The sequence below is a fragment of the Pedobacter sp. Leaf250 genome (genome assembly GCF_920984735.1).
Classification (GTDB): Bacteria; Bacteroidota; Bacteroidia; order Sphingobacteriales; family Sphingobacteriaceae; genus Pedobacter.
Window position 1 is genome coordinate 113,941 of sequence record NZ_CAKLBU010000001.1, and the last position, 57,671, is coordinate 171,611.

Annotated in this window: 59 protein-coding genes, 2 tRNA genes and 1 pseudogene (2 of these 62 only partly in view); 43 read left to right on the plus strand and 19 right to left on the minus strand. The window is 37.6% G+C overall.

Annotated features, from left to right (window positions below; genetic code table 11):
• From LUA91_RS00570 to LUA91_RS00630, 13 genes are all read left to right on the plus strand, one after another.
• On the plus strand, positions 1-261 hold the 3' portion of the coding sequence (locus LUA91_RS00570) for a hypothetical protein (RefSeq protein ID WP_231424007.1). Its footprint begins 213 nt before the window's first position; the window shows 261 of its 474 coding nt (coding positions 214-474); its start codon lies beyond the left edge, outside the window; the stop codon is at positions 259-261.
• Positions 262-339: 78 nt separating this feature from the next.
• On the plus strand, positions 340-1,692 hold the full coding sequence (locus LUA91_RS00575) for a S49 family peptidase (RefSeq protein ID WP_231424008.1): 1,353 nt from the start codon (positions 340-342) through the stop codon (positions 1,690-1,692).
• A gap of 50 nt (positions 1,693-1,742) precedes the next feature.
• A complete protein-coding gene (locus LUA91_RS00580) occupies positions 1,743-2,882 on the plus strand; it encodes a hypothetical protein (RefSeq protein WP_231424009.1) in 1,140 nt (379 codons plus the stop codon).
• Between the two features lie 48 nt (positions 2,883-2,930).
• Positions 2,931-3,293, plus strand: a complete 363-nt coding sequence (locus LUA91_RS00585; RefSeq protein ID WP_231424010.1) for a hypothetical protein — start codon at positions 2,931-2,933, stop codon at positions 3,291-3,293.
• A 35-nt stretch (positions 3,294-3,328) separates the two neighbouring features.
• Positions 3,329-3,874, plus strand: a complete 546-nt coding sequence (locus tag LUA91_RS00590; RefSeq protein WP_231424011.1) for a hypothetical protein — start codon at positions 3,329-3,331, stop codon at positions 3,872-3,874.
• Positions 3,875-3,886: 12 nt separating this feature from the next.
• Positions 3,887-4,078: a hypothetical protein gene (locus LUA91_RS00595; protein ID WP_231424012.1), complete on the plus strand. Its 192-nt coding sequence runs from the start codon at positions 3,887-3,889 to the stop codon at positions 4,076-4,078.
• Positions 4,079-4,281: 203 nt separating this feature from the next.
• The gene (locus tag LUA91_RS00600) at positions 4,282-4,542 is read left to right on the plus strand and encodes a hypothetical protein (protein WP_231424013.1); all 261 of its coding nucleotides are present in this window, start codon (positions 4,282-4,284) and stop codon (positions 4,540-4,542) included.
• Positions 4,543-4,738: 196 nt separating this feature from the next.
• A complete protein-coding gene (locus tag LUA91_RS00605) occupies positions 4,739-5,638 on the plus strand; it encodes a nucleoside 2-deoxyribosyltransferase (RefSeq protein WP_231424014.1) in 900 nt (299 codons plus the stop codon).
• Between the two features lie 43 nt (positions 5,639-5,681).
• Entirely contained in the window at positions 5,682-6,389 is a 708-nt protein-coding gene (locus LUA91_RS00610) for a hypothetical protein (RefSeq protein WP_231424015.1), read from the plus strand.
• Entirely contained in the window at positions 6,376-6,948 is a 573-nt protein-coding gene (locus LUA91_RS00615; protein WP_231424016.1) for a phospholipase D-like domain-containing protein, read from the plus strand. Before LUA91_RS00610 ends, LUA91_RS00615 begins: the two co-directional genes overlap by 14 nt.
• A complete protein-coding gene (locus tag LUA91_RS00620; protein WP_231424017.1) occupies positions 6,941-7,207 on the plus strand; it encodes a hypothetical protein in 267 nt (88 codons plus the stop codon). Before LUA91_RS00615 ends, LUA91_RS00620 begins: the two co-directional genes overlap by 8 nt.
• Complete coding sequence (locus tag LUA91_RS00625) at positions 7,204-7,779, plus strand: hypothetical protein (RefSeq protein ID WP_231424018.1); 576 nt, start codon at positions 7,204-7,206, stop codon at positions 7,777-7,779. Before LUA91_RS00620 ends, LUA91_RS00625 begins: the two co-directional genes overlap by 4 nt.
• Positions 7,780-7,828: 49 nt before the next feature.
• The gene (locus LUA91_RS00630; RefSeq protein ID WP_231424019.1) at positions 7,829-9,289 is read left to right on the plus strand and encodes a hypothetical protein; all 1,461 of its coding nucleotides are present in this window, start codon (positions 7,829-7,831) and stop codon (positions 9,287-9,289) included.
• A gap of 536 nt (positions 9,290-9,825) precedes the next feature.
• On the opposite strand, the pseudogene LUA91_RS20705 reads toward LUA91_RS00630, so the two are convergent.
• Positions 9,826-9,915: pseudogene (locus LUA91_RS20705) on the minus strand (hypothetical protein); the annotation flags it as partial.
• A 222-nt stretch (positions 9,916-10,137) separates the two neighbouring features.
• Between LUA91_RS20705 and LUA91_RS00640 the strand changes: the two are divergent.
• Complete coding sequence (locus tag LUA91_RS00640) at positions 10,138-10,503, plus strand: ArdC-like ssDNA-binding domain-containing protein (protein ID WP_231424021.1); 366 nt, start codon at positions 10,138-10,140, stop codon at positions 10,501-10,503.
• 305 nt (positions 10,504-10,808) lie between these two features.
• Here LUA91_RS00640 and LUA91_RS00645 read toward each other — a convergent pair whose 3' ends face one another.
• The 3 genes from LUA91_RS00645 to LUA91_RS00655 form a co-directional block, all read right to left on the minus strand.
• The gene (locus LUA91_RS00645) at positions 10,809-11,012 is read right to left on the minus strand and encodes a hypothetical protein (protein ID WP_231424022.1); all 204 of its coding nucleotides are present in this window, start codon (positions 11,010-11,012) and stop codon (positions 10,809-10,811) included.
• A 348-nt stretch (positions 11,013-11,360) separates the two neighbouring features.
• Positions 11,361-11,594: a hypothetical protein gene (locus tag LUA91_RS00650; protein WP_231424023.1), complete on the minus strand. Its 234-nt coding sequence runs from the start codon at positions 11,592-11,594 to the stop codon at positions 11,361-11,363.
• Positions 11,576-11,773, minus strand: coding sequence for a hypothetical protein (locus LUA91_RS00655; RefSeq protein ID WP_231424024.1), 198 nt, complete (start codon positions 11,771-11,773; stop codon positions 11,576-11,578). Before LUA91_RS00655 ends, LUA91_RS00650 begins: the two co-directional genes overlap by 19 nt.
• Before the next feature lie 117 nt (positions 11,774-11,890).
• Here LUA91_RS00655 and LUA91_RS00660 point away from each other — a divergent pair, with 117 nt between their 5' ends.
• The 16 genes from LUA91_RS00660 to LUA91_RS00735 all read left to right on the plus strand — a co-directional run bounded on the left by LUA91_RS00660 (position 11,891) and on the right by LUA91_RS00735 (position 28,709).
• Positions 11,891-12,133, plus strand: coding sequence for a hypothetical protein (locus LUA91_RS00660; protein WP_231424025.1), 243 nt, complete (start codon positions 11,891-11,893; stop codon positions 12,131-12,133).
• Positions 12,130-13,485 (plus strand): hypothetical protein, encoded by a 1,356-nt coding sequence (locus LUA91_RS00665; protein ID WP_231424026.1) that lies wholly within the window; start codon positions 12,130-12,132, stop codon positions 13,483-13,485. The genes LUA91_RS00660 and LUA91_RS00665 overlap by 4 nt, the downstream gene beginning before the upstream one ends.
• Positions 13,485-14,507, plus strand: coding sequence for a DUF6712 family protein (locus tag LUA91_RS00670; RefSeq protein ID WP_231424027.1), 1,023 nt, complete (start codon positions 13,485-13,487; stop codon positions 14,505-14,507). Before LUA91_RS00665 ends, LUA91_RS00670 begins: the two co-directional genes overlap by 1 nt.
• 1 nt (position 14,508) lies before the next feature.
• On the plus strand, positions 14,509-15,036 hold the full coding sequence (locus LUA91_RS00675) for a CHAP domain-containing protein (RefSeq protein ID WP_231424028.1): 528 nt from the start codon (positions 14,509-14,511) through the stop codon (positions 15,034-15,036).
• Positions 15,037-15,375: a hypothetical protein gene (locus LUA91_RS00680; RefSeq protein ID WP_231424029.1), complete on the plus strand. Its 339-nt coding sequence runs from the start codon at positions 15,037-15,039 to the stop codon at positions 15,373-15,375.
• Entirely contained in the window at positions 15,372-15,542 is a 171-nt protein-coding gene (locus LUA91_RS00685; RefSeq protein ID WP_231424030.1) for a hypothetical protein, read from the plus strand. The genes LUA91_RS00680 and LUA91_RS00685 overlap by 4 nt, the downstream gene beginning before the upstream one ends.
• Positions 15,532-16,131: a hypothetical protein gene (locus tag LUA91_RS00690; RefSeq protein ID WP_231424031.1), complete on the plus strand. Its 600-nt coding sequence runs from the start codon at positions 15,532-15,534 to the stop codon at positions 16,129-16,131. The genes LUA91_RS00685 and LUA91_RS00690 overlap by 11 nt, the downstream gene beginning before the upstream one ends.
• On the plus strand, positions 16,128-17,009 hold the full coding sequence (locus LUA91_RS00695) for a hypothetical protein (RefSeq protein WP_231424032.1): 882 nt from the start codon (positions 16,128-16,130) through the stop codon (positions 17,007-17,009). Before LUA91_RS00690 ends, LUA91_RS00695 begins: the two co-directional genes overlap by 4 nt.
• 21 nt (positions 17,010-17,030) lie before the next feature.
• The gene (locus LUA91_RS00700; RefSeq protein ID WP_231424033.1) at positions 17,031-17,531 is read left to right on the plus strand and encodes a hypothetical protein; all 501 of its coding nucleotides are present in this window, start codon (positions 17,031-17,033) and stop codon (positions 17,529-17,531) included.
• Positions 17,528-19,159, plus strand: a complete 1,632-nt coding sequence (locus tag LUA91_RS00705) for a hypothetical protein (RefSeq protein ID WP_231424034.1) — start codon at positions 17,528-17,530, stop codon at positions 19,157-19,159. Before LUA91_RS00700 ends, LUA91_RS00705 begins: the two co-directional genes overlap by 4 nt.
• A gap of 2 nt (positions 19,160-19,161) precedes the next feature.
• Positions 19,162-21,237 carry a hypothetical protein gene (locus tag LUA91_RS00710; RefSeq protein ID WP_231424035.1) on the plus strand — a complete coding sequence of 692 codons (2,076 nt, stop codon included), beginning with the start codon at positions 19,162-19,164 and terminating at the stop codon, positions 21,235-21,237.
• 67 nt (positions 21,238-21,304) lie between these two features.
• Positions 21,305-23,170 carry a hypothetical protein gene (locus tag LUA91_RS00715; RefSeq protein WP_231424036.1) on the plus strand — a complete coding sequence of 622 codons (1,866 nt, stop codon included), beginning with the start codon at positions 21,305-21,307 and terminating at the stop codon, positions 23,168-23,170.
• Between the two features lie 71 nt (positions 23,171-23,241).
• Positions 23,242-23,670, plus strand: a complete 429-nt coding sequence (locus tag LUA91_RS00720; protein ID WP_231424037.1) for a hypothetical protein — start codon at positions 23,242-23,244, stop codon at positions 23,668-23,670.
• Positions 23,671-23,683: 13 nt separating this feature from the next.
• Complete coding sequence (locus LUA91_RS00725) at positions 23,684-27,199, plus strand: phage tail tape measure protein (protein WP_231424038.1); 3,516 nt, start codon at positions 23,684-23,686, stop codon at positions 27,197-27,199.
• A 58-nt stretch (positions 27,200-27,257) separates the two neighbouring features.
• Positions 27,258-27,980 carry a hypothetical protein gene (locus LUA91_RS00730; protein ID WP_231424039.1) on the plus strand — a complete coding sequence of 241 codons (723 nt, stop codon included), beginning with the start codon at positions 27,258-27,260 and terminating at the stop codon, positions 27,978-27,980.
• Between the two features lie 282 nt (positions 27,981-28,262).
• Complete coding sequence (locus tag LUA91_RS00735; RefSeq protein ID WP_231424040.1) at positions 28,263-28,709, plus strand: hypothetical protein; 447 nt, start codon at positions 28,263-28,265, stop codon at positions 28,707-28,709.
• 49 nt (positions 28,710-28,758) lie between these two features.
• Here LUA91_RS00735 and LUA91_RS00740 read toward each other — a convergent pair whose 3' ends face one another.
• The 4 genes from LUA91_RS00740 to LUA91_RS00755 all read right to left on the minus strand — a co-directional run bounded on the left by LUA91_RS00740 (position 28,759) and on the right by LUA91_RS00755 (position 31,107).
• Complete coding sequence (locus tag LUA91_RS00740; RefSeq protein ID WP_231424041.1) at positions 28,759-30,000, minus strand: site-specific integrase; 1,242 nt, start codon at positions 29,998-30,000, stop codon at positions 28,759-28,761.
• Positions 30,001-30,294: 294 nt separating this feature from the next.
• Positions 30,295-30,381 (minus strand) — tRNA-Leu (locus tag LUA91_RS00745).
• Positions 30,382-30,452: 71 nt separating this feature from the next.
• Positions 30,453-30,525 (minus strand) — tRNA-Gly (locus tag LUA91_RS00750).
• Between the two features lie 93 nt (positions 30,526-30,618).
• A complete protein-coding gene (locus LUA91_RS00755) occupies positions 30,619-31,107 on the minus strand; it encodes a regulatory protein RecX (RefSeq protein ID WP_231424042.1) in 489 nt (162 codons plus the stop codon).
• Between the two features lie 61 nt (positions 31,108-31,168).
• Between LUA91_RS00755 and LUA91_RS00760 the strand changes: the two genes are divergently transcribed.
• The 3 genes from LUA91_RS00760 to arsC all read left to right on the plus strand — a co-directional run bounded on the left by LUA91_RS00760 (position 31,169) and on the right by arsC (position 34,845).
• On the plus strand, positions 31,169-33,628 hold the full coding sequence (locus tag LUA91_RS00760) for a bifunctional UDP-N-acetylmuramoyl-tripeptide:D-alanyl-D-alanine ligase/alanine racemase (RefSeq protein ID WP_231424043.1): 2,460 nt from the start codon (positions 31,169-31,171) through the stop codon (positions 33,626-33,628).
• 270 nt (positions 33,629-33,898) lie between these two features.
• Positions 33,899-34,489 carry a DUF502 domain-containing protein gene (locus LUA91_RS00765; protein ID WP_231424044.1) on the plus strand — a complete coding sequence of 197 codons (591 nt, stop codon included), beginning with the start codon at positions 33,899-33,901 and terminating at the stop codon, positions 34,487-34,489.
• 11 nt (positions 34,490-34,500) lie between these two features.
• Positions 34,501-34,845 (plus strand): arsenate reductase (glutaredoxin), encoded by a 345-nt coding sequence (gene arsC, locus LUA91_RS00770; protein ID WP_231424045.1) that lies wholly within the window; start codon positions 34,501-34,503, stop codon positions 34,843-34,845.
• A gap of 3 nt (positions 34,846-34,848) precedes the next feature.
• Here arsC and LUA91_RS00775 read toward each other — a convergent pair whose 3' ends face one another.
• From LUA91_RS00775 to LUA91_RS00790, 4 genes are all read right to left on the minus strand, one after another.
• Positions 34,849-35,343: a hypothetical protein gene (locus LUA91_RS00775; RefSeq protein ID WP_231424046.1), complete on the minus strand. Its 495-nt coding sequence runs from the start codon at positions 35,341-35,343 to the stop codon at positions 34,849-34,851.
• Between the two features lie 46 nt (positions 35,344-35,389).
• On the minus strand, positions 35,390-35,848 hold the full coding sequence (locus tag LUA91_RS00780) for a hypothetical protein (protein ID WP_231424047.1): 459 nt from the start codon (positions 35,846-35,848) through the stop codon (positions 35,390-35,392).
• Between the two features lie 218 nt (positions 35,849-36,066).
• Positions 36,067-36,774, minus strand: coding sequence for a TIGR00730 family Rossman fold protein (locus tag LUA91_RS00785; protein ID WP_029289075.1), 708 nt, complete (start codon positions 36,772-36,774; stop codon positions 36,067-36,069).
• An 18-nt stretch (positions 36,775-36,792) separates the two neighbouring features.
• Positions 36,793-38,301, minus strand: coding sequence for a sodium:solute symporter (locus tag LUA91_RS00790; RefSeq protein ID WP_231424048.1), 1,509 nt, complete (start codon positions 38,299-38,301; stop codon positions 36,793-36,795).
• Positions 38,302-38,629: 328 nt separating this feature from the next.
• Here LUA91_RS00790 and recR point away from each other — a divergent pair, with 328 nt between their 5' ends.
• From recR to LUA91_RS00810, 4 genes are all read left to right on the plus strand, one after another.
• Complete coding sequence (gene recR / locus LUA91_RS00795) at positions 38,630-39,247, plus strand: recombination mediator RecR (protein ID WP_231424049.1); 618 nt, start codon at positions 38,630-38,632, stop codon at positions 39,245-39,247.
• A gap of 71 nt (positions 39,248-39,318) precedes the next feature.
• A complete protein-coding gene (locus LUA91_RS00800; protein ID WP_231424050.1) occupies positions 39,319-40,059 on the plus strand; it encodes a phosphatidylinositol-specific phospholipase C/glycerophosphodiester phosphodiesterase family protein in 741 nt (246 codons plus the stop codon).
• A gap of 50 nt (positions 40,060-40,109) precedes the next feature.
• The gene (locus LUA91_RS00805) at positions 40,110-40,928 is read left to right on the plus strand and encodes an SDR family oxidoreductase (protein ID WP_231424051.1); all 819 of its coding nucleotides are present in this window, start codon (positions 40,110-40,112) and stop codon (positions 40,926-40,928) included.
• 177 nt (positions 40,929-41,105) lie between these two features.
• On the plus strand, positions 41,106-41,945 hold the full coding sequence (locus LUA91_RS00810; protein WP_231424052.1) for an alpha/beta hydrolase: 840 nt from the start codon (positions 41,106-41,108) through the stop codon (positions 41,943-41,945).
• 26 nt (positions 41,946-41,971) lie between these two features.
• On the opposite strand, the gene LUA91_RS00815 is transcribed toward LUA91_RS00810, so the two are convergent.
• The 3 genes from LUA91_RS00815 to LUA91_RS00825 form a co-directional block, all read right to left on the minus strand.
• On the minus strand, positions 41,972-42,550 hold the full coding sequence (locus LUA91_RS00815; protein ID WP_231424053.1) for an alkylphosphonate utilization protein: 579 nt from the start codon (positions 42,548-42,550) through the stop codon (positions 41,972-41,974).
• Between the two features lie 155 nt (positions 42,551-42,705).
• Positions 42,706-43,644, minus strand: coding sequence for a citrulline utilization hydrolase CtlX (gene ctlX / locus LUA91_RS00820; RefSeq protein ID WP_231424054.1), 939 nt, complete (start codon positions 43,642-43,644; stop codon positions 42,706-42,708).
• 90 nt (positions 43,645-43,734) lie between these two features.
• A complete protein-coding gene (locus LUA91_RS00825) occupies positions 43,735-45,180 on the minus strand; it encodes an arginine deiminase family protein (RefSeq protein WP_231424055.1) in 1,446 nt (481 codons plus the stop codon).
• Positions 45,181-45,473: 293 nt separating this feature from the next.
• Here LUA91_RS00825 and argS point away from each other — a divergent pair, with 293 nt between their 5' ends.
• The 3 genes from argS (at position 45,474) to LUA91_RS00840 (ending at position 48,756) form a co-directional block, all read left to right on the plus strand.
• Positions 45,474-47,246, plus strand: coding sequence for an arginine--tRNA ligase (argS, locus tag LUA91_RS00830; protein ID WP_231424056.1), 1,773 nt, complete (start codon positions 45,474-45,476; stop codon positions 47,244-47,246).
• Positions 47,247-47,341: 95 nt separating this feature from the next.
• Entirely contained in the window at positions 47,342-48,106 is a 765-nt protein-coding gene (locus LUA91_RS00835; protein ID WP_231424057.1) for a TSUP family transporter, read from the plus strand.
• A 2-nt stretch (positions 48,107-48,108) separates the two neighbouring features.
• Entirely contained in the window at positions 48,109-48,756 is a 648-nt protein-coding gene (locus tag LUA91_RS00840) for a DNA-3-methyladenine glycosylase (RefSeq protein ID WP_231424058.1), read from the plus strand.
• Positions 48,757-48,840: 84 nt separating this feature from the next.
• Here LUA91_RS00840 and LUA91_RS00845 read toward each other — a convergent pair whose 3' ends face one another.
• The 3 genes from LUA91_RS00845 to LUA91_RS00855 form a co-directional block, all read right to left on the minus strand.
• Entirely contained in the window at positions 48,841-49,041 is a 201-nt protein-coding gene (locus LUA91_RS00845) for a YtxH domain-containing protein (protein ID WP_231424059.1), read from the minus strand.
• Positions 49,042-49,112: 71 nt separating this feature from the next.
• Complete coding sequence (locus tag LUA91_RS00850; RefSeq protein ID WP_231424060.1) at positions 49,113-49,631, minus strand: protease; 519 nt, start codon at positions 49,629-49,631, stop codon at positions 49,113-49,115.
• 13 nt (positions 49,632-49,644) lie between these two features.
• The gene (locus tag LUA91_RS00855) at positions 49,645-50,769 is read right to left on the minus strand and encodes an AI-2E family transporter (RefSeq protein ID WP_370633578.1); all 1,125 of its coding nucleotides are present in this window, start codon (positions 50,767-50,769) and stop codon (positions 49,645-49,647) included.
• A 419-nt stretch (positions 50,770-51,188) separates the two neighbouring features.
• Here LUA91_RS00855 and LUA91_RS00860 point away from each other — a divergent pair, with 419 nt between their 5' ends.
• From LUA91_RS00860 to LUA91_RS00870, 3 genes are read left to right on the plus strand one after another with little or no spacing between them, the layout of a single operon-like run.
• Complete coding sequence (locus LUA91_RS00860) at positions 51,189-52,271, plus strand: efflux RND transporter periplasmic adaptor subunit (RefSeq protein WP_231424061.1); 1,083 nt, start codon at positions 51,189-51,191, stop codon at positions 52,269-52,271.
• A gap of 24 nt (positions 52,272-52,295) precedes the next feature.
• Complete coding sequence (locus LUA91_RS00865) at positions 52,296-55,466, plus strand: efflux RND transporter permease subunit (RefSeq protein WP_231424062.1); 3,171 nt, start codon at positions 52,296-52,298, stop codon at positions 55,464-55,466.
• Positions 55,459-56,892 (plus strand): TolC family protein, encoded by a 1,434-nt coding sequence (locus tag LUA91_RS00870; protein WP_231424063.1) that lies wholly within the window; start codon positions 55,459-55,461, stop codon positions 56,890-56,892. Before LUA91_RS00865 ends, LUA91_RS00870 begins: the two co-directional genes overlap by 8 nt.
• Positions 56,893-57,184: 292 nt before the next feature.
• Here the strand turns inward: LUA91_RS00870 and nhaA are convergent, their stop codons facing one another.
• Positions 57,185-57,671 carry the end of a Na+/H+ antiporter NhaA gene (nhaA, locus tag LUA91_RS00875; RefSeq protein WP_231424064.1) on the minus strand. It continues 668 nt past the right edge of the window, so only the last 487 of its 1,155 coding nucleotides appear in the window; the start codon falls outside the window, past its right edge; it ends in the stop codon at positions 57,185-57,187.

The window sequence follows — 57,671 nt, forward strand, 5'->3', positions numbered from 1 at the left end:
GGTAAATACTATGAGCAAACCGTATCGGGTTTTATTCCTGGAGACAGATCAGATCTGATCGCCCTGATGGAAGAAATGGATGATCGATATTTTGTGCTGCAGGTTAAAGATGCAAATGGTGTTTCACGTTTAGTTGGTGGCTTCGGTTGTCCGATGCTATTTTCATCCAATTATGATAGTGGTTTGGCCAGATCAGACGGTAAAGGCTATCAATTTCAGTTTTTCTGTCAATCTACTTTCCGTGCTCCAATGTATTTATAAGCGTTTTCCGTCGTTTATGGGGGCGTTAAGCTTAGCCAAATTTGTATCCACTAGTTATTAGAAATACAAATTTCAAAAATGAACGCCAATTATTATGTAAATCTTGCACTTCATGAGCCCTGGGCAATTGCTCCGGACTATGCTCAGTCTTATCTACCATTGTTGGCTCAACTTTTAAAAGGCGAATCTTCAACTGCAGAAATTGATCATGCTGCTGAGCGATTAAAAAACAAAAGCTATATCGTGAAATCTAGTTTAGATGATGATGATTATGAAGAAGATTTCGAATCAACTCCAGATGATGCTCCTGCTGGAGCCATTGCTGTTTTAAATCTTAAAGGACCAATTGTAAAGAACTCACAATTTTGTGGACCTCGAGGTACAGTAGAAATTGCTGCAGAACTTAAAAAGATTTATGCCAATCCTAATTTTATTGGAGCCGTTATCGATTTAGATAGTGGAGGCGGCCAGGCTTATGCAGTTAAACCCTTGACTGATATTCTGGAGGAAAGAAATAAACCTGTAGTTATTCTTGCAGGAAATCTTCTTTGCAGTGCCGGTTACTATATAGCAGCTTATGGTGATGAAATTGTTTGTGATCACCCTCGATCTATTATTGGTTGTATCGGTGTAATGCAAAGCATGGTAAACACAAAACCTGCTCTTGAAAAATTAGGAGTTGAGTTTCACGATGTTTATGCTACCCAATCGCCATTAAAGAATAAAACTTTTACTGATGCGCTTACCGGCGATTATACCAAATTAAAAAGTGATTTGCTTGATCCACTCGCTGAAGATTTTCACAATGATGTGAAAGCGCAGCGCCCAGGTATTTCAAATGATAAAACCATTTTTCAGGGAGAAACCTTCCTTGCATCCAAAGCCCTCGATCTCGGTATGATCGATCATCTGGGTAATAAGGATTTCGCGATCTCCAGAGTAAAAGCATTGTCCAAAAATTACAAAGCACCCAAAGCACAAACCCAAAATTCAAATATGAAAAATTTTCCAAATGTAGCAGCATTGGCAACACTCGCTGCCGCTCCAACAACTGAGCAGCTGGATCTTGCTAATGCAGATTTAACTGTTGCCGGAATTACCAAGGCTACTTTGGTATCCGAAGACTTTATTACTGAATCAGCTAATACAGCAACAGAACTTGAAGAAGTTAAAACGACACTGCAAACTGAAACTGCAGCAAAAACACAGGCAACAAATGATCATGCTGCTGAAATCGTTGCACACAACAAAACTAAAGAAGCTTTAGCTGAAGCATTGAGTAAAGTTGGTAAAGGTCCAGGCGCAACTCATAAACCTGCAGGCACTCCAGAAAATAAGGATGTACAACCTGAAGATGTTAACGATGATGACGTACAAGCACAATTAGATGCTATGCCTCACAACCAAAATGCAGATAAAATTTTAGGCTAGAAATAATAAAAACTTACAATAATAATTTAACTCTCTTACCAAATTAACAAATGAAACAATTTAAATTTCTTTTGGCATTAAGCGTGGGAATCATGCTTAACGTATTAATCGTCGCATCCGTGGCGCAATTTTCTGGACATCCAGAGTATTTCAATAAAACTGCTGTAACCATGGTTACATTAGTTAGTATTGTGTTAGGCGCAACTGTTGCCAAACAACAAGGTGTATTAAACACATTAACTGTTGCTGCAATCATTGCAGAATGGGGATTATTGTACCGTGCCGGTGCAGCCACCGTTAAAGACTTAATGATTGCCTTAATGGTTAAATCTGAAACTGAAGCCATATTCGCAAGACGGGTAACTGAAAGCACCGTCATGGAAAAAGCTTTTGTAGAATTTCAACGTGTATTACAAGCATATCAAAACAAATGGACACCAATAGGTGGTGCAACCTTCACACCTGAGAAAATTGATTTGTTTAAGTTAAAAATTGACGTTGAAGAATATCCGGATAATCTGGAACAAACGTGGTTAGGTTTCTTGGCCGATGGTAATTTGGACAGAAAGCAGTGGCCGTTCACGAAATGGTATCAATTACACCTGATTGCCAAATCTGTTGAAGACTATGAAAAATTTGAAATTTTTGGTGGTGTACCTTCTGCAATTGTGCCGGGTGTAGCAAATGCTGCAGGTACCAACGTTCTTGGTATTAAGAAGCAATTGAATATGGGGCACGCTGCTGGCCAAACTTTAACCGTTGCAGTTGGTGCAGTACCAACTGATCCGGTTGAGTTTGTAGATTACATTGAAGAAATGTATGCTATGGCCGTGTCTAACAACGAAGTATTGTTGGCTGATGTTGATGCCTTTAATATGAGTCATGCCCTTGAGCGTAGATTTAAAACGGGCATGCGTAAAAAATATAATGAGAATTATAGCCAAACTGATTTGGTAACAATTATTGATACCAACATTGGCATTAGAGGTTTAAATTCTCACTCAGGTTCAAACAAAATTTGGGCGACACCAGCATGGAACCGCCAGTGTGGAATTAAAAAACCACAAAACGAATCCATCATGCAAGTTGAAAATGTAGACCGTTTGGTGAAATTCTACACCGATTTTTACAAAGGTGTGGGTTTCTGGCACAAAGGGTATATCGTTCAAAACGATGTTGAATTAGTTTAATCTTTCACTTGTGCAGGAGGTGGAGCTCCTGCACTAATCTCATTTAAAATGTCAAAAGAAAAAAAGTTTGCTACACTTGAGGAAGCTGTAGCTCATATCAAAGAGCAAGATTCTATCATAGAAACTCATGATACCAATATTGCCATTGTTAATCAAAAGGTTTTGGATCTTGAAAAAGAGCGTGATGATGCATTAGCTGAAGTTGGTGTTATCGCTGGTAAATTGGATTTACAAGCCAAACATGGTAACGATGGTACAATTGTAGAAATCGGAAAGAAAAATTACAAGCTTTCTGGCAATCGCTTCATTACCAAAGATGGTGAGAAAAACGCTGAGGAAGTAAGTAAGGATCAGGATTATTTGAAACACTTGCTTAAAATTAAATCTGGTGTTTTAACCGCTATTGATTAATTAACCTAAATTTTTAACGCTCATATTCATTTAAAATGAACGCAAAAGCAATATTATGGCCACAAGGCCGCTACAACCCTGGGGGGATTACTCAGGTGTTTTATGGTTACAAGGAAGACTTTTTAAGCTTTCCTGTTTTAGGTGATCCTGAAACTGCAACCATGCTTGAAAGCTTAGTCAGTTATGCTACAGCTATTATCATGAAGCCCACAAAACAACTTTTTCAACTTTACTGCACAGTAGAGCAAGGAGAAATTAAATCTACAATGGTTGGTCCTCGTGATGGTAAAGGCTATGAAAACATGCTTGAAATTTCTTTCCCTGGAAGCGAAGCCGAGTTTTTAGGTTTCAAGGCAGCTGCAGCTAACCGCGAACTAATTTTCTTCGTCAAGGAGAAAAACAGTAAAGTTAGGGTTTTAGGTAATTTGGAAGATCCTGCTTTCTTCGAAGCTGATGATTCAACATCGGGTAAGGCGATTGCAGATGGTCGTACCTCTAAATTAACTTTCAAAGCTTCAGGTGCTACTCCAGCGCCAATTTATACACCGGCTTTAACATCATTGTTAGCACCAGCAGCTTAAGGAGGTACTGATATGAAAAAGCCATTATCATTTGAAGAAAAATATGAACTAGTCGGGGTGGAACCCGGCATTCATGATGTTGCAGGTTTTGGTAAAACCGATTTAACAAACTTAGATGTTGAAGAAGCGGATCATTTGTATAAAGCAAAATTCCCTTTCTTAAAGTTGAAATCGAAAACCACACCTGAGACACCAAAAGCATAAGCTCTCGTCCCGTTTTAGTTTTAGTTTGGAAAACCGCCCGTAATTGGGCGGTTTTTTTTATGTTTGTGCCGCTACTAAGTTTCATGGATATCTCGCTTCACCAGCATACGGTAAGGCGTGGATTTGCTATAATTTCGACGTGTCGGAAAAAGGCGATCAATAGGGGTATTCATACACTTAGTAGCAGGCCTTACCGTTTTTATATGCCAAACTTATCAGATGATCAGAAATTCGATAATCACATTCTTTTCCAGAGGATAGAATTGGTTTTCAAACCAGCCACACGTTGGCAGGATTGCACTATGCCGTTGACTAATGCGGAAGTGGTCGAAAAGGTAATGGAAGAACAAGGGATGTTTTTCGATTCACCTGAACAGATCATCCTGATTATGGAGGAAATGCGTTTTCTTTATGAGCTAAACGAACACAACCGTAAACATTACTGGTTGCTAAATCCTGCGTAATGGCAAAAGAAAATAATTGCAAACTTTGCGGAGCTAAAACTTCCGTTGTGTTTAATATAAATTTTAAAGCAGTTCCCATCTGCGATGATTGTGCCAGGACAATTTTCTTTCAGCAAGCGACTTATTATTTAACGATATCATCTACTAAGCAGCGTAAGTAATTTTTATTATTTTAGCCGAATCTAAATTAATAGAAATGGCTAAAACAAGTAACGATTCAGTCGAATCACTCCCAAAATTGAAAGAGTGTTTTATCATAACACCTATAGGTGATGCAAGATCATCCATTCGCGATAAAGCAATGGGCTTAATAATTTCAGTTATTACACCAGTTTTATTAAGTGAAGGTTATAAACCAGTGGCTGCACATAATTTGCCTGATTCAGGGTCTATAAATCATCAGATTATTAATAAGATCTTGGAATGCGATCTTGTAATCGCAAACCTAACTGGCTTAAATCCCAACGTAATGTATGAATTAGCTATTCGACATGCTGCAAGACTGCCAGTAATAACAATGATGGAAAAAGGTGATACATCTGGCCTTCCTTTCGATCTAGTAGACCAAAGAACAATTTTTTATGAAGATTCATTAATGGGGTCTGAGCAGGCTAAGTTAGATTTAACGGCTTTCGTAGAGTCAGCACTAAAAGTTGATAAGCCTAACAATCCCATATACGCCGCAACAGCTCAAGAAACGATTTTCAAAGAGAAAGACGTAGCAGATCCTATAAAATCACTTATCGCAAAGGTTGATTATTTAACGGCTCAAATCACTCCAAATAACTCAGTCAGTAAAGCTAATAAAACGAAGTATACAGATTTTAAATTGTTCCACATTGTAGAAGAAATTAATTTTATCGCTGTACCTAGTGAATCTAACTCCGGTGTAATAACATTCGATGATTATGATGATATGGTAGACGATCTTCGGGGCAGCATTGAAATGCTCGGAAATATGGAGTTTATGAAATTGGTTACAATTGATAAAACCAAGAATCAATTTCAACTACAACTTTCATTTACTGACGGTGATTCATTGTATTCGCTACTCAAATATATGAAGCAGTCAGAGAGATATCGAATAATAGAATAATCTTGTCGTTTACCACATATAATGCAATTGCCATTTTTGATATATGGCAATTGCATCTATTACTGCTTGGCTACTATCGCCAAATCCAAACTTCATTCATGGGAAATTACTTTTCCAACAATATGGGAACGATCGGTTAGTCGAAACCATTATTAATTCTGGATCCGGAGCATATCATTTTTCTAAACTTCGTTCCGCTCTTGAGAAAATAAACGAATCACCTGGTATCGAGCCAAAGCAAATTGTTTATACTTCACCACCAGTTCCTGATCAGCCTGCTCATGCTGAGCCTCCAACTTCCAGCCTCATATCCAAATCAAAACCTGATCTCGATGATGCACCTGCAGAAATCTGGGCTTTTCGTAATCAGAAAAATGCAATTCATGCAGAAGCCAGGCATTTATTCGTAACAGCGAAATTAATGGATTCCAAAGAACATCGATTGGAAGCTGCTTTGAGAATATTGGATTTAATGGATCAGGTAAATGAGTATTGGCTAATCATCGACACCTGGAGAGAAACCGGTAAAATTCTCGAATTGAAAAAAGAGGAGGCGATTGCTGAAGTATCGGCCTTAACCATTCAGGAATTACTTCAAGAACAAAAGAATCTTCCATCTTACATTTCAAAAGCTCGCAAAAGATTTAACGATGCAAAAGAGCCTAGAAAAAAGACCAGGGCACTGGCCAAGGTTGAATCATTGGTTTCTCGTTTAACTGAAGTAAAAAGGAGGATCGATGGGATTGTTTAAAATGGAAACGGTAAATCATTTAAAGAACATCGATCATCAACCAGTTACAGGGGTAGAAGATTTGGATATCCATTTTGCATATGGAGAAAAGCTTTCGACGATATCGCCATTAATCGAAAATTTAAACGATGGCCAAAGCATTTACTTTATGACTGATGGCGCCTGGAGCAATATCGATATTATATCAAAATTGCTGCCGCTGATCGGTAGATGCTCAATTGATTTTTGCACCTGGTCGATCAGCACTGATGCGATTCGCAAGTTTACTGAATGGCAGGAAAAAGGATTGATTGCTGAATTAAATGTACTGCTTGATCAGGGGATCAGAAACCGCAAACCTGAAATTTATCAGCAAGCAACAGCTGCTTTTAAAAGCTTGAGTCTTCTGAAATGCCATGCCAAGGTGTGTGTATTGCAGAATGAGAACTATAGTTTCTGCATTATTGGCTCAGCTAATTTCACTAACAATCCACGGAAAGAAGCTGGTTTAATCATTAGACACAAAAATATTGCTGATCAGAATATTAACTGGATAAGGAAGGAGATTGAGAATGCTTAATGAACAAACTCTTAAAGAGATTGAAGAGTTCGCCTATGCTTATATGTCAAAACATGAAACTGCATTATTTGCGGGCATCGATGCGATTGATTTGGAGGATGAGGAATCTCCGGAGGGCAAAGCTTTCGTTATTGGCCGGTTGAAAAGGAAAGTAAAATTTAACCAGGTAATCATTGCCCTGAGTGATCAGCTTTCATCACCGGCTATGGCCATCGAATTGAAACTTTCTGAAAAAACTTATTTGAACGATATCCGATGAAGTTAATTGGAAAATTAAGTAAGTATGATAAGATCATCGCTTACATGACGAATCCCGATGGCGAGCTGTCGGAGTTAAGTGAACATGAGCAGCAGACGCTGGATAGATGGCAGGAAGCTTTTACTATGCTTCGAAATTATAAAAATACGCCGGATACCGTTGCAATCTTGATGAAGAGGTTCCCTGGCCTAAGTCGGGCCACAGCTTTTCGTGACTGCAGGGATGCTGTAAGTTTATTTGGGGATATATCCAAATCGACTAAGGAAGGTATCAGGTTCCTATCTATGGAAATGATTAAAGATGGTGCAGCCATTGCTCGGGCAAAAAATAATGAAGATGGTTTGATTCGGGCCGGTGTATCGTTGGCTAAAGTCGGTGGTGTAAATGTAACTGACCCTGATCTTCCTGATTTTGCTAAGTTAGAAACTCACAAATACGTTCTTGGCTTACCTGCTCAAATGGTTTCAATGCTCCAGGCAATGAGCAAAACAGGAAAAATAGATCTTACTCAGGTAATAAATAACATGAGCAACTTTGCCCAGGATGCTGAGGAGGTAAAAGAGGATGAGTAAAGAGCCTGAATATTCTCTATTGCCAGAAAAGACATTAGAATTAAATCTGATGCAGCTACTGCTCAAAATTTCGCCTCAAAAAGATCGTACGGTACAATGTGGTAGGGGTAGCGGTAAATCCACTGGTGCGGCAATAGATATCGTTGACACAATTGAAGAAATGCCAAAGTCTAAGAATTTTATTCTTACAGGTACATTTCAGCAAGGTTTAACCAGGACATTGCCATCAACAATTAAAGCTTTGGAAATGATGGGGCTCGTAAAAGATCTTCATTATTTTATTGGAAGAAAACCTCCGGTATCCTGGAAGTGGGAAGAGCCTTATGAACCGCCATTGGATCCAAAGCACAGCATTTTCTTTTATAATGGTACCTGTTGGGATTTACTTTCTCAAGATACAAACTCACGGGGTGCCAACTATTGCAATGGCTTTGCCGATGAGGCACAAGATCTAAATAACGAAAAGACGCAAAGTCAGGTTATCCCAACCATGAGAGCTGAATTTAAACGTTATGGTCATAAAACAACCTATCGTCGTTTTAGTCGGTACTGCTCTATGCCGAGGAACCGTAAAGGCGAATATATCTTTGAATATGAAGAATTAGCAATTAAGCATCCTGAAGAGTATTTATATATCACAGCACCATCCAGAGTAAATGCTCACAACTTACCCCCCAGTTGGTTTAAGGATCAGAAAAGAATCTTATTGCCCAGTGAATATGATATCGAGATTGAGAACATTAGGCCTAAACAGGTTACGGGTGGTTTCTATCCACAGTTTGATGACAGGAAGCATAGCTATATTAATTTCAATAACGATTACTACGATGGTTTAATCGATAACAATAACGGTTATAAGCCTGAAGCTTTCGAGAACATGAACTGTATGCAGGATGCAGATCTGTTGATCAATCAACCATTGTATATTAGTATGGATTATGGTTCCTGGTTCAATGGTATTGTAACCGCTCAGGAGGATGGAGATCAGTTCAGGTTTATATCTGCAGTATCTATTAATGAAGATGTAACTTTTGAGGATCTATTAATCCAGTGGTGTACGTATTATGTGCCCCACCGAGAGAAGACTGTATTTTATTATTATGATCACACAGCAAGGGATCATGATGCCCGAGCCGAAGAATACCCAGAGATAGTTAAACGTGTGTTAGGTTCATTTGGATGGCATGTCATTGACATGTACATTGGTATGCAGCCAAGCCCAGATGATAGATATAAGTTTATGGCTGCTCTATACCAGGGGAACCAACGGCAATTACCAAAGGTTACTATGAATGCTTACCACTGCAAATGGCTAATTGTATCGCTTAATGGTGCTAAAGCTAAGCAAGGGGCCAAAGGAGTTGAGAAAGATAAGGCAGATGAAAAGAATCATAAAATCGATCAGCGCACTACCACCCACTTTTCTGATGCCCACGACACCCTGCTCATGGGTAAGTTCGCAGGTCTAACCTTACATCAAGAGCCGATCCCTTCTCCTCGTTGGGGTTAGGTTAAATTCTATAGGCAAAAAGCTCATCGAAAAAAAATCGATGAGCTTTTCTGCGTAAGGGGACGCCCTGCACCCCTCCAAAAACGAAATTTTAGAAAATATTCATTTGTCATGGCTTTATCATGCGTTTCATATACCCAGCAATATCGTAAAGGGCAAATGCCCTTTTTGGATAGGGCAGGCGGGGGTGCTTGTACGCAAATATGATACAGGAGAAAAACCAGATCATATTTAAGTCCTTAGAAATCAAAAAAATAGAAGTGAAAAAATAAAAAAAATTGAGACTAGAAAAATGCACCTTTTTAAAAATAAATCTTGCAGATCTGCGAGATATTTATTATCTTTAAGTATGGAAACAAAGAAAAAAGCAGGAGTTTTAGCTGTAGCAGCTAGCATTCCAAATGAGAAAAAAGAGCAGAATTTCAACAGCGCCATATCACATATTGACGATGCAAAAATGGAAGTGACTAAACCAAAAGGTTTGAATCTGGACGAAACTATCAAAGTGATAGAAGATCTATTTCAAAAGAAACGCTTTAGAGATCGCCTTGATACCTACGTTGGTTATTTAAATGATTTTGAAATTGAAAAGAAAAATGAAGATCTCGATAGTAAATCAAATTATTACAACCGTTGCACCTTAACCATTACAGATGATAAAAATGCCAACTTCGAATTAAAAAACCCAACGATCATTTCGGAGGTGGTAGAGTTTGTAAAAAATCGGTTGAGCGTGAAGCTTGCAGAAATAGAAGCGGAGTTGGTACTCCCACAATTATAAAAACAAAATCCCTTTACGGGTGGAGCCGTAAAGGGTTAATTAATTAAAACTTTAACAGTATTAAAAAATGGAAGCGCAAGATACAACAAAAGAATTAACACCAATACAGCAGAAAAGAGAAATTTTAAAAGCCCTGAGTTTGCAGGTCGCACCACTCATTAAAATTGGAACATTTGAAAATATAAATAGTGCTTTGGTAGATGCTTATAAAAACGAAGTACATCAAGAGTTTAAAACATTCAAGCAATGGAAAGCAGATGGATTTTTCGTTAAAAAGGGAATGAAAGCTTTTTTAATTTGGGGTAGACCGAAGAGAGACCAGGTCGAGCAAGAGCAGGTGGGCGAACCCTTAGAGGATCAAAGCAAATTTTTCCCGATAGCATTTTTATTTAGTAACGCACAGGTTGAAAAGAAAGGGGTTTCTAATGGTTGAGGCTTTCATTGATTTAATGGATTCCCTTTATTGGGATGGTTACGCCGAACAGTTGGCAGAAGATAACCCACACGCATATACATTTGAATTTACTAACTTTTTGAACACATATTGATAATTTTGCCTTTATGCTTTTTTGTTAGAACTACTTTTGAGACTGTTTAGGCACTAAACAAAACAACTGAAAATGTAACACACCAAACCGCTTTGATCTGTTTAGATGGGCGGTCTTGGCGTCAAAAAACTACTTTTTTATTTTCTTCAGTCGCCCTGAATAAAAAAGTAGCAAAAAACAAAAGGGGCTATTATCCCTCATCTTGTTTAGGAATATTAACCGAACTGATATGAATGGTAGCAGAATAAGAAGGTTCAATAATTTGTCCCCTTAATATTTGAACAGAACTATGTTGGACATTGATGCTATAATCCTGATAATCTTTAAGATATTCATTTATCTTTCTTTCCAGAACGGTAATACTGGAACTTTGCAATACTTTCACTTTGTTCATGACAATTCTATAATTGACTTGTTAAACAACAATTTACAAAACATGTTTAGATCAGCGAGATCATGAACACCTTCCATCATAAAGGTAAATCCACTTCCTTGTGATTGTAAGCGTATGTATTCCTCATACAGATAAAAACAAAACTCCAAACTTGTGCCCGAAATATTTTTCCTATATGCTAATGAGTTCTTGTCCTCACTTACATCAATAAAGCCTATCAATCTAAGATCATTAATGAAAGCTAGTTTATTTGACGGCATATTCTCTATTTTCTTAAGTAAAATTTCATTGGCCTCATTAAGCCAACTTTGTGTAAGTTCGTGGCCATCCGATTTTTTTTTGTTTAACTCACTCATGCTCAATTTTCTCAATAGTTATCCTATACCTGGCATTGTTATCATTTGCTGATTGCGCTGTAAACAAGTCACCTTTTGGAAATCTCAATATTGACAGTTCCAATTTAACATCATTACCAAGCGACCTAAAAAATATTGTTTGCCTTGCTGTAATTCCAGAGCCAATATTGTCTAATACGCCATTGGGAATCATGTTTTCAAATTCTATTATATTTTTTTCTCCCATTTTTTTTCTTGTATTACTTTAAATCCCGCTTTTTCAAGAAGCTCTTCCATTTTCTCAATAGCAATCTCACCCGTCTTAAAATGATTTTTCGCCGAATATGCAGCGCTATCTGATATTCCTAACTCCCTATGCCAGCCACGACGCTCGACTAGCTGTGCAAATGCTTCTCTCGTTGTCATCCTCAAATATAAATTAAAGCTTTCAGATCTGCAAGGGTTTGTCTTGTCGTTTACCAGGTCTCGCATTCTCTCGACATTCGTTTCATGGCAATCGAAATCAAGGATGTTCTCACAGATATGAAGACTAAAGATTATCGGGACGGTGGCAAAACCTTCTCTATAAAATTTATGACTTGCAACCGTGAAAAGAAAACTGGTGGCGATATCATCGAGCTTAAAACAGCTCATCAATGTGGCTTACCTCCAAATTGTAAAGGCCACGAAATGCGTGGAGTTAAAGATATGGAAACCGGTAAACCATATGCCGTTCACAACAGGCTCATGCTAGAGTATGATGGCCAGGAAATATTTTGGATATGAGTACTACAACTATTATAAGATCACATGCAGGAATGCCTTTGCTTATTCACGGTGGCGCTGGAGCTCCAGCTGCATTGTCAATTACGCCATCAAAAGGAAAAGCATTGGCAACCCAGCATCTAAATCCTCAGGCTAATGATACTGAGGAGGAAAATAAAAGTGATTGGATCTTTTGGGGTGTGAATGATGATTTCCCTCGCGATATCTATAAAATGATGAAGCGTACTACAGTTGGCCGGGCAGGTTTGCAAAAACTCACTACCAATATGTATGGACAGCGTTTAATCGCATTTAAGGTTGAGGATATGTCAGATGGAGGCAAAGAGATAATCAAGTTCATGAAATATGAACCTCTTAACACAATTCTTTCACGATCGAATATGAAAGCTGTTCGTTTAGCTCAAACTCAAGATTACAATTGGTTTGCCCTGGCTTATGCTGAGATCATATTTACTGAAGATAAATCTGAAGTTTACTCCATCAATTATCAAAAAACATCTCATTGCCGTTTTGCTAAAATAGATGAGAATACCGGGAGAATCCCATATGTCTATGTTTCTGGCAAATTTCCTGATGCTAAAGTTGGTGATTGTCAAAAAATCAAGGTGATCGATATGATCAATTTTGTTGATCAAATTGAGGAAATCAGGCAGGACACCAGCACGCATAAATACATCATGCCACTAATGTGGCCAGACGTGATGAATGACTATTATCCATGTGCTGCATGGGATTCAGCACGTGAAAGTGGCTGGTTAGATATCGCTATATCAATTCCGGCTTACAAAAAAGCGCTGTTCAAAAATCAGATGTCTTTAAAGTACGATATCAAAATCCCAATGGAATACTTTGATTTTAAGTACACAAACTTTGCAGCCAAAACGCAAGTAGAAAAGGACCAAATATTTCAGGAACTGTATGATGATATCAATGCCAGGTTAACCGGTGCCGAGAATGCACAAAAAGCATTATTGAGTTTTTATAAAACTGATCAGCGAACCGGTAAAGGTATTGGCCAGTGGGAAATCACGGTCATCGATGATAAAATGAAAACTGAAGCTTATCTGCCAGACACTACAGCTGCAGATTTTCAAATCTCCTACGCAATGGGATTAAACCCTGCAGGTTCTGGACAAGGTACAACAGCTGGAGTAAATAAAGGTGGCTCTGATATTCGTGAAGCTGGCCTTGATCTACGTGCTCAGCTTCGAGCTCACCGAGATATCCTTTTAAGCTGGTTCGACTTCGTAAAAATTTATAATAACTGGGATACTGATCTGGAACTAGGCATTCAGGATCAGGTACTCACCACTTTAGACCAGGGCAAAGGAACTGAAAAAGTAGTAAGCTAATGAAGATCATAACTACCATTGATGAAGTTCAGGACCATATTCCTGTTCAAATGACAAGCGAAATTGATGTCATAAAACCATTTTTAAGCAATATCGAAAGATCGTTTCTGAAAAAACTGATTGGGATTGATCAGTTCAAAGCATTTGTAACGATTTATCAAACTGCGTTTGCTGCTCATACAGCGGCTTCAGAATCTGAACAGGAAAACAAACGTCCTATTGATTTTATTGTCGATGAAGAAGTACGCGAAGCCTTAAACCTTGCGCAAAAATTAGTTGTGGGCATTGGGTACCACAACGCAGTTCCAATTTTATCAGTTAAAATCGGTAGCAGTGGTATTCAGGTTTTTTCAAATACCGATACCAAACAGGCATTTAACTGGCAGGTAGAAGATGTAAAAACATCGCTTTTGGATATCGGCTATGAGGCTATTGAAGAATTACTCACTCACCTGGAGGAAAGTCCGGATAAGTTTCCAGAATACATCGATTCGCCTGAATTTATCAGTAATGAAGAATTTCTGATCAACAGCGCTACTGATTTTTCAAAACATTTCGAAATCAAAAACAGCCGCTTTGTTTTTTCCAGTATCAGCTATCTGATCAGAAGAATTGAAATGCAAGTGGTTAAACCACTTTTAGGATCTGAATTTTTCGCATTGCTGAAGGAAAGTAATTTAACCGGTAAGTATAAAATTCTTGCTGATGATTATATCAAGCCTAGCATTGCTTTGCTCACCGGGGCCAAGGCAATTTTGGAGCGTGTGATCACGCTTGACAACGGTGTGGCCAGAATTAACCTGGTTGCAAATTACGAAGCCGCAAAAAATAGTATTGTGGCCGAACGTGATCAGATCAAAGACACGCAAGAGCAGCTGATAAATGATGGAAATAAATTCCTTCAGGATGGCTTACAGTTCATCGCAGACAACATTCTCGACTTTCCAGATTACACATCGCCATTAAGCAAGAAAAATTACAATGTACTTAACAACCCTACAGGAGGGGTTTATTTAGCATAATATGAATTGGGTTGAAAAAATTATTGCCTATGCCTCGTGGTATGATGGCCGAAAAGAAAAAAAAGGTAATCAGGGTTGGGAGGATGCAGCTTTCGAGAAGGAAATGAAATCTGCAGGCTGGTATCTTGGTGCTGCCTGGTGCGCATTTTTTGTAAAGATGATTTTCAAAAAAGTATTTACCAATGAGCCAACACTTTTCGGACCAGTGAACCGCCAATTTAATGGCAGCGCAAAACAAACTGCAGATAATGTAGTGAAAGCTGGCGATCTAGAAACCGGTGACGTTCCGGAACCTGGTTGTGTAGTAGTCTGGCTTTTAGGCGATGGTCCTTCAGGTCATGAGGGAATTGTCAAATCTGTTGATTTCAAAAACAACACCATGTATTGCATTGAAGGTAATACAAATGGAGGTGGCAGCAGGGAAGGAGATCGCGTGAATGCTCACAAACCGCGTACGATCAAAAGGGCATTTCAACCTAATGGACTGAATGTATATAAATATATCTATCCACGCCTCAAGAAAAAATAAATGTCAAGCTCTCAAGAAAAAGAATTTGCCGCTTTCGGCATCATCAACAATAAATTAAAAGCAGGCTTACTGATTGGATTGCTCAGTTTATCACTTACTGCAAACGGTTACCTGGTAATTAGATTGGTAAACCTCCAAGGTGAACTTTATGAGAAAATGCTCGACAGAGCAGATTCGGCAGCTAGGAACCAAGCAGATAAAATCCTGGCTGAGCCCGTAAAAAATATTAACCGCGCTACAGCTCGTGTAGATACAGCAACTGCAGTATCCATAGCAGCAGCAGAAAAAGCCGATAGCGCCGGCACTGTAATATTGGACTATCAAAAAAAGGTAAAATGAAAAAACTAATTATTGCCGTTTGCTTAATCATTTTAACAGCGGCCTTTGAACAGAAAGCATCAAGCAATTATAAGGTTAAGCCTGCTCAATTGACAGCAGCGCAAAGCCTGGATTCATTAGCGATAAAACTTGAACATTTAAATCATATCCAACGCCATGAGAAATAGATATTTGTTACTAGCGTTTGCGGTGATGATCAGCAGCTGCAGTATTTTTAAAGATAAATCAAAATCAAAAGAAAAGGTATTTTTGGATAGTACAGTAAACAGAACCTTGTTTTCAAAATCAATTGATACCGGTAAAATTACGCACTACGAAAAACTTACACTGTACTTTCAGCCAGGCACTATGCCTGCACCAAACAAAGAAAATGATGATAACATTTTCAATTTTGCTGCAGGTTTAATGGACGCCGCTCGTGGTCTGGCCAATGCTTCAGTGAGCCTTCAGGACAGCACGAAAGAAAGCGCTGCACCACCTGGAACCACAAAAAAGAAGGTGCAAAAGTCATCACCCGGATTACTTAATTTACCTGGTCTACTGGCTGCAGCTTTTGAAAAAGGAAGTTCAGAAACTAAGGGTAAAACTGATGAAAGAAGCGAAGCTGAGCAGGCTCACGTAAATAAAGACACCAATAAAACTGATACGGATAATAAAGCAAATGCCAAAGGAATGGTAATTGGTAGTGTGTTGATATATTTTGTTATTGCAATTGTTTTAATTGGCTTATTCTTGTGGATTAAATCACGAAGATGAAAACAATATCAGGCTCTTATCCCAAAAATTTTAAGGAAGTAGACTTTTCGGTAAAGGTTCCGGAAGATTGGACCGAGCTTGAAAAATATCAGTTTGCCCGGATCATCGAGGTGCTGCACTTTACCAAGGCAGATAAATACACGATATCAGTTTCACTTCTTGCACTTTTATTTGGTCCGGAAAATTATCCTCTACTCCGAAATCTTTCTGAAGTAAAAGCGATGGAGCCCGATGATCCATCCGGAGATGAACTTTTACATATGCTTACACCATTAACGAATTTCATTTTTGAAACCAAACCTCCTGTTAAAAATTTCTTTCCGTATATTCAGCTGAAAAAGAAAAAGCATATCGCACCAGCTGATGATCTATCCAACTTAAGTTTTGGAGAATGGTGCTTTGCACATCAATATTACATTTACTATTCAATCACTAAGGATAAAGAATGGTTGATCAAATTGATCGCTACAATCTATCGGCCAGTGAATCCGCTCCAAAATCCTGAAAGTGCCAATTACAATGGTGATCAGCGTGAAGCTTTCAATGAAAATTTGATTGAAAAAAGAGCATTGAGTGTTGCTGATTTAGAAAATCATATTCAGCTGGGGATCATGGCCTGGTTCTCTGTTGCTCTTGCTGAGGTAAGCCTTGCCCGTCCTCATGTTTTTCCCCCTGCTCCAGACGTAGATCCTGAAAACCCTCAGCCGGTTGAAGAAATGGAACCCGATACTTCTCGCACCTGGTTAACCATTTTTCGGGAATTACTTGGTCCTAAATGGGGAACAGAACAGCAACTAAAATTTACCAATGCCATGTTTGTGTTGGATGAATTAGAAGATAAACATATCGCTTTCGAAGAAGCCAAAAAGCAAAATTAGCCTGTCGTTTATCGTGAAGCTGTGGCTTGCGATATTCGTGGTATGACCATTACCGAATTAAAGGATCGATTTGAATTTTACGCAATTAATCACGTAAAAATCAATCATAGTCTTACCGATCGTAAAAGAAAGTCATTCTTTCATGTCGACATTGAAGAAATTCAACAAGCGCTCACTGAAGGAGTTCAATTCCCTGCATTGTTTCTTCAAACTCCTGAAGTTGAAAAGATCAGCGCTTTAGATAATATCAGTGAAAACTTTGCTTTCACTTTCGTAGTGCTGTTCAAGCATCAGGAAAATAAAACTGCAATTTTTGATCAGGCGAAAGCGATTACAGATTCAATATACAACCGTATTTCAACTGATATTTTAGAAGGAATACTTCCTGGTATTATTGAAGGTTCAGACGAGGGTAAATTTGGTCCAATTAGCGATGGTATTCGTGGATGGGGGGTAAGCATCGCCGTTTCTGATGGATATGATGGCGAAGTGAAAGCGGCAGACTGGAGGGATTTAGCATGAGCGTAACCCTTTTAAATGCACCTGCAAATCATTCATTTAGCAATGATTTTATTACTGCAAAATTCCAATGCACCAATTACCTTGAGCAAGTCGGCGTTAAAGCAGTCAATAAAATATCACTAGCCGGAGTTTTTGTCGAAGGAACGAGTGTTATCATTAAATATGGTAGTAAAACCGTAACTATGGTTAGTGCATACGCACCGGATGACAGCGGACACCAGTTTATTTGTGGCAACGGAACTGCTTTGCCTGCTGTAGATGTGGTAGACTCATTTAGGTCAAACCACCAGTTAAGCACTGATTTTGACATCACTTTTCTTGGTTTTGAAATTATCTTCACCGCCAAAACGAAAGCTTTGGGGTTTAATTTTATGGAAGGTAATACCACTCCAGGGCTTCCGGAAATTCCTAAACCAAATTATAGGATCTTCTTTAAATTATTTTTAGAGAATTCTGATCATACCGGTTTCGACGAAATTTACCAGGCTTATCTTGATCTTCAAAACGGAACACCAGGAATTGCAACCGCTCAGTTGGGAGATAAAATCCATAACCGCATTACTGCAGATATCGATATTAATGGCCTTGAGATACCAGGCTCAACTTTTGTACAATGTAAAAACACCGCAAGAAAGTTTTACTTTGAATTTGCGGAAAGCTTTGGGGAAAGTGTCGAAGTGAAGAGAATCAACCGATCCACAAATTATAATGTTATTCATGGTGGTTTAAGCTTTCAGGGCAAAGTTTCGCAAACACTATCCGGATTAATTAATCCAGGCGCAGCGCCTGCTGATAGGTTTTTGAAACAAGGACCAAAATCACAATATAGCCGTATTGATCAACCTCAGTTTTTATATTTTTATAATAGCCGGGCACCACAAGGAAACGCAAAGCTCATTGCCAAAAGAGTTTTCAATGATGGTACGAGTGATACGGTAGAGGTGCTGACTCTTGATCTTCAGATTAATGAAAAGTATGGATTCAATGTTAGGGCGGCCAACATCTATAGTGGAGTAAAGCGGCTTGATAGATATGAAATCTATCTGGTGGATGGCGCAGGAGATCGCATTTCCGAAAAACAGATCTATTCCATAAAAGATGATGGCGAGCGTTACCTTCGGTATTTTTTAAACTGGAGCAGCTGGGGTTCCTTGGACTCGCGATGCTTTACCGGAGTCAATCAAGGTTCATTGGAGATTACTTCTTCCAAAGCAAGCCGTATTATACAGTCTGATTATAAGATCATCAACGGCGATTCGAAGATATACGGTAAATCCGGTGTAAATAAATTCACTGCATCAACCGGTTTTAATGACCCTGCAATTATAGCATTGAATCAAGACTTTTATCTCTCAAACCTGCAATATCGTTATGTTAGAAATAGGATTCTGCCAATCGAGGTAACAAGTAATTCGATTACAAACCCTGCCGATAGGGAATTTCTTTACGCTCAAAGTTTCGAATATTATTACTTATTCTCAAATGACCAATTTACAGAAAGCGATGCCGATGATGATTTCTCTTATTCAGGATCTTCGTTCATTCCGAAAGCGGCACAGCACGTTCTAATCGATACGGGAACTCCAGCAGATCCATCCACAAATATCATTCAACAAAAAATCCTTTAATTATGTTACCTATTGTACTTGAAGCGCGCGTAAAAAATTTAATTCAGACCGAAGCGGAATGGCTCGCTGAAGATCCAGAAATTCTTGATGGTGAAATTGCCTATGTAAGGTTTGGAAACTTTGTAAATACCAAAGCTGGAAATGGCTCAAAGCGATTTAGTGAATTGCAATATAACCTTGAAAAGCCAGCTCAACCTGTCGGAGTATTAAAACCTTCAGACCAACCCGGACCGGCGAACGCTCCAAGGTTTTGGTTTGCCGAGAAGGGAATTTATCCAAATTTGGGACTTGAAGTTACAGGGAATGCTGGCGTAATCATAGATAATGGAGCAAGCTATTCAGTTGCTAACTTCAATATTGATTTAACATCCTACCCAAAATTTTCTGATCTCGATCCTATACTTCATGAGCTTGAAATCAAGAACGAAAGCCTGATTACTCCCGCAGTTTATCAGGTCAGCTCTTTGGAAGATAGGCTTCTTACAACAGCGCATCCAAACCCAAACAACAAAGGATGGGGATATGGCTTGCTAAAAAATCAGTTTTCGGGCCTCTTTAATCTAATTTCATCATATCTGTATTGTCGAACTCCGGGTCAAAAAGTGACGATGTATATTTATGCAACTTCAGATGACTTCGCACTATGGAAGCCTGATTCCGCTGGAACAAACCTGGTTTTAAAAAGGGAATTCCTAAACTTTAACACCAACAAAGAAAAAAGATTTGAATGCCTTTTGGATGAAGCTATTGAGATTCCGAAGGATAAGCTTCTGTTCATATATTTTGAAAGTCTGACTAGCGATCTAATGATATTTAGGCATGAAAATGACTATGCTGGTGTAAAAACGGATCTTTTGGAATTCAGAAACCCGAAAACCTACTACTATTTAGATCTATCCGGATATCAGACACAATTTCCTGTTCTCACTTTGGTTAGCAAATATGAATATTTGTCAAAAAAGGAAGATCAAACCGCTTTTGATGATAAAATAGTTTTGCTTGATACCATATATGCAGTTGTGGGGAAGGAAATGAACCTTTACAAGAATAATATTCTCGACATATATAATGGGAATGAGAGCTATGAGGTGATATTAACGAATACAACTTCAGACTGGACATCAGCTACGGATAATTCGGGAATAACATTAAATGACAGATCCATTAAGTTTAAACCAACGGTTCCAGGACAATCTTTCTCATTTGAATGCCGCGTTCGTGATGTGAACAGAAAACAATTGGGCATTAAGAAGTTTCAGATCAAAACTGTCTCTAAGAATGCCGGGAATGGAACTAAGTATTTTGTATTTGCCGGTAATTCATTGACTGAAGGCGGAGAAGGGTATAATGCACTTCTCACCTATAAATCTATAATGGCTGATGGTGGAATTAGTCCTGTTTTTGTTGGTTCCAAGGTAAATGACAAAAATTCTGAGGTCAAACATGAGGGTTACTCGGGCAAGACTTTTGGGTTTTTCCTAACGGAAGGTTCGCCTTTTTTCTTCAATGGAGAAATAAACTTTAAGGCTTATGCAGCGAGCAAGAATGTACCAAGGCTGGATATGCTGGTAATACAGGACGGCATAAACGATGTGCTCGCAAATATATTCTATGATAATATGTCTCAGATTATTGCCCCTACAATAAATGCGTTGACGCAATTGATTGACATACTACTGAGCCCTGAGAAAGGTTTTCCGGACTGTAAGGTGATCATCTCAGCTGAGCCGTTTGGGGCAAATGGGGAAGGAGATATCGCATCAAAAAATAGCAGTGAATTAAAAAGGAAGATGATGGCGCTGAACAGGGCAATAATCAATAAGTTTTATCAGAATGATTCCGGAAGTAGATTTCATCCGAACGTATGGGTTTCTCCTAGTTTCGAATTGATAGACAGGGATTTCGGATATCCACATTCATATGTCAGGGTTTGCGAATACGCCACTGTAAAAATAAGCGATAATGAAACGATTGAGTTTACTGAAAAGCATTTTACAGATACTATTCACCCGAACCCATATGGACAAGAACAAATATCCAATTGCAATTATTCTTTGATCCGTCGCGTATTACAGTAATTAAATAAACTGTCGGATATAATGTTATTCTGCAGAGATGAAAGCAAATCTTCGATTTTAATATAAAATGATCCAGATCATAAACAAAAAAGGCTTCACAGCTCATCTTTATCCAGACACTTCAATTTCAATAGAGCGGAACAATCCGCTCTTTTTGGATAATGAAAATTATTTTGAGGATATAACCTATTCTTTCAATATGCCAGCTGATGCATGGAATAAAGAGTTTTTCAAAAGTGGTCATCTGGTAGAGGCAGCAAATAGTGTTTACGAGCTTGATGTGCAAACTTTTGTTTCGGGTACCAGTTTTTTTGCTGGATTATTGAGTTATAGTTTTAAAGGGGGTGATTTCGAAGCGATTCTGAAAATCAATTATGGCGCCCTGGTTAGCTTGTCAAAAAACACCATCGTTAACAACATTACAACCCTTGATGGACGTGGTCGAAAAGAGGGCGATATCACAACTCCAGCACTAATGAAGGCCAGTTGTCAAAATCCGCAGGATTACCCATTTGCTTTTTTTCCTGTTCATAATCCAAAGGCTTTAAATGGTAAAATAAACAATTGGAATCACGAAACGCAAAATTTCGAGATTAACAGCCCATTGCGGTCATTTTACAAGTTAGAATATATCCTGCAAAAGATTTTGGAATACCTGGGCTTTGAGCTTTCGGGCACTTTCTTTGAAAACAAAGAAAATAGGGCCATCTACATATACGGAGGCACCAGCGGCGTTTTTATTGAATCATCGTTATATTTTATCCCGGAAGATATCACCATCACAGATTTTTTTAAGATGGTTAAACAGCGATTGAATATTTCCATTTCCTTTAACATTCTAGAGAAGAAAGCTTATATCGATTCGGCAAAAACAATGATAGCAGATAGCAGATTAGTTGAACTCGGCGATTTTGTTACAAAAATTGATGAAATAGCTAGGCCCAATATTATCGGCTATACCCTGAGTCTTAAGCCGGATGACACCGATGAGCTCTATAAAACAAAGATCAATGATGAAAAGCAACCGGCACCTACCAACCAGGTAATTATCGGGGATGGAGAAAAACCAATTGAGATCGATATCAGTACTTTGAAAGAAAAGGAAGTTGATAATTATGTTATACCAACCACTGATCAGCCGGTAACCGGTTACAACAAGATTCGTTTTTTACGATTCTATGGGATGAAATATGTGGGTAGTGGTAAGGTATTTCCGGAAGCCAGGGCAATGGAAATTTCAAGTGATGACATCTTTTATTACCAGTTTTTGAATGACAGTAAGAAAATTAAGCTAACAGCATTGATCAGTGTGTTAATGGCATCAAACTTAACATCTGCTCAAAAAATATCCTTTAATAGTAAGGAGGGTTTTTTGGTGTACGCCATTACCGAAAAAATATCTTATCAGATCAAAAATAAAAATGAATCTTTTATCCTGGTTGATATCGAATGTAGAACCATATCATTCGATTCCACCACAACAGTAAAAATTCAGCCGGTAATTCCAAAGTTTAACCAGGTCGTAGGCTTTGCTTCCTTCCGGGCATATTTTTCGAAACTTCTTGTTTCCCAGATCGAATATGATCTTTATTATGAGAACTGGGCGTCCAGGGCATGGCCACCCGGGCAATCAGGGCCAGATGATGTAATGCCGCAAAAAGCAGAAGGACCACGGACCGTTAGCGGTGTAATTCCCATTTCAACCGATGCTTACGGAGTTGGTGGAATTGTAGCCATCACTCCTTTTATCGAGTCTTATAGCCTTGCCCCAATTGAATTGAGAATTAAGAATGCGGTACCAAAATATATTGTTGTATTCGGAAAGGCCTATTATTTCAAACAGCGTGACAACTATTACTATTTAAGTGATCACGATTTTGATGTATTTGGTTTTGATGATCAGCGTGGCCGGGGCCTATTGATTGTCTTCTAGTCCCTGTCGTTTACCAGCGTTTCCATTAGCCCGAAATTTAAAGCATCCTAAAATATTAGGGTGCTTTTTTTATGACTACAGCAGAATATAATAAGAGTGTACGATCATGGGCAGGTAGCACGAAACGGAAGATAAAACTCAAGGTTCTGCAGCAGGTGCTCAATATTGGTCCAGGTCATGACAATCAGCAGGTAGCCGTAAAAAATTACGCGGGCGAAGCCGCTAAAATCGATTTCAGTTTCCCGTATTACATGGCCTTTGTTCACAAAGGCGCTGGCCGTGGCTATGGAGGAAACAAAACAGGATCCTTCTTCAGACCGGGACAGGGTAGAGGTACCACCAGCGCAGCAAGCATGGGTAAAATGGGTACCGGTAAACGTAAACCAAAACCTTGGTTTAATCCCGTAATAGAAGCCGAATTCCCGGCACTAGCAAACCTGGTTGCCGATCATAAGGGCGATAAAGTTATGCTCAAAATAGAAAAAATCTTAGTACGCTAAATTAATACCGCTCATGGCATCAGGATCAGCTCCTAGAAGTATAAGAGCCAGTTTATATATTGATGGTAAACCGGCAGAGAATTCAATTAAAAGTCTTACCGATTTATCCCGAAAGTTAGAACGGGAACTCAATCAGTTAACCGTAGGAACCGAAGAGTGGCAGCGCAAGCTTGCACAACTGCAGGCAGCTCGTGGTCACCTTCAAAATATTCGCAATGAGGTTCGCGGCGTTAGTGGCGCCTTTGCGCAAATTCGTGAAGAACTTGGAAAGTTCGGAACCCTAGCAGCTGGCTATTTAGGTTTTCAATTTATCACCAGTCAGTTTCAGGGAATCATTGCAGGAAACGCGAAGCTAAGCGATAGCCTTGCCGACGTTAGACGCGTAACCGGTTTAACTGAAGCCGGTGTTTTAAATCTTGATAAGAGCCTTGGCAAACTCGACACAAGGACCAGCAAATCTGAGCTTCGTGGCATGGCCATTATTGCAGGTAAACTTGGTGTTGCGAAAACTGAAATCCTTTCTTTTGTAGAGGCCACAGATAAATTAACTGTTGCCCTGGGCGATGAGTTAGGTAACGCTGACCAGATCACTACTCAGCTGGGCAAAATCCTGAATGTTTTTGATGGAAAAGTAACTGGAGATAACATTACCACGCTAGGAAATGCCATGGTTAAATTGGCAAATGATGGTGTGGCCAGTGCCGGATTTATCGCTGACTTTACTCAGCGTGTTTCTGGTATAGCCAAGACTGCAGGAATGAGCTTGCCTGCAACTTTAGCCATCGGTGCCGGTATTGAGGAATTAGGTGGGCGCTCTGAAAGTGCGGCAACAGCTATGCAAAAATTGCTATTAAGTATTTCTTCAGATACTCCAAAGGCAGCGAAAATTGCAGGAATGTCTCTTAAAGCTTATACGAAACTGTTAGCAGATGGACCGGAGCAGGCTTTATTGAAATATACCAGAGGATTGGTTGCCAATAAAAATGCTTTCTCCGAAGTAACCAAGTCATTGGATGATGCTGGAGAAGAAGGAGCAAGAACGATCGAGACCATTACCAAATTAGGACAGAATACCGAATTTTTTGCAGGTAAAATTACGGATGCGTCAACAGCAATTATTGGTTACAATGAGATTAATGAAGCATTCAATCTCAAAAATCAAACTTTAGGTGCTCAGGTCGAAAAACTTGGAAAAGATTTCAATAGCCTAAGCAGTAACAAAACACTTGTTAATTTTTTAACAACACTTGTTATTCTAGCTTCAAGTACTGTAAGATGGATCAAAGAGAACAGCGAGGCGATTGGTCGTTTCGTTAAAATGATCCTCATCGGTACTGCTGCATGGTTAGGATATCGAACTGCTCTTGTTGCCGTAAATCTCTGGACCACTTTAACTGCTGCAGGAATGGCCACTCTCCGGTCAGTTACTTTACTTTTAGCTTTGGCGAAAGCTAAATTGACTGGAGATACACTTCGAGCAGCTGCAGCACAAAGGCTGCTTGGCGTCGCGATGGCCGCAAACCCTTATGGTGTAATTTTGGCAATAATTGGTTCATTAACTGCTGCTTATGTTTTATTCTCTTCTAAAATAGAGACAGCTGCTCAGATTCAGCATGATTTGAACCAGATCAACCAGGAAGCGTTAAAAAACTCAATGCAGGAAACTGATAGAGTAAAGGGTTTGGCTGCTGCACTGAATAAACAAAACCTGTCTTTAGAAGCTAAACAAGTTATCGTTGATAAATTAAGAGCAATCATGCCAGATTATCTTAAGAGTTATACGGATGAGCAAATTAAGGCAGGGAAAGCCACTACTGCCATTAATAATTATGTCGCTGCGTTACAAAGGAAAACCAGAGCCCAAGCGGCAACAGACGCAATTCAAAAAATTCAAAGCGAAAATATAGAACTAGAAAAAGTTTGGACTCCAGCTGACTTGACTGGCTTAGATAAGGTTGCCTATAATATTGATAATGCTCTTGGTAAAGGGAAAGAATTTATGGATGGCCTTAATAGGATAGTTAAAATGGAAAATGCCCCTAAGTTATTTGCAAACAAAGCGAGGGTTAAAGAAATTTCAGCTCAAAATGAAGATGTTTTGGTCGAACAGATGATAACGCCTGATACTAAAGATCCTGCCGGAAATCTTGCACCATCTTTAAAGCCAAATAAAAAAGCAGAAACTGCTGCAGCAAAAGCGGCAAAAAAAGCCAAAGAAGATGCTGAACGATTAGCCACTGAACTCCTTAAAATCTCAAATGATTTATATCTCAAAACGCTAGAGAAAAATGATGAAGAAGTAGAATCCATACGCCTTAAGTACGCTAAACTTAAGGCTGATGCAAAAGGCAACAGTGATACCTTATTAAAGATACAGGCTCTCGAAGGTGAAGAAATGCGTCAACTAATTGCTAAACAAAAAGCTGACGAAGATAAAATTATTAAGGATGCTGCTGATAAATTAGCAAAAGAAAAGCTTGAGGTCGAAAAACAAATTTTCGAGGCCACGGCATCAAGTTATGATTTGGAAGTTGCTCAAGCGGTAGCCAAGTATGATGAGCTTATAAGACAAGCCAAACTATTTGGGATAGCTACCATTGCATTGGAAAATGCGAAACAAAAAGAGTTAGATCGCATCAAACGGAAGAAAGACGGTCTTGCTGAACCGGATGACCCAATCGAGGCGGCTAAAAAAGCTAAGGAGAAGGCCAAAAAAGAGAAAGAGGATAAAATCCAATTTGCTTTTGAAATGGCTTCAGAAATATCAAATACTGCATTCAGTATTGGTGAGAATGCCAGACGGCAGGAAAGTGACGCTAGGCTTTCTCAGCTGGAGAAGGATCGAGAAACGGAGTTATCAAACAAGAGTTTAACTGAAGATCAGAAAAATGCTATAAATGAAAAGTATAATGAAAAAATAAAAATTGAAAAAACAAAAGCCTGGGAGAATGAAAAAAAGGCTGCAATTACTCAGGCTTTAATCAATGGGGCGCTTGCTGCAACGAACATCTGGGCTACTACACCAAAAGTCGATTTTGGTGTTTCGACAATCATAATGCTAGCTGCAGCTGCAGCAAGTACTGTCGCAAGTGTCGCTTCGATAGCTTCTCAAAAACCACCAGAGTTTGCGCAAGGAGGGATGAGTAATGAAGATCCATCAGGTTATGTAAGTAGTACCACTTTGTTTAATAGATCTTCATCTGGTCGCCCATTTGTGGCGGGTGAAGCAGGGAAAGAATGGATTGCTCCTAATTGGATGTTGCAAAACCCGGTATATGCAAATATAATCGGGAGTCTTGAAGTTGCAAGAAAGGAAAAGCGGATGTATGCTATTGGAGGGTTTAATGGTGAAAATACTAGCAGCACCACTCAAGATTTCAGCTATAGTTTTGCTAAATTAGAGAACCTTGTAATGACTGTAGTGCAGGAACAGCGACGCTTTAATAATCTACCAATCGTAAACGAGTGGCAGGTTGCTGAAGAATATGCCCGAAAGCTGCAGAATGATAGAGCCTCTCAAATGGGGTAATTTAAAGCCTTGCAAATTGCAGGGCTTTTCTTATTTTCGAGCACCCAAAACTAAATCTATGACGACTCAATCAGAAAGAAATGAACGAAAGAAGCTGAATAAAGCAGGCAATAAAGTTAATAAAGGATGTATTGTACAAGTCATCGTAATCCTTATACTCGGTTTATTAGTTTTATTCTATGTTAATCGTCCCAAGGACGCAGAAATAAAAAAAGAAAATTCAAGAATCGACTCGTTAAAGGAAATTGATGCAAATAATGTTAGTGCAACAAAAAAGGCCTTTTTGCCTAAAGTTGATCCAGAAGTGCAAAAGAAGCTCAAGCCATACTTTAAGATCAAGAAAGATGAATTTGATGAAAATGGATCCATATGGTTTATACCAAAAACTGCACCTTCTTTTATAAATGCAAATGGTATATTTTGCTATTTCCAAGTTGTCAATGGTAAGGCTGAAAATTTCCGATTAAAGATTCAATATTATTCAGAAGATTGGCTATTCTTCAACGAAATTAAATTCTCTGTAGATGGTAAAGCTATTACCTATACTCCTGGCAAAACAGAAACAGACTCTGGCGATGGAGGTATGATTTGGGAGTGGAGTGATGAGGAAATTAAAAGTGATGACGCTCATCTAATAGAAATGCTAGCTTCATCTAAAATCTCAAAAATGAAATTAATTGGTAGACAATATTATAAAATAAAGAATATCACACCTAATCAAATTGCAACGATTAATCGGACGCTTAAATTGTTTAAAGCGTATGGCGGTACTTTAAGGTAAGAATACACCTTTTAAGGTTATTGAATAGCACCTATTGAGGTGCTATTTTTGTATAAAAGTTTTCCGTTCTGTAAAAGTGTTAACATTTTTGCAAACTATTTTGTAAACAAATATTACATTTTCACTTATTAATATTGCAGTGCGAAACACGTAGGAGAAATCCAACGTAAAATTTTCTTTAAACAAGATAAAGCCCGAGCGATCAGGTGGAAGTCCTGCAATATTTCGGTTTTCCGACGTGTTTCGCAGCGACTCGGGCTTATATCACAATTTTTTTCAAAAATGCGAAACACGAAAAAAACAACCAAGAAACCTACAAGGTTTAGATTGCCAGATTACACCACACCAGGTGTGTTCCCATTATTCGAAATACAAGATGGCTTAGAAAAAGCCGTCATCGTTTTCGATGTTGAAAACGATTATTTTCTAGAAAGTTTCAAAATCTTTTATGATTTCCTGATTGAAAGTAGTCCCTTGGATGTTCACCTTACTTTAGCCAAGTTCTATTTAAAAAGGCTCGAATCAAAGGCTCCAGATACAAAGATATTTGATAATGAAGAAGAAAGGTATGATTTTGATGCGCTAATTGAATTTTTAGCAATGTTATCAGTAGAACATCGGCAAAGCATACTTAACAAAAACATTAAAATGCGCACGTGCCTGAATGAGAAAAGTACTGTCATGCGAAATTACATTGACAGTAAATCAAAGCATAAGCCAAATAATTAAAATGCAATTACCCGATAATTCACTTTATCGGGTAATTTGCCGATAAAGCTTAGAATTGAAGTAAATCTTCAAATCCTGCCTGTATCTTCATCGCACTTCTTTGCTTGTAATCATCATCGATATGGGCATAACGTTCTGTAGTTTCAATTTTAGTGTGCCCCATCAATTGCTGCAGGCCGTAAACATTTCCCTCCATTATCATGTATAAATAGCCAAATGTGTGCCTTCCAACGTGGCTAGTAATCACTTTTTTAATCCCTGCTTTTTCGGCGAGTTCTTTCAACGTTTCATTATACTGCACCTGGTTGGGAAGATTAAAAAAGAAACCGGTTGAGTGGGCAAACTCATTATTAATAAATTGCTTTGCCATTGGCAGTAATGGTATCTTAATTTCTTTCTGATGTTTCCGGTTTTTATGAGGAATGAATTGGATAAAGCCATCTTCAATTTCCCAATCGGAATTAGCTTGATAAACATCAGAAATACGTAGAGAAGTGAAGCACGTAAATATAAAAGCTTTTAAAACCCTTTCTTGCCGATCCGTTAAATGGTCATCCGTTTCTCCGTCATTGAGTAAGTCAATCAGGTTCCGTAGTTCCCTACGGTTTAAATAAGTTGTTTCGGTGCCGGGTTTTGGATTGGGATAATTAATAGCATTGTCATCAACAAAGATCATTGGTTCAAGGCTTGCCAACTTCAAATATGCTTTGGCGGTGGCAATGTGTCTCCAGATGCTAGCAACCTTATAATAGTAAACTTTGCCTTGCTTGTCGGTATGATATGGGTTATGCTCAAGAAAAGCTTTAAACCCTTGCATCCATTTAAGATTAATGTTTTTAAAAAGTGCAGTAGAATCATACCTTTCAATTGCTAATCTGCATGATCTCGCATTTTCAAAAGTTTTCTTTTCAATTTCTTTTCTAATATAACGGCGGTTGCGCTCATAGTCCATAAAAGTTAAAAAGCATTCCTTCGTATTATAAATCTGAACCTCTCTCATGAACTTCTCCATTGTTAGCTCTTCATTTTTGATACGATACATCTTTTGTATCTCGGTATGTCGGGCTTTTTCCATGGCAATAAACAGATTATAATCTTTTACATCAGGATCTTTCCTAAACCTGGGCAAAAGCTTTTCAGCTTTAAAATCAATTTTCTCTTCAGGCCACTTTAATTTTAGCGGAAAATTTCGTTTTTGTCGATGGATTATAACGGTAAGATATAAACTGCCATAACCCTCTTTAGATAAGCGTTGCTTGTTAATGGTTAGCGTGTTGCTAAATGATTGCATTCTAATTGAATTGACCATTATTGATGCGTCTATTAAATTGTTAATCAATAGTTTGCGACAACGTGTTTCAACATGATTTGAAATGTTGAAACATCGAAAAGGTTTGCATACGGCAAACAGGATCAATTATTTCAATATTCTTAGCAAAAAAATTAATTAAAAATTCAACAGAAAGCTTCAAAATATGATGTTGAAACATTGTTGAAACAGATCGGACGAAAAACAGCTGTCAAGCATCTGAAAAACCCCTTTGGGGAGGGTTTAAAACCGCTTCTGGAAATCACAGAAGCAGTTTGGTACTCGGGGCGGGAATCGAACCCGCACGCCTTTGAAAGCACAGGATTTTAAGTCCTGCGTGTCTACCAGTTCCACCACCCGAGCATTAGTCAAACCTTGTAAAAGGTATTGATTAATGTCTTAAAATAAATGCCTTCTGTCCGGAAGGCATTTAGAGCGAAAGACGAGATTCGAACTCGCGACCCCGACCTTGGCAAGGTCGTGCTCTACCAACTGAGCTACTTTCGCATTAACAAAACCAATATGCTGTTTCGTTTTGGTGTTGCAAATATAGACAGATTTCTATTTCTGTCAAGAGATTTTTTATTAAAAATTTAATATTTAATTTAAATTGCTGGCTTTCAGTACCACTAAAATTAAATCGCTTTCAAATCCTCTACCTTGAAGATAGCTCATCAGCTTATATTTTCTTTTTAAAGGATTAGATTCAGCTAACGCACTTGCCTTCTTAACAGCTAAATTTTCTAAAGTCTGCATATAATCGTCATCATCCAAACTGTATAAAGCTTTTTGCAAAATTCGATCAGGAACACCTTTCAACTTTAATCCTTGCTTAATTTTTACTCTTCCCCATTTTTTAATTCTAAATTTTCCTGATGCATATTGTTTTGCAAAGCGTTCTTCATTTAAAAAATTACTGGTAATTAGTTCCGCTAAAATTTCTTCCAATTCATCGCCACGCATTCCCCATTCCACTAATTTATAACAAACTTCTTTTTGTGAACGTTCTTGGTAAACACAAAAACTTTCAGCTTTGGCTAATGCCTGTTTTTTATCTAATATTGCTGCTTCTTGTTTACCGGTTTTCATAATTAATTATTGAACTTCGTAAAAGTAAAAACGATTATCATATTTTTCTGAATATAATATCATGCTAAACCCTATATATTCCATTTCAAAAGTAGCTGAAATTTTAAATGCTGATGCAAAGTTATTTGATACAAAAGCAGTAATTCAATATTTGGTAATTGATAGTCGGTCGGTTTTGATACCGGAACATTCCTTGTTTTTTGCCCTTTTATCCCATCGTGATGGGCATGAATTTATTAAAGATGCCTACAGCAAAGAAATCAGAAATTTTGTTGTAAGTGATAGAAGTTATATTGAGCAATATCCGGATTGCAATTTTTTAAGGGTTGATAATGTGCTTCATGCATTACAAAAACTGGCTATTACCCACCGAAATCAGTTTCATTTTAATACCATTGGGATAACAGGAAGCAATGGAAAAACAATTGTAAAGGAATGGTTATATCAGCTTTTGGCAGCAGATTATAATATTGTCCGGAGTCCAAAAAGTTATAATTCGCAAATTGGAGTGCCACTTTCAATATGGCAGATTGATGCACAAAATGATCTGGGTATTTTCGAGGCAGGCATTTCAGCAGTTAATGAAATGGAAGCATTAGCTCGAATTATTCAACCTCAAATAGGAATTTTAACAAATATTGGAGAAGCACATGCCGAGGGTTTTAGTTCTAAACGCGAAAAATTAACTGAAAAACTGAAATTGTTTATCGATACAGATTTGTTAATTTATTCTCCAGAATATGTTACAGACATCAATATTAAGGATTTACCCGGCAAAAATCATTTTACATGGAGCAGTAATCAAGCTGCCGATTTACGAATTATTGCAGTAGAGCCTATTGAAGGAAATTGTTATTTAAGAGCGATTTATAAAGACCAGGAGATTGAATGCATGTTGCCATTCAAGGATAAGGCATCGATAGAAAATGGACTGATTTGTTGGGCAACTTTGCTGGCTTTAGGTTATTCTGCAGAGCAGGCAGATCAGCGTTTAGAAAAGTTAAGTCATGTAAGCATGCGCCTGGAGCTCAAAAACGGCATTAATCAATGCTCTATTATTGATGATTCTTACAGCGCCGATATTTCATCTTTAGCAATTGCCCTGGATTTTTTGAACCAACAAAACCAGCATCCTAAGAAAACGGTAATACTCTCTGAGCTTTTTGAAACCGGGCAAGATGATTTGAATTTATACACCGAAATAGCCGATTTGCTGACGCAGAAGAAAGTAAATCGATTAGTTGGCATTGGTACGCACATTTCAAAATATGCCCACCTTTTCAAAATTGAAGCTCAATTTTTTGATGATACAAATAGTTTTATTGAGGCTTTTCCGGGTTTACAATTTAATCACGAAACCATCTTGGTAAAAGGAGCAAGGCGTTTCGAATTTGGGAGAATAAGCAAGTTACTCACTCAAAAAATACACGATACCATTTTGGAAATTGATTTGAATGCTATGGTTGGTAACTTGCAATTTTATCGTTCTAAAATTAAACCTGGCGTTAAAATTATGGCTATGGTAAAGGCTTTTTCTTACGGAAGTGGAAGCTTTGAAATTGCCAATCTTTTACAGTTCCATAAGGTTGATTACCTGGCAGTAGCCTACGCAGATGAAGGAATAGCTTTGCGCAAAGCAGGAATCACCTTGCCAATTATGGTGATGAGTCCTGAAGAATCAGCTTTCGAAGCAATAATTACGTATCATTTAGAGCCTGAAATTTATAGCATCGAAATCCTTACTAGTTTCTTAAATGCTTTATCAGATTATCATTTTGATTATCCCATTCACCTAAAAATTGATAGCGGAATGCACCGCCTGGGTTTCGATTCTTTAGATATAGAAACACTATCATCATTTCTGAAAGATTCTCAACGATTGTATGTTAAAAGTATCTTCACTCATTTGGTGGCCAGTGGAGAAACCGAACACGATAGCTTTACTCAACAGCAAATTAAAAAATTTAAAGCTATTACTGATGAATTGATTACCACTTTGCAATATAAACCTATACTTCATATAGTTAATACCTCTGGCATTACCCGATGGCCTGATGCACAATTGGATATGGTGCGTTTAGGAATTGGATTGTATGGCTTTGACGCAGCATTAATTAATAATCGAGGATTAAACACCACTATGAAGCTTAAAACAACGGTTACACAAGTGAAAATGCTATTAGCTGGCGAAACGGTGGGTTACAGTAGGAGAGGTATTATGCCAAATGGAGGAAAAATTGCCACAGTGAAAATTGGCTATGCCGATGGCTACAACCGTGCTTTTGGAAATGGTGTTGGCAAAATGCTGATTAACGGAAGTTTAGTGCCAACCATTGGTTCCATTTGTATGGATATGACCATGCTAGATGTTACAGGAATGGATGTGAAACCCGGCGATGAAGCAATTGTTTTTAATGAAGAACATACCATTATGAAACTGGCAGCCGAGATTAATACCATTCCTTATGAGATACTGACAAATATTTCTCAAAGAGTAAAAAGGGTTTATTTTTATGAATAAATTGGGTTGTTGGTTCATTAGTCATTAGTCATTAGTCATTAGTCAATGGTTCATTGAGCTAGATATGGATTGTTATTATAAATGGTTAAATAGTTCATTAGATAGTGTTCAGGTTTCAGTAATCGTTAAATTGTTCATTAGTCAATGGTTCATTAGTTCATTGAGCTATATGCAGATTATAAATGATGCTAACAAATGAACTAATGATTAAATGAACAAATGAACTTTCAAACCAATGAAATATTGAACATTTTTGAATAAGTTTGCATCATGAACAAAGTTGGCAAGGCTATTTTAAACTATTTAATTAAAGGTTTATTAATTGTTGTGCCCATTGCTGTGAGTATTTTCATTGTGGTTTGGGCGGTTACGACAGTAGATAGTTGGTTAAACGTAAACAACATACTTGGCGTTAATCCAAAAACAGGCGAAAGTAGAAATATACCCGGTTTGGGCTTGCTTACCGTTTTAACAATCATTTTATTGGCTGGTATATTTGTAACCAATTTGGTAACAGAACCCATGTACAATTGGTTTCAACGTGTAATGCACCGCTTGCCGCTCTTAAATTTTATTTATTCATCCATTAAGGATTTAACCGAAGCATTTGTTGGTGACGAAAAGAAATTTAATCACCCTGTGATAGTTGAAGTAGAAGGCGGAATGAGAAAAATTGGATTTTTAACTCAAAACGATTTACACAAGCTCGAATTACCGGATGATGTTGCGGTATATTTTCCGTTATCGTACTCATTTGCCGGACAACTTTGTATTGTAAAAAGGGACAAGGTTAAAGATTTAAAAATGAGTGCTGCTGATGCCATGAAATTGGTAGTGAGTGGCGGCGTAAGTGGACTTTAAATTTTCAAAAAATGATTCAGATTTATCATAATAATAGATGTACCAAAAGCCGCCAGGCTTTACATGAGCTGGAGAATACTGGAAAAGATTTTGAGGTTATTTATTATTTAGAAACTCCACCTACCAAGATACAATTAGCTGAATTAATTAAAAAACTCGGTGTAAAACCGTTTGAGCTTATCCGTAAAACGGAGAAAATTTATATCGATAATTTTAAAGGTAAAACCCTGAGTGATTCAGAATGGATTGATGCAATGGTAGAAAATCCTATTCTGATCGAAAGACCCATTGTTATATCCGGAGATAAGGCTGTAATTGCCAGACCAACAGAGCGGATTGATGAAATTATTGGCTAGTAGTTAAAAAACATTCCTCATAAACGACATGAAGATTACTATCAAAACCATGGCGTAAATAATTCTTGTATAATATTCACGAATAAACAAACCAACAAAAATTAAAATATCATCATCAATATTGCTGTGAATCAGTCCAGTGCTTGATGATGAATTATAAATAATTTGTTTATCCGTGTGGTTGTTAAGCGACCATCGGCTAAGCCAGCTATTTTGAAAACTCCAATCGAAATTTTCGCCATTTGCAAAGGTGATTTTGGCTTTAAAGGCTAGCCAATCGTACTTAATGGTTGCCAAAACCTCATGATTGCTATTGAAAATTTTAGTTTCAGGATTACTGTAACCATCACTTCTTAACAAATAAATTCCTTGTTGGGTAGTGGCAATGGCAGAATTTTTTAAAGAACTAAAATTTATCGAAAATTTTAAGTATGCGTTTTCAAATACTTGATAATTACTATCAAATAACCCTTTTCTCCAGTTTAATATTCTTTCCATTTCACGGGGTTTTAATTTTTAATTATGTTAGCTCATTTACAATTAATTAGGCCGCGGCTGCAGCTCTTCTATTGTAGATTTGTTTAATAAATAGTCCAGCAATAATTAACAATCTATTATCAGTATCAGCCATTATTGAGCCTACTCTGCTTTTGGCACTGTAAGTAATATTCACATTGTTGTTATTGGATAATATCCATTCTGATTTCCAAAAACTGGTCGATTTCCATTCATACTGTTCTCCAGATTCCATGTTAATTATAGCCTTAAATTTCCAGGCATCATATGTTATACTGCCAATAACCTGATCAGTTTTTCGGTTAATGATATTCGTTTTTGATTTCCAAAAGCCAACATTAGTAAAAAAATAATTTTCGTTTTCCAATGTGGTTTCTGCATCACTCTTCCAGGTAGCAAATGTAATCGCACCTTTCTGTACACCATCAATAAACAATTCAAAATTCGAATTGTACCAATTGCTTTTCCAGGTAATAAACTTTGCCATTCAAATTATGTTTTACTTTAGATGATGGTTATGTAGAGTTGTTACATCAAAAAATTATTCATAAAAAAAGTGCCTACAGGGTAAGCACTTTTTATAATTATCAAAATCTGGATAAACCAAAAGGTAAAACCTTAAAATGTTGATCTAACTTTTTTGCCACTAAAATCCTGAAAATCTTATAATCCTAGTCAAAATCCTTTAATCCTGATCTAATCCTATTAAAAATTCGGTTTAAGTACATATTTATCGTAGAACCTGAAGATATGTTCTGCAGCTTCTTCAGCAGTATCAACCAAACGGAATAAGTTTAAATCTTCTTCATGGATGTTGTGTTCTTTCTGCAACATTGTTCCCTTAATCCAATCAATTAATCCACTCCAATAATCTTTTCCTAATAACACAATTGGGAAACGGGCAATTTTACCTGTTTGAATCAAAGTTAGTGCTTCGAAAAGTTCATCCATGGTACCAAAACCGCCTGGAAGAACCACAAAACCCTGACTATATTTCATGAACATTACTTTGCGAACGAAGAAATAATCAAATTCCAATAATTTGTTGTGGTCGATATATTTATTGTGAAATTGCTCAAATGGCAATTCGATATTTAAGCCTACTGATTTACCACCATTGGTATGCGCACCTTTGTTTCCAGCTTCCATAATACCTGGTCCGCCACCCGTAATTACGCCATAACCACGGTCGGTTAACAATTTACCACATTGTTCGGCCAATTGATAATATCTGTTAGTTTCTGCAGTACGGGCAGAGCCATAAATGGTAACACATGGACCGATTTTAGCCAATTTCTCAAAACCATCGACAAATTCGGCCATTATTTTAAAAATCTGCCAAGAATCTGTTACTTTAATTTCCTGCCAATCTTTATTTTCAAAAGCACTTCTAATTTTTTCTTCACTCGTCATATTTACTGTATTCTAATATTAAAATTTGGTTTGCGCATCAGTTTTTTTGCTGATGAAAAGCAAGCCGATAAATGTGATTAAACCGTTAATTAAAATCAGTTCAACACTAAAAACATAACCACCCAATATTTCTTTGGAATAGCTTGAAAGCAAGTAACATAAAAAAGGCGATAAAATGCAAACTATCGGCACTAATTTATCATGCAAACCTCGTTTTTTCACAAACAAACCAAAACTGTAAAGCCCCAAAAGTGGTCCGTAAGTGTAAGATGCGATGGTAAAAATTAAACTCACTACCGATGAACTATTAAAAGCGTTGATAACAATAATTACTAAAAACATTAAGATAGAAAATGCTACGTGAACAGTGTGGCGTTTTTTTACAGCATCTTTAGCATTAACATTTTCCGCTTTAGCCATACCTAAAAAGTCTACACAAAATGAGGTTGTTAATGCAGTAAGCGCCGAATCGGTTGTGGCAAAGGTTGCTGCCGTTAATCCCAACATAAATATAATTGCCGGTACAGCACCCAAATTATTCAAAGCAATTTCAGGAAACAATAAATCTGTTCGTGGTTTGCCTGTAATGTGATCCAATGGAATATCGATGCCGTTTTTGGCAGCAAAAATGTACAATAGTGCACCAACACTTAAGAAGAAAACATTCAGAATAACGAATACACCTGTAAAAGTAAACATGTTTTTCTGCGCTTCTTTAATGGTGCTCATGCTTAGATTTTTCTGCATTAAATCCTGGTCTAAACCTGTCATGGCGATGGTGACGAAAATACCACCAATAAATTGCTTGCTGAAATACCATTTGTTGGTTAGGAAATCATCCCAGAAAAATATTTTGGAATAACTGCTATCTTTTATGGTTTCAAATGCCTGTGGGATATTGAAGTTTAAGCTGTTGCAAATGAAATATATGGTTAGGAAAACTGATAAAACTAGGAAAAACGTTTGCAAGGTATCGGTAATGATAATGGTTTTTAAACCTCCTTTAAATGTGTACGACCAAATTAAAGCCAACGAAATGAGAACAGTTAACCAAAATGGAACACCGTAGTTATCGAAAATGAAACGCTGTAGTACAATAACAACTAAATATAATCGGGTTGCCGAACCCAATGTTCTACTTAAAAGAAATATCGATGCTGCGGTTTTATAGCTGTAATGCCCCAAGCGTTGCTCAATGTAACTGTAAATAGAGGTCAACCTCATCCGGTAATAGAGTGGCAGCAGCACTGTACAAATAATAATAAACCCAACTGCATTCCCTAAAACAAATTGAAAATATTGAAACTGGTTACCTGCTGGTGCACCAACCTCACCTGGTACTGAAATAAAAGTTACGCCCGAAAGTGCTGTACCAATCATCCCGAATGCTACCAAATACCATTTTGAGTTTCTATTGGCAACGAAAAATGAATTGTTATCTGATGAATCTTTAGAGGTTACAAATGAGATGATAATCAGCAATAAAAAATAGCCGATTAAAAAACACAATAGGATGGTTGGCGACATAGTTTTGTTTTAAGGTGTTAAATGTAAGAAATTACTTATTAGTAAAGAAGTTCATTGTTTCATTTGTCGGTAGCTCATTAGTTCATTAGTCATTAGTTCATTGGGTGCAGGTTCATTAGTTATTGGTTGCAAAGTTGATTGGTCCATTCGTTAAATATTCAACGGTTTATTCTTTCACAAGAATTTTAATTGACTGTATCTATTTTTTGCATCCAAACTAATGGCTAATGAACCAATGACTAATGAACTAATTACCTGAACTAAAAAACCAAAGCACTAAAAAACCAAAGCACTAAAAAACCAAACAACTATTTCATATTTTTGTAACATGAATTTTTCATCCAAACTGCTTGAAGATGCAGTAAACGAATTCTCGAAATTACCAGGTGTAGGGCAAAAGACGGCGTTGAGATTAGTATTACATCTTTTAAATAAAGAACAGGAGGAGGTTAACCAGTTTGGAAATACGTTGATAAAACTGAAACAGCAGATTAAAAATTGCAGTATTTGTTATAACATTTCCGATCATACGGTTTGCGAAATTTGTACCTCACACAAGCGTGATAAAGAAACCATTTGCGTGGTAGAAGATACTCGAGATGTAATGGCGATTGAGAATACAGGTCAGTATTTTGGGGTTTACCATGTTTTGGGTGGATTAATTTCTCCTATGGATGGCATAGGCCCTACAGATTTATATATTGATGGCTTAGTACAAAGGGTTTCAACTGGCGAAATTAAAGAAGTAATATTGGCACTAAGCCCAAATATGGAGGGTGACACCACACTTTTTTATCTCTACAAACGATTAAAAGATTTTAATGTTCCTGTAACTACGATTGCCAGAGGTATTGCTTTTGGTGGCGAGCTGGAATACACCGATGAAATTACCTTGGGTCGTTCGATAATTACCCGCGTGCCTTATGAAACTGCAATGATGAAATAGAGTAGGATTTCTAATATTTAAGGATTTTCAAGATCATTAATAAAAACCAAACAACAAATTAACCAAAATAAATGACAAAGCATTTTACGGTTTTCTTCACATTCTTGATCTTTGGTTTTGCGTTAAAAGCACAGGTAAAAATCCATTCCCATAACGATTATACCCATCAAAATCCTTTTTACGAAGCAGTAGAAAACAACACTTTTTCTATTGAAGCAGATGTTTTTTTAGTTGGCGATTCGTTAATGGTTGCGCATAGCAAGAGGGAAATTAAGTCAGGCAATACTTTGGAAAATCTTTACTTGAAGCCGATTGCGGCTTTATCAAAAACGAATAAGTTTTACAGCTTTCAGCTGATGATTGACTTTAAAGATAGCTGGACATCCACTTATCCCATTCTACAAAAATCTTTGAAACCATATCAGAAATATTTTTTAAAAGGAAATAAAAAAGTTACCGTTGTCATTAGCGGCAACCGACCATCAGATTCCACCTTTCATAAGTATAAAGACATAAGTTTTGATGGCTTGCCAAATGTGAATTATTCCGAAAAAGCTTTGAAAAAAGTAACAATGATTAGCGATAATTTTGCAAAATACTCTAGGTGGAAAGGTGTGGGCGAGATTTCCGAAGCAGACAAGCTGAAGTTAAAGCAGGTGATTGATCAGGCTCATGAAATTGGGAGACCTTTTCGCTTTTGGGGTGCTCCAGATAATGAGGCTTGCTGGAAATTATTGCATGATTTAGGTGCCGATATCATTAATACCGACAAAGTTGCGGAGGCAACAAATTATTTTAAACCACTAAATTAGTTTTTGAGAATGGGTATTAATACTTGATTCTCGCTACTTGATACTATAAAATGAACTTAAAAGATAAAGTAATCATCATTACCGGCGCATCAAGCGGAATTGGAAAAGCCTGTGCTGAAGAGTTTGCTAAACGTGGTGCAAACTTGGTTTTGGCCGCTCGTCAGTATGTTACCCTTTGCGAAATCACGGCAGATTTAGAAAAAAAATATAATATCAGAGCAGTTGCTGTTCAGGCCGATGTGAGCAAAGAAGCAGATTGCGAACTGATTATTAAACAAACCTTGGTTTCTTTCCAGAAGATTGATATTCTGGTGAACAACGCTGGTTTATCTATGCGGGCTTTATTTAATGATTTAGATTTATCAGTGATAAAAAACCTGATGGATGTTAACTTCTGGGGAACAGTTTACTGTACAAAATATGCGTTGCCAGAAATTCTAAAAACTAAAGGAACAGTGGTTGGGATTTCTTCCATTGCAGGTTACCGAGGTTTGCCCGGAAGAACAGGTTACTCGGCATCTAAATTTGCGATGAATGGCTTTATGGAATCTTTACGTACTGAATTGCTAAAAACCGGTGTAAATGTTTTGGTTGCTTGTCCGGGATTTACCACTTCAAACATTCGCGTTGCGGCTTTGGCTAAAGATGGTATGGCTCATGGTGAAACCAGTATGGAAGAAGGAAAAATGATGACATCGGAAGAAGTAGCCAGTATTATTGCTAATGGCATTGAGAAACGCAAGCGTACATTAGTAATGACAGGGCAAGGGAAATTAGCCGTTTGGATGAATAAATTGTTTCCTGCTTTTGTAGATAAAAAGGTTTTTGATTTGTTTGCGAAAGAAAAGAATCCGCTGATAGAAAAGTAAAATGTAAGATGGAACAGGTAAAATGGAAAATGTAGATATATAATGGAATGAACTTTCAGCGAAAGTCAATAAGCATTTTCAGCCATCCTCCATTTTACATCATACATCTTCCATCCATAAAATCCACACTTACAACAATTTCGTTTGTTACTATTGAATGGATAAACCATTTTGAATATGATAAAATACCTTGTTTTAGTAATGCTATTGTTTCAAACCATTTTATCTTCTGCACAAGTAAAAACAGCAAAAAACATTAATTATGCTGGCAATGCTGAAGAAAAGAATACACTGAATATCTACTATAAAAACGATTCTATAAAAAATAAACCAGTATTAATTTTCATTCACGGCGGTTCCTGGAGTAGCGGTAAAAAAGAAACCTATTGGTGGTTGGGTAGAAATTTCGCCAGGAAAGGCATTGTTACCGTAATAATTAATTATCCCTTGGCTCCAAATGCTGAATATCAAAAAATGGCTAACGACTGTGCTTTGGCAGTAAAATGGGTAAAGGAAAACATATCTGATTATAGCGCTAGTCAAGAGAAAATCTTTGTAATGGGTCACTCGGCTGGTGCGCATTTGGTTGAATTAATTAACGCTGATCCAAAATATTTTCAGCATGCAGGAATCAAAAATCCGATTAAGGGAATGATACTTAATGATCCATTCGGATTAGATATTTATGAATATTTAACCGAAGCTGAAAAAGATAATTACTATTACGATTTTTTAAGAACTTTTACTGATAAACCTGCAGTTTGGAAATTAGCCTCACCTTTGGATTATGTAAACAATATTAAAAACCCTCATTTGCTTTTTTATGGAAGCAAAACTTATGATGCCATAAAAATACAAACACCAAGATTGTACGAAAAGCTTAAAGCAAATAATATTCCTGTTGAGATAAAGGAAGTTAAAGGTAAAAGCCACGTGCCAATGATTAGTCAGATGATATTTGGTGGAAATAATTTGTATAAAGATATTGTAGCGTTTATTAAGAAAACATCTTCTTAAAGCACTTCATTATTTATTTTAATGTCTTAACCTTTTCTTAAATATTTGGTTAGAATCACAATGGTTTGGCCTTCAACTTTACCTTCGATTTGTTCGGTATTGTCATGAACCAACCGGATGTTTTTAACCACTGTACCCAATTTAGCACTTAGCGTTGAGCCTTTAACATCGAGTGTTTTAACTAAAACTACAGTATCGCCTTCGTATAAACGGGTGCCGTTGCTATCCTGATGAAATTCTACCGTTCCATCTAATTCATGATCGCCAGTTTTTTTTGCCCACTCCAAAGTTTCATCTTCCAGGTATAAAATATCCAGACTATCTGATGCCCAACCTTCATTTCTTAACCGGCTTAGCATTCGCCAGGCCACCACTTGCACAGGTGCAAATTCCGACCACATCGTTTCATTTAAAATTTTCCAATGGCTGGTATCAAGTTGCTCTGTTTTTTCAATTTGATCTAAGCAAGTTTTACAAATTAAGATGCTATTATCGCTATTGGCATTGCTGGTTGGCGGAACTTCATAAATGCTTAAATGGTTTTCTGAATTGCATAATTCGCATTTGTTGCCTGATCTTGTTTGTAATTGTTGTGCTAAAGACATATTGATTGCTTGATTTTTGGCGAATGTAATAAAACTATTCAGAATGGATTGTTCGGTTTGGAAAGTATAATTTTCCGCAGATTAAAATGATCTACGCAGATAATTAGGTTCTCTGCGCAATCTGCTAAATCAGCGGGAGCAAAATAACGTCTTAATTACTTCACAGGCAAATGGATCTCCGCCAACATGCATCTTGCACTGCCACCGCCATTTTTTTCAATGGTGTAAATTGGCGCATAAATAATCCTTGCATATTTTTCTAGCAAACTAATTTGATTTTGTGTTAATGATAGAAAAGCTTGCTCCGACATCACCAATAAACTTTCTCCACCTTGATTAGCAACCTGCAGCATATTGCCAGCAAAGTGGTTCATCTGCTCAAAGCTTATGGTGATGATTTCCTTACCAGTTGATAAGAGTACTTTTCTTACAAAATCGCGTTCGTGCAAATTTGGAATAGAATCAAGACAAATGACAGCAAAATGATCTCCGATACACATCATAACATTGGTATGATAGATTGGGAAACCACTAGAATCAACCGAATTAAATATAACTGATTTATATCCAGCTAACTGACAAAAATTATTAAATGCCTCCACCTCGGTACGGATGCTTAAGCAAGCGTAAGCAATTTTATTTACACGATCCAGAACCATGCTTCCTGTGCCTTCAAGAAAAATATCAGCAGTTTCGTAAAAGCTTAAATCGCTGATATAATTTAGCTCAAATTTTTCTGCAAGTTCATCTAAAATTTCTCTTCTACGCTCTAATCTGCGGTTTTCGGAAAACATTGGATATAGAAAAACAGAACCATCTTCATGAAAGGAAATCCAGTTATTTGGGAATATAGAATCAGGTGTTTCGGGCTGTAAAGTATCATCTACAACTTTAACATCTACACCGTTTTTCCGCAAAAGATCAACAAAACCATCAAACTCTTTCAAAGCCTGGCTCTGTACATCGCTTTCTTCAGAAGCTACTTGAAATTTATTGTTACCGGCGGTTTGCTCGTTGAATTTAAAATCAACCGGGCGAATCATAAGGAGGTGGTGGGTAGTTTGCATGCTTTGGTTCAATAGTTCATTGGTCATTTGTTCATTATTTTCAATAGCCTACTAACTCATTGCGCCCACGGATTTAACCGCCATAACTAATGAACTAATATGCCAATGACTAATGAACTATAAATTGTCTCTCAAAATCGGTAAACTCATACAGTGAAAACCTCCCCGGGCACGAGAAAGTTCTGCTGATGGCATTAGAATTAAGGTGTCGGTGATGGTTTCTGCATCTGCGTTTCCGCTTTCCAAATCCTGGATTAAGTCTTTCACGTCGACCACATTAAAACCAGCAGCTTTAAAAGCTTCAACGGTTTTATCATTTCTATCGTAGCCCAAAACAACACCTTCTTTTATGGCTAGCAGGTTACATGAGTCCGTCCACTGTTCCCTCGAATCGTAAGGAAACTGATTATTTCCGCTGTAGATAATTTTGGTTGGCTCGCTGCTTTTTAAATCATTCTGACTGATATCATTCAACAAAGCCTCTACATGTTCGAAATGTTTAGGTTCCTGTGGATTAGCTTTTGTAAACTGAATGGCAGTGGTTGCCTCTAGTTTTTCTGGTTCTTTTAAAAAGTTAATCGGTTCGTATAGATTGTATTTTGGCGATTGCGCAATCGAGTTTAAAATCACCCAAGTATTGCGTTTAACTTGCGTGAAAACCGTGTCCAAATGCATATAATCACGTTTACTTGGGATTTTTACCACTGTTACTTTCTCCACTACATCGTTGTCAAATAACAGTTTTATTGCTTCATTTGCTCCGTGTTCGGATGTTCTTTCGCTGCAGCCAATTAATACGTGATTTGGGCTAACCATCATTACATCGCCACCTTCTAATGTAGTGCTAAATGCAGGTTCATCACCTGGACGCAAAAAGTGCATGGTTACATCTGGAATTTCGAGTACATTATTCTGGTAATCAGCAAACACTGGATGATTGAAAAATATGTAGCGCATTAAAAGCGTTTCGCGAACGCGGGCTTTTTTTGCTGGTTTGTTTAATAAAATGTGATTATTGATGGTGGTACCCACATCACGTGTGAAAATCAAATTCGGGATGGGCGCAAAAATCATCGTGTCATTTGCCAAGGTTCCGGATATGAAAATTTCTGCCAGTTCTTTTGGATCAGTATTAGTCAATTCCATTTGCACTTTATAGGTACAACCCTCAATGGCACAAACTGCAGCCACTAATTTTTTACGGATGGATTCGTTTTGCAACATCTCGCTTAATAAATTCTGGATTTCTATTACCGATGTTGAATTATGGAAATCAGGGTGATTGGGTTTGTAAAAATTTCTGTTTCCCTCTTCCGAATCTATTTGAGCAAGCTTTCCTTTAATTTTTTCAGGATCAAGGAAATACATCAACAGTTTAATATAGTAATCGTATTCGCCTTTGCGGATAGTATCCAAGTGTACAATATCTTCAAAAAGCCAGTCTTGCGCCTTCGATGGCACTACTTTGCCCAAACCACTATCAGGACTATGAATTAATAATTTACGCAATGTTCCGATTTCGGTGTTTACGCTCACTTTAAAATTTGGATTTTGCTCGCTCATAAAATAAGTTAGTTATTGCAAATCTATCAGAAAAATTTAGATATGTGAATCGAGATAATAGTTTTGGGCAAGGCCTGCATCCTGAAGGTGGTTTCTTTGCAACAGCTTAAGGGCTTAAACCTCATTGAAGCGGCAGCTCCCGATTTTCGATTTTTCATCGAAAATCAATCGGGACTACAGCGAAAAGGAGGACTGTTTTAACCGATAAGCACTACAGCACCTTTCCAAATCCTTTTTAACTTGCTTTGAGCTTTGGTCTTTCAGCTTTCCGCTTTAATACCTATTTTTGCCCCATGAATTTTATTATTTCCGAAACACAGAAAGCCATCCTGGAACTTTATAAGGAAGAAGTTGCTGAAAGTGTAATCAATCTACAAGAAACCCGTAAAGAATTTGAGGGTCAGGCTACGATCGTTGTCTTCCCAATTACCAAAATATCTAAAAAGTCGCCAGAGCAAACTGCAAATGAAATTGGAGAATATTTGGTTGCGAATGTAGAAAATGTAACTAAATTCAATGTAGTTAAAGGCTTTTTGAATTTAAGCATTGCTGAAAGTTATTTCTTAAATCAATTTAATGAAGAAATTTTAGCTGCTGATTTCGGTATTTATCCATCGAACGGTAAAAAGGTTATGGTAGAATACTCATCGCCAAATACCAATAAGCCACTTCATTTAGGGCATGTACGTAATAATTTATTGGGTTATTCGGTTTCAGAGTTGCTTAAAGCCTATGGTTACGATGTTATTAAAGTGAATTTGGTTAACGATCGTGGAATTCACATCTGTAAATCGATGTTGGCCTGGCAAAAATGGGGCAATGGTGAAACGCCACAAAGTTCTAATTTAAAGGGTGATCACCTTGTTGGAAAATATTATGTAATTTTTGATAAGGAATACAAAAAAGAAATAGATGTTTTAAAAGCTGAAGGACAAACCGAGGAAGAAGCCAAGAAAAACGCTCCATTAATTAAAGAGGCTCAACAAATGCTTTTGAAATGGGAGCAAGGTAATGAGGAAGTGGTTTCACTTTGGAAAACCATGAACGAATGGGTTTATGCAGGTTTCAACGTAACGTACAAAAACCTCGGCGTAGACTTTGATAAGTTTTATTACGAAAGCAATACTTATTTATTAGGAAAAGATACGGTTGAGGAAGGCTTGGAAAAGGGCGTTTTCTTCAAAAAAGAAGATGGATCTGTTTGGATTGACCTGACTGCTGATGGCTTGGACCAGAAGCTGGTTTTACGTGCTGATGGTACTTCAGTTTACATTACGCAGGATTTAGGAACCGCTGAAATGAAATACGATGATTTCAAGATGGATGAGTCGATTTATGTGGTGGGGAACGAGCAGGATTATCACTTCAAGGTGCTGTTTTTAATCCTGGAGAAACTGGGTAAAAGCTGGGCAAAAGGGCTGTATCATCTATCTTATGGCATGGTTGATTTGCCAAACGGTAAAATGAAAAGCCGTGAGGGAACGGTTGTAGATGCTGATGAATTAATCGAAAGCATGGTAACAACTGCTCGTGAGAAAACTGAAGAATTGGGTAAAACCAACGATTTTAGCGAAGAAGATAAAGAAGCTTTGTACAAAAATATTGGTTTGGGCGCCTTGAAATATTTTCTTTTAAAGGTAGAACCGAAAAAACGTTTGCTTTTTAATCCTGCAGAAAGTATAGATTTCCAGGGAAATACAGGGCCATTTATTCAATATACACATGCAAGGATAAAATCTTTGTTAAGCAAAGCTGAATATCAATTGGAAGTTGGACGCGTGCAAACAGGAGAAATGTTGCCAGTAGAATTAGAAATGATTTTACAATTGGCTAAATATCCAACGGAAATTGCCATTGCTGCAAAAGCATACAGTCCGGCGAGTTTGGCCAATTACTTATATGAGCTGGCGAAATTATTCAATAAGTTTTACCACGAAGTGCCACCTATTGTTAAAACCGAAGCAGGGGAGACCAAACAATTCCGTTTAAACCTGTGCAAGAAAACTGCCGATATTATCCAAAAAGGAATGCTGATTTTGGGGATCACTTCTCCGGAGAGAATGTAAAATGGATGAGGGGTAATGGAAAATAGGAAAGGGATGAGAGGGAATGGAAAACTGAATAAGAGAAATGATCTTAAAATCCTTTAATCCTGACAATCTTGTTCAATGAATTGATTTTACTTTGCCTGGTGGCTTTCGCAGCAGGTTTTATAGATGCTATTGTTGGTGGCGGTGGTTTACTACAAACTCCTGCCACCTTACTCATTCTACCTCATTACCCGGTTGCAACATTACTTGGTTCCACTAAAATTCCATCAATCGCCGGAACAACATTAGCGGCTTTCAAATATTCCAAACAAGTAAAATTTAACCTGAAGGTTTTGGCAGCTTGCGCCAGTACTGCTTTCGCTTCAGCACTTTTTGGTGCGTTTCTGGTAAGCCGGATTGATAATTCAGTAATCAAGCCTGTTATTTTGGTGGTTTTGGTTTTGGTAGCGCTTTATACTTATTTTAATAAACAATTCGGTATTCATCAAGAGAAAAATCATTCTGTTAAAAAGCAGGTTTTAATGGCTGCGGTTTTTGGTTTGCTTATTGGTTTTTACGATGGATTAATCGGTCCTGGAACGGGATCTTTTTTAATATTGGTTTTTATCGCCGTGCTTGGTTTTGATTTTATAGGCGCCAGTGCTCACGCCAAAATTGTAAATATGGCTACCAATTTAGCGGCAATCATCTATTTTAGTTCTACCGGTCATATACTTTTTCAATATGCGATACCAATGGCGGTTTTTAACTTGGGCGGTGCTTATTTTGGAACAAGGCTGGCTTTATTAAAAGGCAATAAGTTTGTAAGAGTTTTTTTCTTAATCGTTGTTTTCGGAACGATATTGAGATTCGCATATGATATCATCATCAAATAAACATGTTTCAAACATTTGGCCCTAATGATTTTCACCAACTCTGCAATCTTTTAGCAGAAAAGGATGATGATTTAAGACTCATTCTTGAGCGATATGGGTACCCTCCATTATGGAGCAGGCCCAATACTTTTGAATCTTTAGTTCACATCATTCTGGAGCAACAAGTTTCCTTAGCATCAGCATTGGCAGCGCTCAATAAACTTAAAGCAGAAATAGGTGAAATTACGCCAGCAAGATTTCTGGAATTAAGTTCAGAAGCATTAAGGGCATGCTATTTCAGCAGGCAGAAAACGGTTTATGTTAGGGATCTTGCCGAGAAACTGCAGAACGGTGATATAGATTTATATCAACTGGAAATACTTCCTGATAATGAAATACGGGCTCAGCTGAAGCAAGTTAAAGGTATTGGAGATTGGACGGTAGACATCTACCTTATCTTTATTTTGCACCATACTGATATTTTTCCAACGGGTGATTTGGCGGCAGTAAATGCTTTAAAAAATTTGAAGAAACTTCCAAAGGGAACAACTAAAGAGGTATTACTGGATGTGGTATCGCATTGGAAGCCATATAGAACAATTGGACTTATGATGCTCTGGCATTATTATCTGGAAGAGAGAAAACCTGTTAATAGGAGAACATTAATATAAAAAAAAATGCATCGCTGGTTAAACCAACGATGCATCTTGCATTCCGCCCTAATGACTAATGACTAATGACTAATGACTAATGAACTAAATACCTAAATCTTCTTTAGCATATTCAGCTCTTTGAGAAAATTCATTCTTATAGCTTTTTGCCTTATCAACCCATTCCGGTGCTTGATCTTTTAGATCATCAATAATAGATTTTCCAGTAATTGGATCTTTTTTAGTTACGTATTTGAAGCCAGCGTAAACTGCTGCGCCTAATATTGCTGTTTTTAATAGTCCCATTTTCTTATCAATTTAATTTAATAATATAACATCAGACGCTTGGGAAAGGTTTTAATTACAAAGAATTAAAATTATTTTATAAGATTAACTTCCAAGCTATTCTTTACCACAATTCCGCTAATATTGGTCGCATTGTATTTGATGGTATATCGGCCTGGTTTATCAAGTAAAAATGCATCTGCTAAATTAAAATCTACGCTTGTACTATCACCCGGTTTCAAGGCGATGTAACTATCTGCAGGAGGCGGCATCATTCTTTTAGCCATTGCACCTTGGTAATTTGGCTCCGAACCATCCTCCATTGTTACATCTACGTATTTACTCATTAACTTTTCAAACGGAGTATGCCATTTGCAAAATTTCGCAGCAGTATCTGCATGGTTATATACTGTAAACTTTATATTAATCGGTTGACCAAGTTTTGCTGTAGAAATCAAAATCAATTTTCCCGTAATAACATCCGCAGGATCAACTTTTGTTTCATTAACCGTTACAGAATCAGTTTTATCATTTGCCGATTTTTGATTTGAAGTCCCACATGCTGCTAAAAAGATCGTGGCAACGAAAAGGAATGTGCTTAATTTTTTCATCTCTAATTTTCTATTAATCTTTTGCTGTACCGCTTTTTACAGGAACTGGTTTCTTTTTTCTGAACGATGGAAAGGTCATCGGGCTTTTGGCCGGACGTTCATCTCCTAATAAAACACCCCATTGTTTGAATATATCTGTACGATCGAAAATAATTTTCAATACTGCTACTATCGGTAATGCTAAAAACATACCCGATATCCCGGCAATGCTACCTCCAATAAATACACCTAAAATAGAGAACAACGCATTGATTTTAACTTTTGATCCTACAATTCGAGGCATTAAAATGTTATTATCTAAAAACTGTACGCCGGCTATTACACCCAATACAGTAATCACAGGCCAAATTTCTTGTGATGATGCAAGTGTTAACAATACGCCTATTACGTTTCCGATTAGTGCACCAACGTAGGGGATTAGATTTAAGATGGCGAATACTACACCAATCAGTAAAGCATGTTCGATACCAATTAACATCAAAATACCGCCCAATAGAACCGTCATGTAAGTAACTTGAATTAACAAGCCAACCAGGTAACTTTTGATGATGGATTCAGTTTCATAAATGGCTTCTTTCACCTTTGGATGATGATCGGGTTTGAACCACATAAATATAAAACGCAATAGGATGTCTTTATAAAAAAGCATCAAATAAATGTAGATTGGTAATAAACCAATAAAAACAAAAATTCCACTTAAAGTTACTGCGGCGCCACCTGCTAATGATGTGCCCATGTTCATCATGTCTTCACTTTTATCCTGAATAAATGCTTTTTGCTCTTTAGAATCGTATTGTGAAATTCTGCTGATCCAATCACTTAAAGAGTTGATGTGTTGAGTTACGTTGGCCTTAATCTGGGGGAAGTCGTTTACCAGTATCCCAATTTGATTGGAGAAAAACCATACAATCAACGCTACAAAAATAGCAACTAATAAGATAGGTAAAATAATCGCAAAGGTTTCCGGAACCTTTTTTCTTTTGAGAAAGCGATAGATAGGCAGCAGCATAATGCTGATGAAAAATGCCATTAATATTGGCATAATGATGTCGCGACCAATTACCAAAACAGCAACAAGTGCCATTAAGCCCAGTAATTCTATCGATCGCTTAACAGTTAGTGGTATATTATTCATCATAAATGGTTATTCAGATTTGAGAATTAAACACTATGGTAGTAAAAATGTTTTTAAATAAATTGGATCGTTCTAAATCTACTTTGTTTTTCATTTAAAGCATCTTTATTTTCTTAATCGGTCAATGTTGTAATGTGTTTAAAATCAATTAATAATCCATTATTTCTATCCCAGTAAATAAATATTTTCCACTTATATCTTGAATATTTCTGTATTGGCTATTTTCTTCATTCGCCGAAGCACTTAAATGATTAATTGGGGAAGTCAAGATAGAAGGAAAACCCATGCTAAAATCCAACTTCATTATAACTTCATAATTCTGCAGTTATTTCGCATTAGAATTTAAGAGGAACAAATATTAGTTCAGGATTTACCTCTTCATTTCCAAAAAAAATCAATCAGATAAAAAATCAAGTAAAACGATGAAAACAACTATCGTGTATTTCGGCCTGTTTGCGTTGCTCTTAGCAAGCGGGTGTAACCAGGAAAAAGAAGAAAAAGAAGAAGTGGCTACCTATGCCGCAACATCGCCATTAAGAATGGACACATCCTTTACCAAAGAATATGTTTCGCAAATTAAGTCGGTGCGAAATATCGAGGTAAGGGCACAAGAGAAAGGTTATCTGCAAAATATTTATGTTGATGAAGGTCAGCATGTGAAAGCAGGGCAGCTATTATTCAAAATTATGCCTAAAGCTGCTCAATCAGAGTTATTGAAAGCGCAAGCAGAAAAAAAATCAGCAGAAATAGAATTAGAGAACACTAAATTATTATCTGATAAAAATATTGTTTCAAAAAATGAACTGGCATTGGCTAAGGCAAAATTGCAATCATCCAATGCAGAAACCTCACTTGCCAAATTTCATTTATCCAATACTGAAATTAGGGCACCATTTGATGGCACCATCGATCGCATCCCTTTAAAATTAGGAAGTTTAGTTGATGATGGTGCATTGTTAACCAGTCTATCTGATAACAGTCAGGTTTTTGCCTATTTCAATGTTTCCGAACCCGAATATTTAAATTACCAAAGTGCCGCCAAGGCAAAAGGGCAACAGGAAGTGAGTTTACTTTTGGCCAATAATGAGATGTTAAAAACCAAGGGAAAAGTAGAAGTTATTGAAAGTGAATTTAATAATGAAACCGGCAATATCGCTTTTAGGGCTAGGTTTAATAATACTGATAATTTACTTCGCAACGGCGAAACCGGAAAAATCCAAATGGTAATGCCATTAAAAAATGCTTTGGTTATTCCACAGAAAGCCACTTACGATATACAGGATAAAACCTATGTTTTCGTAATCGATAAAAACAATAAAGTGCACTCAAGAGCCATTACTATTGTTGGCGACTTGCCAGATTTGTATATCGTTGGCGATGGCATCAGCACAGGTGATAAAATATTACTCGAAGGGGTACAGAAAGTGAAAGACGATGATAAAATTGCTTTCAAATTTCAGCAGCCGCAAGAAGTGATGAAACAATTGAGATTGAAAACAGAATAATCCCAGCACCTTCATATTTATATTATGTTTAGCAAGTTTATACAAAGGCCGGTCCTTTCTATAGTGATATCGCTTATTATTGTGTTTCTTGGGGTGTTGGCAATCAACTTCCTTCCTGTAACACAATTCCCATCCATTTCGCCACCAAAGGTTAATATTACAGCAGAATATCCGGGTGCAAATAATGAATTATTAATTAAATCGGTCGTTATTCCTTTGGAGCGAGCCTTAAATGGTGTGCCCGGGATGAAATACATTGCTTCTGATGCCGGTAATGATGGTGAAGCTTCCATTCAGGTGGTATTTAATTTGGGTACCGATCCCAATCAGGCTTCTTTAAATGTTCAAAACCGTGTGGCGGCTGTCACCAATAAACTTCCGCCACTTGTGGTTCGGGAGGGTGTTAAAATTACCCGTGAAGAATCGAGCATGTTGATGTATATCAACTTATATAGTAAAGATCCAAAAATGAACCAAAACTTCCTTTACAATTATGCCGATATCAATTTGCTATCGGAATTGAAAAGGGTAGATGGAGTTGGTTTTGCCGATATTTTAGGCGATCGGGATTATGCAATGCGTATTTGGCTAAAACCCGATCGTATGCAGGCTTATAAAATTTCGGTTGATGAGGTAATGAAAGCATTGGATGAGCAAAGTTTGGAAGCCTCTCCTGGTAAAACAGGTGAGAGTTCGGGACAAAGATCGCAAGCTTTTGAATATATATTGAAATATTCTGGCCGCTACAATACAAAGGAGCAGTATGGCAATATCGTGCTTCGTGCGAATTCTGCGGGCGAGTTACTTCGCTTAAAAGATGTGGCCGATGTAGATTTTAGTGCGGCAGCTTATAATTTATATTCTACCTTAAACGGAAAAGCTTCGGCAGCGATAGTATTGAAGCAATCTTACGGAAGTAATGCCAGTCAGGTAATTAAAGATGTAAAAGCTAAAATGGCTGAAATCAAATCTACTTCTTTCCCTAAAGGATTGGATTATGAAATCAGTTACGACGTTTCTAAATTTTTAGATGCATCCATTGAAAAAGTAATTCATACGCTGGTTGAAGCTTTTATATTAGTGGGATTAGTGGTGTTCCTATTTCTGGGCGACTGGCGTTCGACGCTTATTCCGGCCATTGCGGTTCCGGTTTCGCTGATTGGTACATTCGTTTTTATGCAATTCTTTGGGATCACGCTCAACCTAATCACACTATTTGCACTCGTATTGGCTATTGGTGTAGTGGTGGATGATGCGATCGTAGTAATTGAAGCCGTGCATGCAAAGATGGAACTCGACAGGCATTTATCGGTATTGAAGGCAACACAACAGGCCATGAAAGAAATTGGCGGAGCCATCATTGCCATAACTTTTTTAATGGCTTCGGTATTTATTCCGGTGGCTTTTATGTCTGGTCCGGTAGGGATTTTTTACAGACAGTTTTCCATCACCATGGCCACGGCAATTATACTTTCGGGTATTGTAGCTTTAACACTAACGCCTGCCTTGTGTGCCATCATGCTTAAAAATCATCATGGATCAACCAAAAAGAAATCTTTTGTTGATAAATTTCTGGATAGCTTTAATAATGGTTTTGCGAAGCTTTCTGGAAAGTATGAGTGGGTTCTAACTCGTGTGGTTACCAGAAGACTGTTAACATTCGGTGTTCTAATTGCGTTCTGTTTAGGTATTTGGGGGTTAAGCAGTGTTGTTCCGTCGGGTTTTATTCCTAACGAAGATCAAGGAATGGTGTATGCCATTATTCAAACTCCGCCAGGATCAACTTTAGAGCGTACCGATCAAATTGCAGAGAAACTGCAAAAAATGTGTGAAGATATTGATGGCGTAAAATCAGTTTCCTCACTGGCAGGTTATGAGATTTTAACTGAAGGTACGGGTTCAAACTCAGGTACCTGTTTAATTAATTTGAAAGACTGGAGCGAGCGTAAACACTCTGCTGCCGAGATAATTGAAGAACTTGAACAAAAATCGAAGAATATTCCTGGTGCAACCATCGAATTTTTTCAACCACCGGCAGTTCCTGGCTACGGTGCAGCAGGTGGATTTGAATTGCGCTTGTTGGATAAAGCGGGGAGTGGCGATTACAAGAAAATGGAAACCGTTGGTAACGATTTTGTAAAAGAGCTTAATAAACGTAAAGAGTTATCATCAGTTTTTACCTTTTACAGCGCGAGTTTTCCGCAATACATGCTTAATGTGGATAATGATATTGCCCAGCAAAAAGGCGTGAGCATTGATAATGCAATGAATACTTTATCCACCTTTGTGGGAAGTAATTACGAAACCAGTTTTATCAAATATGATCGACAGTACAAGGTTATTGTTCAGGCATTGCCGCAATACAGGGCATTGCCAGAAGATATTTTAAAGCTTTCTGTTAAAAATGATCGTGATGAAATGGTGCCTTTTTCGGCCTTTATAAAAATGCAAAGGGTTTATGGGCTATCAGAAATTACCCGTCATAATATGTATAATGCTTCTGAAATCAGCGGACAAAGTGCGCCAGGTTACAGTTCTGGCGAAGCCATAAATGCCATTACCGAAGTTGCAGCCAAAACTTTGCCGAGAGGTTTCGGAATAGATTGGGCAGGTATTTCCAAAGATCAGGTTTCGAGAGGAAATGGTGCCATTTACATCTTTTTAATCTGTTTGGGTTTCGTTTATCTGGTATTGGCGGCACAATATGAGAGTTTCATTTTACCACTTTCGGTAATCCTTTCATTGCCTGCTGGTATTTTTGGTGCATTTCTTTTCTTAAAAATTTTAGGTTTAGAAAACAATATTTATGCACAAGTAGCCATGGTAATGCTAATTGGTTTGCTGGGTAAAAACGCCGTGTTGATTGTAGAATTTGCAGCGCAACGCCATAGTCAAGGCTTAACCATATTTAAAGCGGCAATGGAAGGCGCCATGGTGCGCTTCCGTCCAATCCTAATGACCTCGTTTGCATTCATTGCCGGATTAATTCCTTTAATGATTGCTTCAGGCCCTGGTAAAATCGGAAACCGGACCATTGGTTCGGCGGCAGCGGGCGGTATGCTTTTTGGAACCATATTCGGCGTAATCATTATTCCAGGATTGTATTTCATTTTTGGAACTATCGCTGCTAAGCACAAACTAATCAAAATAGAAGAAGAACATCCATTAACTGAAGAAGTAGAAGACAATGTTTAAGCATCATCATTATAAAATTGTTGGTTTAGCTATTCTGTGCGCTTTATATAGTGCCTGTAAAGTGCCAGAATTTGCTCAACGAAATGAAAATAAAAATGTTCCATCACGTTTTAATAACGCAGTGGACACAACGAGTACTGGTGCCATACAGTGGCGTAATTTTTTTACTGATCCGAATTTGATTAGCCTGATTGATACTGCCTTGAAAAATAATCAGGAGTTGAATATTACCTTACAGGAAATTGAATTGGCTAAAAATGAAATTAAGGCCAAAAAGGGAGAACTTTTACCAACAGTAGGTTACCGGATTGGAGCAGGTTTAGATAAAGTTGGCAGATATACCAGCTCAGGTGCCGGCGATGCATCTACCGAAATAACGCCTGGAAAAGGTGTGCCTGAAGTGTTGCCTGATTATGCTTTTGGCTTACAGGCCAATTGGGAGGCTGATATCTGGCACAAACTTCGCAATTCCAAACAAGCGGCTGTAACCCGTTATTTGTCGACGGTTGAAGGTAAAAATTTCCTAGTTACAAACCTCATCGCCGAAGTTGCCAATACTTATTACGAGCTGCTGGCGCAGGATAATCAATTGGAGATTGTGAAACAGAATATTGCGCTTCAAAGCAATGCACTGGAACTGATGAAGATTCAAAAACAGGCTACCAGAGTTACGGAATTGGCAGTTCGTAAATTTGAAGCGGAGGTTTTGAGCTCTAAAAGTTTGGAGTTTGATATTCAGCAAAACATTACGGAAAGCGAAAACAAAATCAATTTTTTATTGGGTCGTTTTCCTCAACCAATAGTAAGAGATCGCAATGCTTTTACCAATCTGGTTCCACCTACGGTCCAAGCCGGTCTTCCATCACAGTTGCTGGCCAATCGTCCGGATATTAAGCAGGCTGAGTTAGATTTGGCGGCTTCCAAACTGGATGTTAAAGTGGCGAAAGCTCAATTCTATCCATCTTTAGGAATTTCTGCTAACATAGGTTATCAGGCATTTAATCCTTCCTATTTATTAAGGACACCAGAATCTTTGGTTTATTCTTTAGCTGCAGATTTAGCTGGTCCGCTGATTAACCGGAATGCCATAAAAGCAGAATATGCAGCCGCTAATGCCAAACAATTACAAGCCGTTTATAATTATGAACGCAGCATTTTAAATGGTTACATCGATGTGGCGAATCAGTTATCAAATATCAATAACCTGCAAAAAAGCTACGATCTGAAATCAAAACAAGTTGCAGCACTTACCCAATCTATCGATATCTCTAATGATTTATTTAAGGCAGCAAGAGCAGATTATTTTGAAGTATTAATGACACAGCGTGATGCTTTGCAATCCAAACTGGAGCTTATTGATACTAAAAAACAACAACTAAATGCAGTGGTTAATATTTATCATGCATTGGGTGGGGGCTGGAATTAAGACCCCATCCGCCCGTTGGGCACCTTTCTCCAACATGGTGAGTGTTGTGCAGGTTGCCGACAGCAATATTTAACGTCGGCGGCAACATCATAATTTAAATCATGCCTTAAAATGCAATCATTATGCCTTAGGTATGCAATGGAACTGGGATAGGCTACCAATAAATAAATGATCTTGATGAATTGATGATATTTCAAATGTAAAATTGAATTTGAAGTAAATATCCTGAGACGTTACAGGATACATTCTTTATTAAAGGCTTCTTCTGGGATAATTTAGAGAGCTGACTAACTTAAACTTTCTTCACCGATTTCAGAAATACAAAACCAAAAGCACCCGATAAAACTGATGCGGTTAATATTGCGAACTTCGCTTCAGAAACATGTAATACATCGCTAAAAGATAGCAAGGCAATAAATATCGACATCGTAAAGCCGATGCCCGCCAACATACCTAAACCTAAAACATGTTTCCAGCCAGCTCCTGTTGGTAAATCGGCCCATTTAAGTTTCACGGCTAACCAACTAAAAAATGTTACGCCGATTGTTTTGCCAGCAAATAAACCCACAATAATTCCTAAACCTAAAGGAGAAACCAGACCTGAAATCATTTCTTTTTGGAAGGTGATGTTTGTGTTTGCCAATGCGAAAATTGGCATAATGAGGTAATTTACTGGAACGGTTAAAGCGTGTTCGAGTTTCTCTAAGGGAGATAAAATATCAGTTTCGTTTGTAGGGATAGTGAATGCCAGGAGTACACCAGCAATAGTAGCGTGAATG

Bases quoted from the DNA above. Each gene is read 5' to 3' on its own strand.
- LUA91_RS00845 (WP_231424059.1), bottom strand. From the start codon at position 49,041: ATGGGACTATTAAAAACAGCAATATTAGGCGCAGCAGTTTACGCTGGC.
- LUA91_RS00640 (WP_231424021.1), top strand. From the start codon at position 10,138: ATGGAAGCGCAAGATACAACAAAAGAATTAACACCAATACAGCAGAAA.
- arsC (WP_231424045.1), top strand. From the start codon at position 34,501: ATGATTCAGATTTATCATAATAATAGATGTACCAAAAGCCGCCAGGCT.
- LUA91_RS00785 (WP_029289075.1), bottom strand. From the start codon at position 36,774: ATGACGAGTGAAGAAAAAATTAGAAGTGCTTTTGAAAATAAAGATTGG.
- LUA91_RS00620 (WP_231424017.1), top strand. From the start codon at position 6,941: ATGCTTAATGAACAAACTCTTAAAGAGATTGAAGAGTTCGCCTATGCT.
- LUA91_RS00775 (WP_231424046.1), bottom strand. From the start codon at position 35,343: ATGGAAAGAATATTAAACTGGAGAAAAGGGTTATTTGATAGTAATTAT.
- LUA91_RS00730 (WP_231424039.1), top strand. From the start codon at position 27,258: ATGACGACTCAATCAGAAAGAAATGAACGAAAGAAGCTGAATAAAGCA.
- LUA91_RS00855 (WP_370633578.1), bottom strand. From the start codon at position 50,769: ATGATGAATAATATACCACTAACTGTTAAGCGATCGATAGAATTACTG.
- LUA91_RS00690 (WP_231424031.1), top strand. From the start codon at position 15,532: ATGAGAAATAGATATTTGTTACTAGCGTTTGCGGTGATGATCAGCAGC.
- LUA91_RS00765 (WP_231424044.1), top strand. From the start codon at position 33,899: ATGAACAAAGTTGGCAAGGCTATTTTAAACTATTTAATTAAAGGTTTA.
- LUA91_RS00715 (WP_231424036.1), top strand. From the start codon at position 21,305: ATGATCCAGATCATAAACAAAAAAGGCTTCACAGCTCATCTTTATCCA.
- LUA91_RS00720 (WP_231424037.1), top strand. From the start codon at position 23,242: ATGACTACAGCAGAATATAATAAGAGTGTACGATCATGGGCAGGTAGC.
- LUA91_RS00645 (WP_231424022.1), bottom strand. From the start codon at position 11,012: ATGAACAAAGTGAAAGTATTGCAAAGTTCCAGTATTACCGTTCTGGAA.
- LUA91_RS00610 (WP_231424015.1), top strand. From the start codon at position 5,682: ATGGCAATTGCATCTATTACTGCTTGGCTACTATCGCCAAATCCAAAC.
- LUA91_RS00675 (WP_231424028.1), top strand. From the start codon at position 14,509: ATGAATTGGGTTGAAAAAATTATTGCCTATGCCTCGTGGTATGATGGC.
- LUA91_RS00725 (WP_231424038.1), top strand. From the start codon at position 23,684: ATGGCATCAGGATCAGCTCCTAGAAGTATAAGAGCCAGTTTATATATT.
- LUA91_RS00825 (WP_231424055.1), bottom strand. From the start codon at position 45,180: ATGAGCGAGCAAAATCCAAATTTTAAAGTGAGCGTAAACACCGAAATC.
- ctlX (WP_231424054.1), bottom strand. From the start codon at position 43,644: ATGACCAATGAACTATTGAACCAAAGCATGCAAACTACCCACCACCTC.
- LUA91_RS00815 (WP_231424053.1), bottom strand. From the start codon at position 42,550: ATGTCTTTAGCACAACAATTACAAACAAGATCAGGCAACAAATGCGAA.
- LUA91_RS00800 (WP_231424050.1), top strand. From the start codon at position 39,319: ATGACAAAGCATTTTACGGTTTTCTTCACATTCTTGATCTTTGGTTTT.
- LUA91_RS00870 (WP_231424063.1), top strand. From the start codon at position 55,459: ATGTTTAAGCATCATCATTATAAAATTGTTGGTTTAGCTATTCTGTGC.
- recR (WP_231424049.1), top strand. From the start codon at position 38,630: ATGAATTTTTCATCCAAACTGCTTGAAGATGCAGTAAACGAATTCTCG.
- LUA91_RS00665 (WP_231424026.1), top strand. From the start codon at position 12,130: ATGAGTACTACAACTATTATAAGATCACATGCAGGAATGCCTTTGCTT.
- LUA91_RS00595 (WP_231424012.1), top strand. From the start codon at position 3,887: ATGAAAAAGCCATTATCATTTGAAGAAAAATATGAACTAGTCGGGGTG.
- LUA91_RS00590 (WP_231424011.1), top strand. From the start codon at position 3,329: ATGAACGCAAAAGCAATATTATGGCCACAAGGCCGCTACAACCCTGGG.
- LUA91_RS00575 (WP_231424008.1), top strand. From the start codon at position 340: ATGAACGCCAATTATTATGTAAATCTTGCACTTCATGAGCCCTGGGCA.
- LUA91_RS00740 (WP_231424041.1), bottom strand. From the start codon at position 30,000: ATGCAATCATTTAGCAACACGCTAACCATTAACAAGCAACGCTTATCT.
- argS (WP_231424056.1), top strand. From the start codon at position 45,474: ATGAATTTTATTATTTCCGAAACACAGAAAGCCATCCTGGAACTTTAT.
- LUA91_RS00600 (WP_231424013.1), top strand. From the start codon at position 4,282: ATGCCAAACTTATCAGATGATCAGAAATTCGATAATCACATTCTTTTC.
- LUA91_RS00615 (WP_231424016.1), top strand. From the start codon at position 6,376: ATGGGATTGTTTAAAATGGAAACGGTAAATCATTTAAAGAACATCGAT.
- LUA91_RS00780 (WP_231424047.1), bottom strand. From the start codon at position 35,848: ATGGCAAAGTTTATTACCTGGAAAAGCAATTGGTACAATTCGAATTTT.
- LUA91_RS00650 (WP_231424023.1), bottom strand. From the start codon at position 11,594: ATGGGAGAAAAAAATATAATAGAATTTGAAAACATGATTCCCAATGGC.
- LUA91_RS00810 (WP_231424052.1), top strand. From the start codon at position 41,106: ATGATAAAATACCTTGTTTTAGTAATGCTATTGTTTCAAACCATTTTA.
- LUA91_RS00580 (WP_231424009.1), top strand. From the start codon at position 1,743: ATGAAACAATTTAAATTTCTTTTGGCATTAAGCGTGGGAATCATGCTT.
- LUA91_RS00805 (WP_231424051.1), top strand. From the start codon at position 40,110: ATGAACTTAAAAGATAAAGTAATCATCATTACCGGCGCATCAAGCGGA.
- LUA91_RS00860 (WP_231424061.1), top strand. From the start codon at position 51,189: ATGAAAACAACTATCGTGTATTTCGGCCTGTTTGCGTTGCTCTTAGCA.
- LUA91_RS00605 (WP_231424014.1), top strand. From the start codon at position 4,739: ATGGCTAAAACAAGTAACGATTCAGTCGAATCACTCCCAAAATTGAAA.
- LUA91_RS00850 (WP_231424060.1), bottom strand. From the start codon at position 49,631: ATGAAAAAATTAAGCACATTCCTTTTCGTTGCCACGATCTTTTTAGCA.
- LUA91_RS00735 (WP_231424040.1), top strand. From the start codon at position 28,263: ATGCGAAACACGAAAAAAACAACCAAGAAACCTACAAGGTTTAGATTG.
- LUA91_RS00705 (WP_231424034.1), top strand. From the start codon at position 17,528: ATGAGCGTAACCCTTTTAAATGCACCTGCAAATCATTCATTTAGCAAT.
- LUA91_RS00685 (WP_231424030.1), top strand. From the start codon at position 15,372: ATGAAAAAACTAATTATTGCCGTTTGCTTAATCATTTTAACAGCGGCC.
- LUA91_RS00790 (WP_231424048.1), bottom strand. From the start codon at position 38,301: ATGTCGCCAACCATCCTATTGTGTTTTTTAATCGGCTATTTTTTATTG.
- LUA91_RS00680 (WP_231424029.1), top strand. From the start codon at position 15,037: ATGTCAAGCTCTCAAGAAAAAGAATTTGCCGCTTTCGGCATCATCAAC.
- LUA91_RS00670 (WP_231424027.1), top strand. From the start codon at position 13,485: ATGAAGATCATAACTACCATTGATGAAGTTCAGGACCATATTCCTGTT.
- LUA91_RS00710 (WP_231424035.1), top strand. From the start codon at position 19,162: ATGTTACCTATTGTACTTGAAGCGCGCGTAAAAAATTTAATTCAGACC.
- LUA91_RS00695 (WP_231424032.1), top strand. From the start codon at position 16,128: ATGAAAACAATATCAGGCTCTTATCCCAAAAATTTTAAGGAAGTAGAC.
- LUA91_RS00625 (WP_231424018.1), top strand. From the start codon at position 7,204: ATGAAGTTAATTGGAAAATTAAGTAAGTATGATAAGATCATCGCTTAC.
- LUA91_RS00755 (WP_231424042.1), bottom strand. From the start codon at position 31,107: ATGAAAACCGGTAAACAAGAAGCAGCAATATTAGATAAAAAACAGGCA.
- LUA91_RS00655 (WP_231424024.1), bottom strand. From the start codon at position 11,773: ATGACAACGAGAGAAGCATTTGCACAGCTAGTCGAGCGTCGTGGCTGG.
- LUA91_RS00585 (WP_231424010.1), top strand. From the start codon at position 2,931: ATGTCAAAAGAAAAAAAGTTTGCTACACTTGAGGAAGCTGTAGCTCAT.
- LUA91_RS00760 (WP_231424043.1), top strand. From the start codon at position 31,169: ATGCTAAACCCTATATATTCCATTTCAAAAGTAGCTGAAATTTTAAAT.
- LUA91_RS00630 (WP_231424019.1), top strand. From the start codon at position 7,829: ATGCAGCTACTGCTCAAAATTTCGCCTCAAAAAGATCGTACGGTACAA.
- LUA91_RS00840 (WP_231424058.1), top strand. From the start codon at position 48,109: ATGTTTCAAACATTTGGCCCTAATGATTTTCACCAACTCTGCAATCTT.
- LUA91_RS00865 (WP_231424062.1), top strand. From the start codon at position 52,296: ATGTTTAGCAAGTTTATACAAAGGCCGGTCCTTTCTATAGTGATATCG.
- LUA91_RS00660 (WP_231424025.1), top strand. From the start codon at position 11,891: ATGAAGACTAAAGATTATCGGGACGGTGGCAAAACCTTCTCTATAAAA.